49 protein-coding genes, 1 tRNA gene and 1 other RNA gene (2 of these 51 only partly in view) are annotated in these 56,979 nt (G+C 67.9%); 32 read left to right on the top strand and 19 right to left on the bottom strand.

The window, feature by feature from the left end:
* On the bottom strand, positions 1-626 hold the 5' portion of the coding sequence (locus LTH96_RS08710) for a DUF2382 domain-containing protein (RefSeq protein ID WP_241465347.1). 142 nt of this gene lie to the left of the window's left edge; the window shows 626 of its 768 coding nt (coding positions 1-626); it begins with the start codon at positions 624-626; its stop codon lies beyond the left edge, outside the window.
* A 542-nt stretch (positions 627-1,168) separates the two neighbouring features.
* Here LTH96_RS08710 and LTH96_RS08705 point away from each other — a divergent pair.
* Positions 1,169-1,885: a TetR/AcrR family transcriptional regulator gene (locus tag LTH96_RS08705; protein WP_241465346.1), complete on the top strand. Its 717-nt coding sequence runs from the start codon at positions 1,169-1,171 to the stop codon at positions 1,883-1,885.
* A gap of 523 nt (positions 1,886-2,408) precedes the next feature.
* A complete protein-coding gene (locus tag LTH96_RS08700) occupies positions 2,409-3,821 on the top strand; it encodes an MFS transporter (protein ID WP_241465345.1) in 1,413 nt (470 codons plus the stop codon).
* Positions 3,822-3,911: 90 nt separating this feature from the next.
* Here LTH96_RS08700 and LTH96_RS08695 read toward each other — a convergent pair whose 3' ends face one another.
* Positions 3,912-5,921: a transcription antiterminator gene (locus tag LTH96_RS08695; protein WP_241465344.1), complete on the bottom strand. Its 2,010-nt coding sequence runs from the start codon at positions 5,919-5,921 to the stop codon at positions 3,912-3,914.
* Between the two features lie 139 nt (positions 5,922-6,060).
* Between LTH96_RS08695 and LTH96_RS08690 the strand changes: the two genes are divergently transcribed.
* The 5 genes from LTH96_RS08690 (at position 6,061) to LTH96_RS08670 (ending at position 11,760) form a co-directional block, all read left to right on the top strand.
* A complete protein-coding gene (locus LTH96_RS08690) occupies positions 6,061-6,408 on the top strand; it encodes a PTS sugar transporter subunit IIB (protein WP_241465343.1) in 348 nt (115 codons plus the stop codon).
* Complete coding sequence (locus LTH96_RS08685) at positions 6,405-6,677, top strand: HPr family phosphocarrier protein (protein WP_241465342.1); 273 nt, start codon at positions 6,405-6,407, stop codon at positions 6,675-6,677. Before LTH96_RS08690 ends, LTH96_RS08685 begins: the two co-directional genes overlap by 4 nt.
* Positions 6,677-8,335, top strand: a complete 1,659-nt coding sequence (gene ptsP, locus LTH96_RS08680) for a phosphoenolpyruvate--protein phosphotransferase (protein WP_241465341.1) — start codon at positions 6,677-6,679, stop codon at positions 8,333-8,335. Before LTH96_RS08685 ends, ptsP begins: the two co-directional genes overlap by 1 nt.
* A gap of 118 nt (positions 8,336-8,453) precedes the next feature.
* Complete coding sequence (locus LTH96_RS08675; RefSeq protein WP_241465340.1) at positions 8,454-10,484, top strand: PTS mannitol transporter subunit IICBA; 2,031 nt, start codon at positions 8,454-8,456, stop codon at positions 10,482-10,484.
* A gap of 133 nt (positions 10,485-10,617) precedes the next feature.
* Positions 10,618-11,760, top strand: coding sequence for a mannitol-1-phosphate 5-dehydrogenase (locus LTH96_RS08670; protein ID WP_241465339.1), 1,143 nt, complete (start codon positions 10,618-10,620; stop codon positions 11,758-11,760).
* Positions 11,761-11,842: 82 nt separating this feature from the next.
* On the opposite strand, the gene LTH96_RS08665 is transcribed toward LTH96_RS08670, so the two are convergent.
* From LTH96_RS08665 to LTH96_RS08650, 4 genes are all read right to left on the bottom strand, one after another.
* A complete protein-coding gene (locus LTH96_RS08665) occupies positions 11,843-13,723 on the bottom strand; it encodes a biotin carboxylase N-terminal domain-containing protein (protein ID WP_241465338.1) in 1,881 nt (626 codons plus the stop codon).
* A gap of 79 nt (positions 13,724-13,802) precedes the next feature.
* Positions 13,803-14,459, bottom strand: a complete 657-nt coding sequence (locus LTH96_RS08660) for a nucleoside triphosphate pyrophosphatase (RefSeq protein ID WP_241465337.1) — start codon at positions 14,457-14,459, stop codon at positions 13,803-13,805.
* A complete protein-coding gene (locus LTH96_RS08655) occupies positions 14,456-14,848 on the bottom strand; it encodes an acyl-CoA carboxylase epsilon subunit (protein ID WP_241465336.1) in 393 nt (130 codons plus the stop codon). Before LTH96_RS08655 ends, LTH96_RS08660 begins: the two co-directional genes overlap by 4 nt.
* A 14-nt stretch (positions 14,849-14,862) precedes the next feature.
* Positions 14,863-16,446: an acyl-CoA carboxylase subunit beta gene (locus LTH96_RS08650; RefSeq protein ID WP_241465335.1), complete on the bottom strand. Its 1,584-nt coding sequence runs from the start codon at positions 16,444-16,446 to the stop codon at positions 14,863-14,865.
* A gap of 179 nt (positions 16,447-16,625) precedes the next feature.
* Here LTH96_RS08650 and LTH96_RS08645 point away from each other — a divergent pair, with 179 nt between their 5' ends.
* The 10 genes from LTH96_RS08645 to LTH96_RS08600 all read left to right on the top strand — a co-directional run bounded on the left by LTH96_RS08645 (position 16,626) and on the right by LTH96_RS08600 (position 28,294).
* The gene (locus LTH96_RS08645; protein WP_241465334.1) at positions 16,626-17,633 is read left to right on the top strand and encodes an SDR family NAD(P)-dependent oxidoreductase; all 1,008 of its coding nucleotides are present in this window, start codon (positions 16,626-16,628) and stop codon (positions 17,631-17,633) included.
* A gap of 36 nt (positions 17,634-17,669) precedes the next feature.
* Entirely contained in the window at positions 17,670-18,680 is a 1,011-nt protein-coding gene (locus LTH96_RS08640; RefSeq protein WP_241465333.1) for a biotin--[acetyl-CoA-carboxylase] ligase, read from the top strand.
* A 78-nt stretch (positions 18,681-18,758) separates the two neighbouring features.
* Positions 18,759-19,334: a hypothetical protein gene (locus LTH96_RS08635; protein ID WP_241465332.1), complete on the top strand. Its 576-nt coding sequence runs from the start codon at positions 18,759-18,761 to the stop codon at positions 19,332-19,334.
* The gene (locus LTH96_RS08630; protein WP_370642710.1) at positions 19,327-20,892 is read left to right on the top strand and encodes an adenylate/guanylate cyclase domain-containing protein; all 1,566 of its coding nucleotides are present in this window, start codon (positions 19,327-19,329) and stop codon (positions 20,890-20,892) included. The genes LTH96_RS08635 and LTH96_RS08630 overlap by 8 nt, the downstream gene beginning before the upstream one ends.
* Before the next feature lie 84 nt (positions 20,893-20,976).
* Positions 20,977-21,756 carry a protein phosphatase 2C domain-containing protein gene (locus LTH96_RS08625; protein ID WP_241465331.1) on the top strand — a complete coding sequence of 260 codons (780 nt, stop codon included), beginning with the start codon at positions 20,977-20,979 and terminating at the stop codon, positions 21,754-21,756.
* A 116-nt stretch (positions 21,757-21,872) separates the two neighbouring features.
* The gene (locus LTH96_RS08620; RefSeq protein WP_241465330.1) at positions 21,873-22,928 is read left to right on the top strand and encodes a hypothetical protein; all 1,056 of its coding nucleotides are present in this window, start codon (positions 21,873-21,875) and stop codon (positions 22,926-22,928) included.
* 147 nt (positions 22,929-23,075) lie between these two features.
* Positions 23,076-23,372 (top strand): Asp-tRNA(Asn)/Glu-tRNA(Gln) amidotransferase subunit GatC, encoded by a 297-nt coding sequence (gene gatC, locus LTH96_RS08615; RefSeq protein WP_241465329.1) that lies wholly within the window; start codon positions 23,076-23,078, stop codon positions 23,370-23,372.
* 8 nt (positions 23,373-23,380) lie between these two features.
* Positions 23,381-24,931, top strand: coding sequence for an Asp-tRNA(Asn)/Glu-tRNA(Gln) amidotransferase subunit GatA (gene gatA / locus LTH96_RS08610; protein ID WP_241465328.1), 1,551 nt, complete (start codon positions 23,381-23,383; stop codon positions 24,929-24,931).
* Between the two features lie 8 nt (positions 24,932-24,939).
* The gene (gene gatB, locus LTH96_RS08605) at positions 24,940-26,460 is read left to right on the top strand and encodes an Asp-tRNA(Asn)/Glu-tRNA(Gln) amidotransferase subunit GatB (RefSeq protein WP_241465327.1); all 1,521 of its coding nucleotides are present in this window, start codon (positions 24,940-24,942) and stop codon (positions 26,458-26,460) included.
* A 274-nt stretch (positions 26,461-26,734) separates the two neighbouring features.
* On the top strand, positions 26,735-28,294 hold the full coding sequence (locus tag LTH96_RS08600; RefSeq protein ID WP_241465326.1) for a sodium:alanine symporter family protein: 1,560 nt from the start codon (positions 26,735-26,737) through the stop codon (positions 28,292-28,294).
* A gap of 141 nt (positions 28,295-28,435) precedes the next feature.
* Here the strand turns inward: LTH96_RS08600 and LTH96_RS13335 are convergent, their stop codons facing one another.
* The 3 genes from LTH96_RS13335 to ligA are packed head-to-tail and all read right to left on the bottom strand — an operon-like array spanning position 28,436 to position 32,204.
* Positions 28,436-28,972 (bottom strand): GNAT family N-acetyltransferase, encoded by a 537-nt coding sequence (locus LTH96_RS13335; RefSeq protein ID WP_241465325.1) that lies wholly within the window; start codon positions 28,970-28,972, stop codon positions 28,436-28,438.
* Between the two features lie 20 nt (positions 28,973-28,992).
* Positions 28,993-29,844 carry an inositol monophosphatase family protein gene (locus LTH96_RS08590; protein ID WP_241465324.1) on the bottom strand — a complete coding sequence of 284 codons (852 nt, stop codon included), beginning with the start codon at positions 29,842-29,844 and terminating at the stop codon, positions 28,993-28,995.
* The gene (gene ligA, locus LTH96_RS08585; protein WP_370644424.1) at positions 29,841-32,204 is read right to left on the bottom strand and encodes an NAD-dependent DNA ligase LigA; all 2,364 of its coding nucleotides are present in this window, start codon (positions 32,202-32,204) and stop codon (positions 29,841-29,843) included. The genes LTH96_RS08590 and ligA overlap by 4 nt, the downstream gene beginning before the upstream one ends.
* Here ligA and LTH96_RS08580 point away from each other — a divergent pair.
* Positions 32,203-32,730: a fructosamine kinase family protein gene (locus LTH96_RS08580; protein WP_241465322.1), complete on the top strand. Its 528-nt coding sequence runs from the start codon at positions 32,203-32,205 to the stop codon at positions 32,728-32,730. The two genes, ligA and LTH96_RS08580, sit on opposite strands and share 2 nt — an antisense overlap.
* 69 nt (positions 32,731-32,799) lie before the next feature.
* On the opposite strand, the gene LTH96_RS08575 is transcribed toward LTH96_RS08580, so the two are convergent.
* Positions 32,800-33,378, bottom strand: coding sequence for a low molecular weight phosphatase family protein (locus LTH96_RS08575; protein ID WP_241465321.1), 579 nt, complete (start codon positions 33,376-33,378; stop codon positions 32,800-32,802).
* Positions 33,379-33,430: 52 nt separating this feature from the next.
* Between LTH96_RS08575 and LTH96_RS08570 the strand changes: the two genes are divergently transcribed.
* A complete protein-coding gene (locus LTH96_RS08570) occupies positions 33,431-34,261 on the top strand; it encodes a CPBP family intramembrane glutamic endopeptidase (RefSeq protein ID WP_241465320.1) in 831 nt (276 codons plus the stop codon).
* Between the two features lie 152 nt (positions 34,262-34,413).
* Here LTH96_RS08570 and groL read toward each other — a convergent pair whose 3' ends face one another.
* Both groL and groES read right to left on the bottom strand, forming a co-directional pair.
* Positions 34,414-36,009 (bottom strand): chaperonin GroEL, encoded by a 1,596-nt coding sequence (gene groL / locus LTH96_RS08565; RefSeq protein ID WP_241465319.1) that lies wholly within the window; start codon positions 36,007-36,009, stop codon positions 34,414-34,416.
* A 73-nt stretch (positions 36,010-36,082) separates the two neighbouring features.
* Positions 36,083-36,379, bottom strand: coding sequence for a co-chaperone GroES (gene groES / locus LTH96_RS08560; protein WP_241465318.1), 297 nt, complete (start codon positions 36,377-36,379; stop codon positions 36,083-36,085).
* A 341-nt stretch (positions 36,380-36,720) separates the two neighbouring features.
* Between groES and guaB the strand changes: the two genes are divergently transcribed.
* The 3 genes from guaB to LTH96_RS08545 all read left to right on the top strand — a co-directional run bounded on the left by guaB (position 36,721) and on the right by LTH96_RS08545 (position 40,091).
* Positions 36,721-38,259: an IMP dehydrogenase gene (gene guaB, locus LTH96_RS08555; protein ID WP_342357724.1), complete on the top strand. Its 1,539-nt coding sequence runs from the start codon at positions 36,721-36,723 to the stop codon at positions 38,257-38,259.
* Positions 38,260-38,272: 13 nt separating this feature from the next.
* The gene (locus tag LTH96_RS08550) at positions 38,273-39,415 is read left to right on the top strand and encodes a GuaB3 family IMP dehydrogenase-related protein (RefSeq protein WP_241465317.1); all 1,143 of its coding nucleotides are present in this window, start codon (positions 38,273-38,275) and stop codon (positions 39,413-39,415) included.
* 514 nt (positions 39,416-39,929) lie between these two features.
* A complete protein-coding gene (locus tag LTH96_RS08545; protein WP_241465316.1) occupies positions 39,930-40,091 on the top strand; it encodes a hypothetical protein in 162 nt (53 codons plus the stop codon).
* Positions 40,092-40,131: 40 nt separating this feature from the next.
* Here the strand turns inward: LTH96_RS08545 and LTH96_RS08540 are convergent, their stop codons facing one another.
* Positions 40,132-40,647: a hypothetical protein gene (locus tag LTH96_RS08540; RefSeq protein ID WP_241465315.1), complete on the bottom strand. Its 516-nt coding sequence runs from the start codon at positions 40,645-40,647 to the stop codon at positions 40,132-40,134.
* 145 nt (positions 40,648-40,792) lie between these two features.
* Positions 40,793-40,877 (bottom strand) — tRNA-Ser (locus tag LTH96_RS08535).
* Positions 40,878-41,018: 141 nt separating this feature from the next.
* Here LTH96_RS08535 and gluQRS point away from each other — a divergent pair.
* Positions 41,019-41,951 (top strand): tRNA glutamyl-Q(34) synthetase GluQRS, encoded by a 933-nt coding sequence (gene gluQRS, locus LTH96_RS08530; protein ID WP_241465314.1) that lies wholly within the window; start codon positions 41,019-41,021, stop codon positions 41,949-41,951.
* 78 nt (positions 41,952-42,029) lie between these two features.
* On the opposite strand, the gene LTH96_RS08525 is transcribed toward gluQRS, so the two are convergent.
* Positions 42,030-43,007, bottom strand: a complete 978-nt coding sequence (locus LTH96_RS08525; RefSeq protein WP_241465313.1) for a zinc-binding dehydrogenase — start codon at positions 43,005-43,007, stop codon at positions 42,030-42,032.
* A gap of 173 nt (positions 43,008-43,180) precedes the next feature.
* Here LTH96_RS08525 and LTH96_RS08520 point away from each other — a divergent pair, with 173 nt between their 5' ends.
* The 3 genes from LTH96_RS08520 to LTH96_RS08510 all read left to right on the top strand — a co-directional run bounded on the left by LTH96_RS08520 (position 43,181) and on the right by LTH96_RS08510 (position 45,632).
* A complete protein-coding gene (locus LTH96_RS08520; protein ID WP_241465312.1) occupies positions 43,181-44,878 on the top strand; it encodes an alpha-keto acid decarboxylase family protein in 1,698 nt (565 codons plus the stop codon).
* A 41-nt stretch (positions 44,879-44,919) separates the two neighbouring features.
* An RNA gene (gene ffs, locus LTH96_RS08515) (signal recognition particle sRNA small type) lies at positions 44,920-45,016 on the top strand.
* A gap of 88 nt (positions 45,017-45,104) precedes the next feature.
* A complete protein-coding gene (locus tag LTH96_RS08510; RefSeq protein ID WP_241465311.1) occupies positions 45,105-45,632 on the top strand; it encodes a LytR C-terminal domain-containing protein in 528 nt (175 codons plus the stop codon).
* Positions 45,633-45,691: 59 nt separating this feature from the next.
* Here LTH96_RS08510 and LTH96_RS08505 read toward each other — a convergent pair whose 3' ends face one another.
* Positions 45,692-46,129 carry a hypothetical protein gene (locus LTH96_RS08505; RefSeq protein ID WP_241465310.1) on the bottom strand — a complete coding sequence of 146 codons (438 nt, stop codon included), beginning with the start codon at positions 46,127-46,129 and terminating at the stop codon, positions 45,692-45,694.
* A gap of 211 nt (positions 46,130-46,340) precedes the next feature.
* On the opposite strand from LTH96_RS08505, the gene aceA reads away from it, so the two are divergent.
* Both aceA and LTH96_RS08495 read left to right on the top strand, forming a co-directional pair.
* Complete coding sequence (gene aceA / locus LTH96_RS08500; RefSeq protein ID WP_241465309.1) at positions 46,341-47,705, top strand: isocitrate lyase; 1,365 nt, start codon at positions 46,341-46,343, stop codon at positions 47,703-47,705.
* A gap of 28 nt (positions 47,706-47,733) precedes the next feature.
* Positions 47,734-48,393: a hypothetical protein gene (locus LTH96_RS08495; RefSeq protein WP_241465308.1), complete on the top strand. Its 660-nt coding sequence runs from the start codon at positions 47,734-47,736 to the stop codon at positions 48,391-48,393.
* A 168-nt stretch (positions 48,394-48,561) separates the two neighbouring features.
* Here the strand turns inward: LTH96_RS08495 and LTH96_RS08490 are convergent, their stop codons facing one another.
* The 3 genes from LTH96_RS08490 to LTH96_RS08480 form a co-directional block, all read right to left on the bottom strand.
* Positions 48,562-49,470, bottom strand: coding sequence for a glycine betaine ABC transporter substrate-binding protein (locus LTH96_RS08490; protein WP_241465307.1), 909 nt, complete (start codon positions 49,468-49,470; stop codon positions 48,562-48,564).
* A gap of 88 nt (positions 49,471-49,558) precedes the next feature.
* The gene (locus tag LTH96_RS08485; protein WP_241465306.1) at positions 49,559-50,497 is read right to left on the bottom strand and encodes a proline/glycine betaine ABC transporter permease; all 939 of its coding nucleotides are present in this window, start codon (positions 50,495-50,497) and stop codon (positions 49,559-49,561) included.
* Positions 50,494-51,723 (bottom strand): glycine betaine/L-proline ABC transporter ATP-binding protein, encoded by a 1,230-nt coding sequence (locus LTH96_RS08480; protein ID WP_241465305.1) that lies wholly within the window; start codon positions 51,721-51,723, stop codon positions 50,494-50,496. The genes LTH96_RS08485 and LTH96_RS08480 overlap by 4 nt, the downstream gene beginning before the upstream one ends.
* A gap of 181 nt (positions 51,724-51,904) precedes the next feature.
* On the opposite strand from LTH96_RS08480, the gene LTH96_RS08475 reads away from it, so the two are divergent.
* From LTH96_RS08475 to LTH96_RS08460, 4 genes are all read left to right on the top strand, one after another.
* Positions 51,905-53,434 carry a helix-turn-helix domain-containing protein gene (locus LTH96_RS08475; RefSeq protein ID WP_370644423.1) on the top strand — a complete coding sequence of 510 codons (1,530 nt, stop codon included), beginning with the start codon at positions 51,905-51,907 and terminating at the stop codon, positions 53,432-53,434.
* 157 nt (positions 53,435-53,591) lie between these two features.
* Positions 53,592-54,362: a 5-oxoprolinase subunit PxpA gene (locus LTH96_RS08470; protein WP_241465304.1), complete on the top strand. Its 771-nt coding sequence runs from the start codon at positions 53,592-53,594 to the stop codon at positions 54,360-54,362.
* The gene (locus tag LTH96_RS08465) at positions 54,359-56,176 is read left to right on the top strand and encodes a carboxyltransferase domain-containing protein (protein ID WP_241465303.1); all 1,818 of its coding nucleotides are present in this window, start codon (positions 54,359-54,361) and stop codon (positions 56,174-56,176) included. The genes LTH96_RS08470 and LTH96_RS08465 overlap by 4 nt, the downstream gene beginning before the upstream one ends.
* Before the next feature lie 14 nt (positions 56,177-56,190).
* On the top strand, positions 56,191-56,979 hold the start of the coding sequence (locus LTH96_RS08460; protein ID WP_241465302.1) for a biotin carboxylase N-terminal domain-containing protein. It continues 1,005 nt past the right edge of the window; 789 of the gene's 1,794 nt are visible here — the first part of the coding sequence; its start codon is at positions 56,191-56,193; the stop codon falls past the right edge of the window.

Below are 56,979 nucleotides of genomic sequence, written 5' to 3'. Positions count from 1 at the left end.
GGGCGCTCCTCGCGCAGCGTCACCACCTCATCCTGGCGACCCGCATCATCGATCGTGCCTGCAGAGCGCGCCTCGGCAGAGTTCGGGTCGACCGTCTCCCGCTCGACGACGAGCTCTTCGCGCTGGACGGGCACTTCAATGCTCTGGTTCTCGGTGCGAACCCGCTTGCGCAGGCGCACCTGGCCGGCCTCGCGCTGCTCGGTGCCGACCTTCAGCCGCTCCTCATGAGCGACCATCTTGTCGGCATCTGCGGCAGTGGTGTCAAGACCGGGACCGCCAGCGTCTGTTCCCTGGCGTCCGGTGCCGCGATCAGGGCTGTAGTAGTCCCAGAGGCGCTGCTCCTCTTCAACACTGAGGTGTCCGTCGACGTCGATGTTGGGGGCATCCTTGATGTAGGCCTTGGTGAACGGCACCCTGAGACCTTCGGGGGAGTAGTCGGTCGCGCCGAAGGGAATGAAGGTCTCTTTGGCGCCGAAGAGGCCGATATTCACGGTGACGAACTCGGGTTCTTGAGTCTGACTGTCCACGTAGACCTGACCGACGGAGCCGACCTTGGCTCCCTCACTGTCATATACATCTGCGTTCTCGATCGAGTCGATGTCGAAGTTGCTGTTGACCATGGTCATTCACTCGCCTTCCCATGCCCCCGAGCTTCGGGGGTCAAGATTATTGAAACGAACATTTATATGCCAATTGATTCGAGTTAAATAATTGCTGGAATCAACTGCACCGTCTATGTCATCGCGGCAACCGTGCCTGCAGGTGCTCGAGGGTGCTCCCGGCTCCGACCGAAGCGTTCGTAGCAGGCAAGCACCCGTCGTCGCGTCATCGCTGCGGCTTCGGGGTTTCAGCCTGCTCTGGAGATTACACTGTAAACACAGCCCTGAGCAATAGTCATCCAGTCGGAATCTGAGGATCACGTGGCAGCACGCCGCGCTGCGCCGGGCAAGGCGGCCCGACCTGCCAGGGCCCATCGGCGATCGCTTCTGGTCTGGGCATCCGAGTCGATGTCCAAGACCTTCGATCCTGGGCATGCGGTTCCAGCGGTGAACTCGACTGAATCTGCGAAGAAACTCCGCCGGAGTACCATGGATGAGCGCACGCAGAAGCGTTCACCAGCTGGGCGTCTTTTGGGGAAGTCACCTATCAGGTATCGGGGTAAACGCAAATGGATCGGACAACCGACGCTGCAGGTTCAGACAAGGCGCGACCCGGGCTCAGCCGTGAATTGGTTGTGAGGTCGGCCCTGTCGTACATCGACACGCATGGTGCACAGAAGCTGACGATGCGCGCCCTCGGTGCCAGCCTAGATGTGGAGGCGATGGCGCTGTACAGGCACGTCTCAGGGCGCGAAGACCTGCTCGAGAGCGTCGTCGCTGAACTTTTACAAGGGTTGGAAGACGATCTCGACAAGCAGCTCAGTGAGACGTGGCAGGGGTATCTTCAGACATTTGCCCATCAGGTTCGCCAGATCGCCGTCGAGCACCCTCTGGTCTTCCCGCTCGTCGCGACCCGCCACCCTTCGGCACCGTGGCTTCGCCCCCCACTGCGCAGCCTCTCCCTGGTAGAAGGCTTCCTGCGCGCGCTCATCGACCATGGTTTCAGCGACTCTGCCGCAGTTCACACCTATCGAATAATCAGCAGCTTCCTTCTGGGGCACCTGCTGCTGGAATCAGTCGTCCGCGGAGCTGAGGTCTCATCCGTAGAGGTTCCCCTGGACGAGGGAAATGCGATTGTTCCTGAAGGGGATTCCGGACTCGACCTCAGTGCAGTCCCCGTGGTGATGCGTTTGAAAACAGCCCTAAGCGAGGATCACTCAAAAAATGAATTTGAGATCGGCTTGGAAGCATTAATTGATCGCATTGAATTCTATATCAGCCAATAGGTTTAAGTTCGTTTTATCAGCAATTCTATTGCTGGTTACTAGATGTATGTTCTCTGGTCGCGAACGCGGTGGGCATGCCTTTTTGGAGCCGATACTTATATCTCGCGGCGGGTCCGGCGGAAGCTTTGTCGGATTCACGGGGTGCACTGGGAGACGAGTCTTTCACGACCGTCATCCCAAGCGATTTCATACCACGAAAGGCTCGAAACCAGGGGGCGTACCTGCGCTCCGCGTAGACGCGCGACTCCGCAGCGCGAACACGTGGCATCGGCGCCACGCCTGAATCGGGCGACAGAGTCGCCAAGAGTGACGTACGAGCGTAGGCCCGACCAGATCAGTACGACTCGAAGAGATGGATCATCCCTGGAACGATTCGGATCGGTCTCTGGAAGCCGCCCCTGCAGTCTCAGCTGATGAGACTGCCTCGGCTCGGGTGCCGGGCTCCCACGGCCTCGTCCTATCATTTTGGGTCTGCGCCGCACTCGGCGCCTCACCATCAATCCTTCTGTGGAGATGCCCAGCAATGTCTACCTCTCTTGACCCCTCTGTGCCCAGCGCCTCGAAACGAAGAGTCGATGACGTGGCCGATGAGAACCTCACCGTCCCGCGCCGCCGGATCATCATGGCCTCGCTGATCGGGACCACGATCGAGTTCTATGACTTCTACATCTACGCCACCGCGGCCGTCTCGATCTTCCCGCTGCTCTTCTTCTACGGCGACGAGGGCTCCGCGCTGCTGGCCTCCATGGCCACATTCGGTGCGGCCTTCGTGGCGCGGCCGCTGGGCGCGATCATCTTCGGCCACTACGGGGACAAGGTCGGACGCAAGGCCACCCTGGTCGGCGCGCTGCTGACCATGGGCATCGCCACGTTCCTGATCGGTCTGCTGCCCACCTACCACCAGGTCGGGCTCTGGGCGCCCGCGATGCTGACCATCCTGCGCTTCTGCCAGGGACTGGGACTGGGCGGGGAATGGTCCGGTGCCGCGCTGCTGGCCTCGGAGACCGCCCGGCCGGGCAAGCGTGCGCAGGCGGCCATGTGGCCGCAGCTCGGTGCTCCCTTCGGCTTCATGCTCGCCAACGGCCTCTTCCTGCTGCTGGCCACCCTCTTCGCCTATGACTCCACCGCGCGTGACCTCGATGATCCGTTCCTGGTGTGGGGCTGGCGCCTGCCGTTCCTGCTCTCGGTGCTCATGGTCGCCGTCGGGCTCTACGTCCGGCTGCGGATCGAGGAGACCCCGGTGTTCGCCAAGGCCATGGCCGGCAACGAGCGGGTCAAGACCCCCATCGGGGAGGTCTTCCGGCGCAACTGGTGGGAGATCATCCTGGGCACCTTCATCATGCTGGCCACCTACGGGCTGTTCTATCTGATGACCACCTGGGTGCTCTCCTACGCCATCGGCAGCGCCGAGGTCGGAGGCCTGAGCTACGGCTACCAGGACTTCCTGGTGCTGCAGATCGTCGCCATCACCTTCTTCGCGATCTTCGTGCCGGTGGCAGGCCGACTGGCCGACCGCTTCGGCCGACGCCCGATGCTGATCGTGGTCACCCTGGCGATCATGGCCTTCGGACTGAGCTTCCGCTACTGGCTCTCCGCCGACTCCATGGGCACCGGCGAGGACCTCAACGTCTGGCAGATGCTGGCCTTCCTCGCCGTCGGCATGACGCTGATGGGTCTCACCTTCGGCCCCATGTCCGCGGTGCTGCCGGAGCTGTTCCCCACGAACACCCGCTACACCGGATCGGGTGTGGCCTACAACGCCGCATCCATCCTCGGTGCGGCGCTGACCCCCTTCGTGGCGGCCTGGCTGGTGCAGGCCTACGGCGTCGGCGCGGTCGGGCTGTACCTGGCCGGACTGGGCGTGCTGACCCTGATCGCGCTGATCCTCGCCCCGGAGACCTCGAAGAAGTCCCTGTACACCGAGGCTGCCGAGTAGCCAGCCGCCTACAGCTGCCCCGTCCAAGGCCACGGCCCTGGGCGGGGCAGTGCTGTGTCCCGGGTCATCCAGGACCCGGCGAGAGCCGGCTCAGCCGTCGATGACCGCGACCAGCTCATCGAGGAACCCGCCGAAGTCGGTGCCCCGACGCAGGATCCGCTGCAGCGACTCCCGTTCGCTGAGCACCTCCACGAGCTGCTCGAAGACGGTCTGGAACGCATCGCGCTCGGACTCGGAGAACGCCGCCAGGGCCACGACCTGGATGCGCCCTTCGCCCCAGCGGATCGAACCCTCGGCGATCCCGATCGAGAGCGCGGTGCGCCGCGCCGTCATGGTCAGCGCGTGCGGGACCGCGAGGGACTCGGTGAAGGCCGTGGAGGAGAGCCGCTCGCGCTCGATCGTGCCGCGCACATAGTCCTCATCGATGATGCCCTGGGCGAGGAGCGGTGCGCTGAGCTGGCGGATCGCATCTTCTTCGTCCTTCGCCCGGAGCGGGCGGAGGAAGGCATCGGGGCTGAAGTAGCGCTCCAGCTCTCCGCGCAGCCGGGTGAGCCGCCGGGTGCGACGACGCCTCGACGCCACCGCGGCGATGCGCTGCATGTCGGCGTCGGTGATGAACGGGGCAAGCTGGACCGTGCGCTCATCGGGCACCGGGGGTTCGATCGTGGTCAGCACCAGATCGGTGTCCATTCCAGCCCAGTCGGGATCCGTCCGGGTCTCCACCGCGGTGACCTCGATGCCAGGCCCGAGTGATTCATCCAGCCGCGAGCGCAGCAGGTCATGGAGCTCGTAGTAACCGGGGCAGACGATGGTCGCGGTCAGCGCGGCCTCGGCGCGGCGGCTGCGTTCCAGTCGGCCGCCCACATGCATTGCGATGTAGGCGATCTCATCCTCGCGGATCAGCACGTCCAGCTGCTCGGTGATGTCGCTGGCGATGGAGACCGCGACCTGGAAGATCATCGGATAGCTGGACTTCAGCGACTTGGTCAGCGGATTGCGTGAGAAGGCCTGCTCCCGCGCCCGATGGACCAGATTCTGCACGTGCAGGCTCAGTCGCCGGATGAAGTCGGCGTGGGCGATGTCCACCAGATACTCCTCCGCGGCGTGGCCCACGGCGCGGATCACCGCCCGCTCCACCTCGGGGTCCAGCGGCACCTCGGTGCCCGCGCTGCCGTCCGAGGCGACGACCCGGGTCAGCACCAGCGAGGCCAGATGCTGCAGGTCGCCCTGGCCCAGACTCACTCCGAAATGCTGGGAGGCCAGAGCCCCGACGACGCCGGCCAGCCGTTCCTGCTGGGCGCTGGGCTGCAGATGGGTCCCCTCCAGCGGGTGGCCGTGGCTGACCCGGTCGGCGGCGATGGCCACGTGCAGGACCACATCGGCGGAGGCGAACTCGTTGACGTAGTAGCCCTGCTCGGCCAGCTGGGCCGCCAGTTCTCGCTTGAACGGACCGAAGGCCTCCGCCTCCAGAGACCCCAGTCCCGCCGCACGGCGCAGGCCCTCGCCGTCGAAGGAGCCGTGCTCCATCTCTTCATGGGCGAGCTTCGAGACCAGCCGCCGCTGGGCGAGCTCATCGCCGACCAGCAGCGCACGCGCGCCTGAACGTTGGATGGTGTTGCCGGTGCCGGCCAGCAGCTCGCGGACCCGGACCAGATCGGCCTCCACCGTGGCCATGGAGACATAGAGGCGTTCGGCGGTGCGGCGCAGATCGATCCCGTTCTGCGCCTCGAGCAGCTCGTGCACCAGGCCGTGGAGCCGGTCCCGGGTCGAGGCGCGGCCGGAGTCGCTGCGCAGCGCTGCCAGTGCGGCCCGGTCCGCCCGGTATCCGGCGGGCCCGGATTCGATCAGCGCCGTCGGCTGGGCAGATGCCGAGTGTGCGACGGTCGAACGAGGTGCCGCGGAGTTTGAGGTGCTGGAGTCGGAAGAGGCCGGGTGAGGAGCAGCGGCCTGAGGTCCAGCGGGGGCGCGTGCATTGAGCTGAGCGATATAGGACCTGACGCTGCGCGGGGTGACGCCGAGCAGGTCTGCCAGCGAGCCTGCGGTGATCCACCCGGGCTCACGCAGGAGCAGGTTGATCAGCTGCTCCTGGCGTCTGCTCATCCGGTCCACGCTCAAACCTTACCGGCCGGCCACATCGGCCGGGCGATTCTTCCTCCCCGGCGGAAAGAACTCTCGGCCCCACGCCGGTGCAGTGTGCCCTGAATCACTGCACAATCGAGGAGGAAGGAGTGTGAGATCAATGGAGATCCTGGTGGTCTGTGGTGCTGGCGCGTCCAGCACCTTCGTGGCACAGCGTGTGAAGAAGGCGATGCGCCTGGCCGGCGTGCCCTACGCAGTGCGCGCAGGAAACCAGGCCTCCCTGCTGCATGATCTCGACTCCGCAGATCTGATCCTCCTGGGCCCGCATCTGGCGGACTCGCTGGAGGACATCCAAGGACTCACCGCGCCGGCAGGCACCGTGGTGAGACTGCTTCCGGCAGACATCTACACCGACCTCGAAGGCACCAGCGCCTTGGCGCTGATCCTCGAGGCCCTCCCCATGCCCGACGCGGCCGCCGCCGCATCAACCCGAAAGGGACTCTCATGAGCTCCACTCGCACTGTCACCGTCGCCTCCTCCCAGGGGCTGCACGCACGTCCGGCCAAGCTGTTCGTGGAGGCCGCCCAGGCCTCCGGCGCGCAGGTGACGATCGCCAAGGGTGAGAAGTCCGTCAACGCGGCCAGCATCCTCGGGGTGCTCTCCCTCGGCGTGGAGAAGAACGATCAGGTGGTGCTCACCGCCGAAGGCGGGAACGAGGAGCAGACCCTGGAGAGCCTGGAGCAGTTCCTGACCACCGACCACGACGAGGCCTCCTGATGCCGGAGCTCTCCGGAATCGGCGTCGGAAGGGGCATCGCCGCGGGACCCGTGGCCCGAATGTCCGCTCCGCCGCCGGCGCCCGCGGATGAAGCCTCCGCGCTCAGCGCCGACGCTGAGACGCAGCGGGTGCAGGTGGCAGTCGCCGAAGTGGCCGCCGAGCTCGAAGCCCGCGGCCGCACCGCCGGCGGCATGGCCCGCGACGTGCTCGAGGCTCAGGCCATGATGGCCCAGGACCCGAACCTGTACGACGCCGTGGCGACCCGGCTGAAGGCGGGCAAGACCGGCGAATACGCCGTGCACGAGGCCTTCGCCGAGTTCCGCGCCACGCTGGAGGCGCTCGGCGGCTATCTCGGCGAGCGCGCCTCGGACCTCTCCGACGTGTCCCAGCGCGTGATCGCCAGCCTGCGTGGGCTGCCCGCCCCGGGCATCCCGGACCCCGGACACCCGTTCATCCTGGTGGCCGAGGATCTGGCGCCGGCGGACACCGCGCTGCTGAACCTGGACCAGGTCCTCGCACTGGTGACCATCCAGGGCGGACCGACCTCGCACACCGCGATCCTGGCGCGCGAGAAGTCCATCACCGCCATCGTCGGCGTCGCCGAGGCCGAGAGCCTTCTGGAGGGCCAGCAGGTGATCGTCGACGCCGGAGCCGGCGCGGTGATCGCTGATCCGACCCAGGAGCAGCTCGACGAGGCCGAGGCCCGCCGCGCCGCGCGTGCGGCGGAGGCCGTGGCACCGGTGACTCCGGGCGCCCTGGCAGACGGCACCGCGGTGCCGCTGCTGGCGAACCTCGGCTCGGCCAAGAGCTCGGCCAAGGCGGTGGCGCTGGGCGCCGAAGGTGTGGGGCTCTTCCGCACCGAGTTTCTCTTCCTCAGCGCCGACGAGGCGCCCTCGGTGGAAGAGCAGCGCGAGGCCTACCAGTCGGTGCTCGAGGCCTTCCCCGGCCAGAAGGTGGTGGTCCGAGCCCTCGACGCCGGCGCTGACAAGCCGCTGAGCTTCCTCAACGACGCGCCCGAGGAGAACCCGGCACTGGGTCTGCGCGGACTGCGCGCGCTGATGGCCAATGAGCAGATCCTCACGGACCAGCTCACCGCCCTGGCCCAGGCGCAGGAGAACACCGATGCCGACGTCTGGGTGATGGCTCCGATGGTCTCCACCGTGGAGGAGGCCGAAGCGTTCACGGCGCTGGCCAAGGAGCACGGCCTGCAGACGGCCGGGGTCATGGTGGAGGTCCCCTCGATCGCGCTGATGGCCGATGAGCTGCTCACACGCACCGACTTCGCCTCCATCGGCACCAACGACCTGACCCAGTACACGATGGCGGCCGACCGCCTGCTCGGTTCCGTGGCGTCCCTGCAGGATCCCTGGCACCCCGCGGTGCTGCGGCTGATCCGTGAAGTCGGCGCCGCCGGGATCGCTTCGAAGAAGCCCGTCGGAGTCTGTGGCGAGGCCGCCGCGGACCCGCTGCTCGCCGTCGTCCTGGTCGGACTCGGCGTGAACACGCTCTCGATGTCTCCGGCCGCGCTCGCAGATGTGCGGGCCGAGCTGAAGCTGCACACCTTGGAGGAGGCACGCTCCATCGCCGCCGCCGCGCTTGCTGCCGCCACCGCGGCGCAGGCGCGGGAAGCCGCACAGACCGCGGTGCAGAAGTCCTGAACCACGACTGAACAACTGAATCATCGCCTAAGTCGCTGAGACCGGCCCTCGTTCCAGGGCCGACACCTTTGACGCACCCGCAGGGGGCGTCCCACCATCACAAGAAAGAGGCTCCGTCATGACAACGGTGTCAGCTGAGACGAAGGATCGGGGCGGCACACGTGTGGCCGTCCAGCGATTCGGCTCATTCCTGTCGGGCATGATCATGCCCAACATCCCCGCCCTGATCGCCTGGGGCATCATCACCGCGCTGTTCATCGAGGTCGGTCCGTTCCCGAACGAGGCGCTCGCCTCGATCGTCGGTCCGATGATCCACTACCTGCTGCCGATCCTGATCGCCATGCAGGGTGGCCGGATGATCTACGACACGCGCGGTGCCGTCGTCGGCGCGATCGCCACCATGGGCGTCATCGCTGGCTCCGACTGGCTCGTCGCCCAGTTCAACGCGACCCTCCCAGAGGGTGCCGGCGAACTGGGGCAGGTCCACATGTTCATCGGTGCGATGATCATGGGTCCCCTGGGCGCCTACGCGATCAAGCAGCTCGACAAGCTGTGGGAGGGCAAGATCAAGTCCGGCTTCGAGATGCTGGTCAACATGTTCTCCGCAGGCATCGGCGGCTTCCTGCTGGCCCTCGCCGGCTTCTACTGGGTCGCTCCGGCGATCAACGCGCTGATGGATGTCATGGGCAACGCGGTGCGCTGGCTCATCGAGACCAATCTGCTGCCGCTGACCTCGGTCATCATCGAACCAGCGAAGGTCTTCTTCCTCAACAACGCCATCAACCACGGAGTGCTGACGCCCTTGGGCATCGCGGATGCGGCTGAGAACGGCCAGTCGATCCTGTTCCTGCTCGAGGCCAACCCTGGGCCCGGCTTCGGCGTCCTGCTGGCCTTCTCGATCTTCGGCACCGGCATTGCACGGGCCACCGCCCCCGGTGCTCTGCTCATCCAGTTCGTCGGCGGCATCCACGAGGTCTACTTCCCCTACGTGCTGATGAAGCCAGCGCTGCTGATCGCCATGATCGCCGGCGGCGCCACGGGCGTCGGCACCAACATGGTCTTCGAGTCGGGTCTGCGAGCCCCCGCCGCACCGGGTTCGATCATCGCGGTGGTGGCGCAGACCGCGCAGGGCTCCTACGTCGGGGTCATCCTCTCGGTGATCCTCTCGGCAACGGTGACCTTCTCGGTCGCTTCGGTCATCCTGCTCTCCAGCCGGAAGCGTGATCTTGCGGCGAATGAGGACAGCTTCGCGGCGGCCGTGGCGAAGACCGAGGCGAACAAGGGCAGGTCCTCCTCACATCTGGCGAACCTCTCCGCCGCGACCCAGGTCCCGGCGCAGAAGATCACGAACATCATCTTCGCCTGCGACGCCGGCATGGGCTCCTCCGCGATGGGCGCCTCGGTGCTGCGCAAGAAGATCTCCGGGGCAGGCATCGAAGGCGTCACGGTCACCAACAAGGCCGTCGCCTCGCTGCCGGGGGACGCCGATCTGGTCATCACCCAGCAGCAGCTCACCGATCGGGCACGCGCCAAGGAGCCGCAGGCGGTGCACGTCTCGGTGGACAGCTTCATGAACGCCCCGGAGTACGACGACGTCGTCACGCTGATCCGGCAGAGCGAGGCCAGGTCCTCCGGGCGGGATGCTGATGACGGCGTCGACTCGCACGAGTCCTCCGCCGGGGGAGTCGCCATGGACACCCGTGTGCGCAGCGACTCACAGATCCTGACCCGCTCGCAGGTCCGCATCCACACCGGCTCCGCCACCCAGGACGAGGCGCTCACCGAAGCGGCCGAGATCCTCGGCGCAGCCGGCGCGGTGACCGAGGAGTACCTCAGGGCCATGAAGGAGCGCGAGGCCACGGTCTCCACCTACATGGGCAACGAGCTGGCCATCCCACACGGCACCAACGACGCGAAGTCAGCTGTTCTGGCCTCGGCGCTCTCGGTGACCCGCTACGACGGCGGCGTGGACTGGGCCGGAGAGAAGGTCACCTTCGTGATCGGCATCGCCGGGGTCGGTGACGAGCACCTGGAGATCCTCTCCAAGATCGCTGAGCTCTTCTCCGACGACGCGGAGGTCGCCAAGCTCAAGCAGGCCTCCTCCGAGGAGGAGCTGTTGACGCTGCTCTCGGCGGTCAACGCCGGCTGAGCCTGGGCTGACACCGGTGCCCGCGGGCACCCGCTGAGCCGAAGGGGGTGCGTCACACGGATCACCGGTGGCGCACCCCCTTCGCCGCTGCACACACCACATACATCTGAGCACTCAACCTTCGGGAGTCAACATGCTGGCAGTCCATTTCGGCGCGGGAAACATCGGCCGCGGCTTCGTAGGAACCCTGCTGCACGAGGGAGGCTATGAGGTGGTCTTCTCCGACGTCGCAGCACCCCTGGTGGACGCGCTCTCGGAAGCGCGCAGCTACACCGTGCACGAGGTCGGAGCCGGTGGCGTCGATCGGGAGGTCACGAACTTCCGGGCACTGAACAGCACCGAGGACCCGCAGGCGGTGGCCGCAGAGGTCGCCTCCGCCGATGTGGTCACCACCGCCGTGGGACCTGCCATCTTGAAGTTCATCGCCCCGCATGTGCTCTCCGGCCTGCTGCAGCGCCCGGCCGAGGCCCAGCCGCTGCAGATCATGGCGTGCGAGAACGCGCTGGGCGCCACCGACACGCTGCGCGACCATGTGCAGGAGCTCGCCGGGGAGCAGTGGGAGATGCTCTCGGCCCGGGCAGTGTTCGCCAACACCGCGGTGGACCGGATCGTCCCGGGACAGCCCGTCGACGGAGGAGTCGACGTCACCGTGGAGCCGTTCTACGAATGGGCCATCGAAGCAGGACCCTTCGGTGAGGACCGGCCGAACATCCCGGGCGCCCACTTCGTGGACGACCTCGGCCCCTATATCGAGCGCAAGCTCTTCACCGTGAACACCGGCCACGCCGCCACCGCCTACCTGGGGTTCCGCGCGGGCCGCAGCACGATCGCCGAGGCGCTGACCGATGAGACGGTCTTCGCCGGAGTCCGTGCCGCCCTCGAGGAGACCTCGGCGCTGCTGGTGGACAAGCACGGCTTCGCCCCCGAGGAGATGGCCGCCTACCGAGCGACCATCCTGGAGCGCTTCCGCAACCCGGAGCTTCCAGACACCGTGGATCGGGTGGGTCGGCAGCCGCTGCGCAAGCTCTCCCGGCACGAACGCCTGATCGGGCCCGCCGTGGAGGCGGCGGAGCGCGGCCTGAGCGTGGAGGGGCTGCTCGCCGTCGTCGAGGCGGCGCTGCACTTCGAGTCGGCCGCCGATGAGCAGACCCGGCAGCTGCAGAAGCTGCTCACCGAGCTCGACGCCGACGCGCTGACCACCCAGATCACCGGGCTGCAACCGGCAGATCCGCTCTACAGCAGAGTCCGCGAGCTGGTCACCGCCCGGCAGGGCTGACCACCCGCACCACCCCGGGGACTTCCCTCCACACGCTGACCACACCCGTTTGTCGCCATGCGGAGGATCTGCTGGGGGAGGATCAGTCGATGATGCTGGCCACGACCTGGCCGGCGGTCACGGTGGACCCGGCCTTGGCCTTGAGCCCCTTCAACCGGCCGGCCTTGTGCGCGGTGATGGGCTGCTCCATCTTCATCGCCTCCAGGACCAGCACCAGATCTCCTTCGGCGACCTTCGCACCGTCCTTCGCGGCCACCTTCACGATCGTGCCCTGCATCGGTGAGGTCAGATCATCCCCAGAGACCGCCGCGGCGGAGGTGCTGCGCGCCTTGCGCCGCTTCTTGCCCCCGGCAGGCTTGCCGCCGAGCTTGCCGCCGGCCAGGGCCGCGGGCAGGTTCACCGTGATGCGCTTGCCGTTGACCTCCATCACCACCGACTCGCGCGGCTCCTCATGGCCGTGGGCCGGGTGGGCCATGAGCGCGTTGTACGGCGGGATCTGGTTGTTGAACTCGGTCTCGATCCACCGCGTGTGCACGCTGAAACTCTCCGCGGCGGGCGCCCGGCGTCGTGCCAGCCGCTCCGCGGCCTGGGAGACCGCGTTGCCGTGGCCGCCAGCTGCTCCTGCGCCTGAGGAGGGCTGGGTCGCGGCGGCAGGGACCAGCTCGGGGGCGAAGGCGATGTCTTCGAGCACCGCACGGTGGAAGGGCAGAACCGTGGGCATGCCTTCGACCTTCATCTCCTTCAGCGCGCGTCGGGCACGGCGCAGCGCCTGCTCGCGGGTGGCGCCGGTGATGATGACCTTGGCGATCATCGAATCGAAGGCTCCGGAGATCGTCTCCCCGGCGTGGACGCCGGAGTCCACCCGGACGCCGGGCCCGTGCGGAAGATCGAAGGTCTCCAGGGTGCCCGGTGCGGGCATGAAGTTGCGCCCCGGGTCCTCCCCGTTGATGCGGAACTCGATGCTGTGCCCGCGGATCTCCGGATCCTCGTAGCCCAGGCGCTCGCCCCGGGCGATCCGGAACTGCTCACGGACCAGGTCGATGCCGGTGACCTCCTCGGAGACCGGGTGCTCGACCTGCAGCCGGGTGTTGACCTCCAGGAAGCTGATGGTGCCGTCCTGACCGATGAGGAACTCACAGGTGCCGGCGCCCACATAGCCGGCCTCACGCATGATGGCCTTGGAGGACCGGTAGAGCTGCCGGTTCTGCGCCCGGGTCAGGAACGGCGCCGGGGCCTCCTCGACGAGCTTCTGGTTCCGCCGCTGCAGCGAGCAGTCCCGGGTGGAGACGACGACGACGTTGCCATGTTCGTCCGCCAGGCACTGGGTCTCGACATGGCGCGGGGAGTCCAGGAAGCGTTCGATGAAACACTCGCCGCGACCGAAGGCGGAGACCGCCTCGCGCACCGCGGATTCGAAGAGCTCGGCTATCTCGTCATGTTCACGCACCACCTTGATGCCGCGGCCGCCGCCGCCGTAGGCGGCCTTGATGGCCAGCGGAAGTCCCTGCTTCTCGGCGAAGCGCATGACCTCTTTGGCGTCCTTGACCGGTTCCTTGGTGCCCGGCGCCAGCGGCGCACCCACCCGCTCGGCGAGCTGCCGCGCCGAGACCTTGTCTCCGAGGATGTCGATGGCCTTCGGCGAGGGCCCGATCCAGGTCAGCCCGGCGTCGATCACGGCCTGGGCGAACTCGGCGTTCTCGGAGAGGAACCCGTAGCCGGGATGCACGGCGTCGGCGCCGGTGGCCCGGGCCGCCGCGAGGATCTTCGGGATGCTCAGGTAGCTCTCGGCGGCTGTGGCGCCGCCGAGGGCGTAGGCCTCGTCGGCCATGCGCACATGCACCGAGTCACGGTCCGGGTCGGCATAGACGGCGACGGCGGCCAGCCCCTCGTCCTGGGCGGCGCGGATGACGCGCACGGCGATCTCGCCGCGGTTGGCGATCAGGACCTTGGTGAACTCGGTCATGGTTCCTCTCTCTGCTTTCGCTGTCGCCCACCGGTGAGGGTGGGTCTGCAGGCGCGGGAAGTGCCGCCCCTGGGAAGTCTCAGGTGTGGGTGGCCGCGGGCGGCGGGGACCACAGGTCGGTGATGGAATGCCCCAGCTCGGCGAGCATCGAGTGCAGCGCCGCGGGGGAGACCCCGATGACGGAGAGGTGGTCCCCCTCGATCGCCTCGATGAAGGCGGCGCCGCGGCCGTCGATGGTGAAGCCGCCGGCGCAGTTCAGCGGCTCGCCGGACTCGGCGTAGCGCTGGATCTCGGCGTCGGTGGGCTCACCGAAGCTGACTCGGGTGGAGACCGTGCGCTGGGCCCGGGTGCCGGTGGAGGCGTCGATCAGGGCGTGGCCGGTGTGCAGCACCCCGGTGCGTCCGCGCATCTGCTTCCAGCGCTGCACCGCGACATCGACCTCGAAGGGCTTCCCGTAGCTGGCGCCGTCGAGCTCGAAGACCGAGTCGCAGCCGAGCACCATCACCGAGGGTCGGCTGTTGATGCCGGGCAGATTCGCGACGGCGGCGGCCTTCAGGTCAGCGAGCAGCTGAGCCTCCATGGCCGGGGTGAGCTGATCGCCGTCGAGCTTCTCCTGGGCGGCGGCCACCGCGGCGGGCTCGTCGACATCGGAGACGCGGACTGTGAAGATCACGTCGGCCTGGGTCAGGATGCGGGCTCGGCTGGTCGAGGCGGAGCCGAGGATCAGGCGGGTCATCGCAGGCCCGCCGCATGCTTCCAGGAGTCCGGCCCGGGCCGACCCCACAGGCCGAGCCGACGGCGCCGCTGCAGGGTGCGGTCGCTGGGGCCGGCGCTGCCGGCCCCGTTGTGCTCGACCTCCGAGGCTCCGGCCAGGGTGCCCAGCACGGCGGTCACCGCGGCGAGCTCTTCATCGTTGAGAGTCCCTCCGGCCATCTGCAGGTCCGAGCCGTCCACGGCCTCGGCATCCTGCTCAGCCTCGGAGTCCTGCTCAGAGCCAGAGCCCGGCTCGGCCTCAACGGACGCATCAGACACGAGCGTCGCGGCAGGCTCGGCCGCGTCGGTGGAGACGCTCGCCGCGGCGTCGGCCTCGGGGAGCTGCTCGGTGCTCAGGATTGCGTGGGTCATGGTCTGAAGCCCTTCTAGAGCGGAATGTTTCCGTGCTTCTTGGCCGGCAGCGCCTCGCGCTTGTGCTGGGTGGCGCGCAGGGCGTTGGAGATCTGCCAGCGGGTCTCGGCAGGTTCGATCACCGCGTCGATGTAGCCGAGCTCAGCCGCCTGGTAGGGGTTCAGCAGCTCGGCCTCGTAGTCGGCGATCAGCGACTTCCGGCGTCCCTCCACGTCCCCGCCGGACTTCTCCACCGCGGCGAGGTCGCGCCGGTAGAGGATGTTCACCGCGCCCTGGGCCCCCATCACCCCGATCTGCGCGGTGGGCCAGGCCAGGTTCACATCGGCGCCGAGCTTCTTGGAGCCCATCACGATGTAGGCGCCGCCGAAGGCCTTGCGGGTGATCACCGTGATCTTCGGCACCGTCGCCTCGGCGTAGGCGTAGAGCAGCTTGGCGCCGCGCCGGATGATCCCGTTGAACTCCTGGTCGGTGCCGGGCAGGAAGCCCGGGACGTCGACCAGGGTCAGGATCGGGATGTTGAAGGAGTCGCAGAAGCGGACGAACCGGGCGGCCTTCTCGGAGGCGGCGATGTCCAGGGTGCCGGCGAACTGGGTGGGCTGGTTCGCGACCACGCCGACCGAGCGGCCCTCGACCCGGCCGAAGCCGATGGTGACGTTGGGGGCGTAGAGGCTCTGCAGCTCCAGGAAGTGGCCGTCATCGAGGATCTGTTCGATCAGGACGCGCATGTCATAGGGGGCGGAGGAGGAGTCCGGGATCAGCGCATTGAGCGCCTCGTCGCCGGTCTCGATCTTGGGCCGCTCCTCATGGTCCTCGATGGGGGCCTCCGCCAGGTTGTTCAGCGGGAGGAACTCCAGCAGCTCCTTGGCGAACTCCACGGCGTCGGCCTCGTCGGAGGCCATATAGGCCGCCGTTCCGGTGACCGTGGAGTGGGACCGGGCCCCGCCCAGGGTCTCCATGTCGACGTCCTCACCGGTGACGGACTTGATGACGTCGGGCCCGGTGATGAACATGTGGGATGTCTTGTCCACCATGATCACGAAGTCGGTCAGCGCAGGGGAGTAGGCGGCGCCGCCGGCGGCAGGGCCCATGATCAGGGTGATCTGCGGTATCACTCCAGAAGAGTGGACGTTGTTCCGGAAGATGTCGGCGAACATCGCCAGCGAGGACACGCCCTCCTGGATGCGCGCCCCGCCGCCGTCGTTGATCCCGATCACCGGGCAGCCGTTGCGGGCGGCGAACTCCTGGACCTTGACGATCTTCTCCCCGTTGACCTTCGAGAGGGATCCGCCGAAGACCGTGAAGTCCTGGGAGTAGACGGCGACGAGGCGATCATCGATGGTGCCGTAGCCCGAGACCAGTCCGTCGCCCAGCGGATGGCGGGTCTCCATCCCGAAGGAGCTGGAGCGGTGCACCGCCATGGCGTCGAGCTCGACGAAGGAGTCGGGATCCAGGAGCATGTCGATGCGTTCGCGGGCGGTGTTCTTCCCGCGGCTGTGCTGCTTGGCGACGGCTTCCTCCCCGGCAGGGGCATGGGTCTTGTCGCGTCGCCGGCGGAAGTCGGCCAGCTTGCCGGCGGTGGTGGTGAGATCTGACGTCATGGCTGCGCGGTGGCACCTTTCCGATCGCAGGCTGGAGGAAGTCCACAATTCAGCGGCCAGTCTATCCACGGGTGGGGGCCGTTCCGCTGTGGACTCTCTACAAAAAGCCAGACGGGACTTGCATGCTTGGACGGAGCCAGACGCTTCCGCCCATGGTTACTCACCGGTAGGGTGCTCCTATGACCCAGTTCACAACACCTGACACCGAACCTGCCGCGAAGACCAGTCCCGCCGCCGCCGGCGAACTCACCGGACGCACCGCGCTGATCTCCGGCGGATCCCGGGGCATCGGACACGCCATCGCCGTCGCACTGGCGGCCCGTGGAGCCAACGTGGCGCTGCTGGCCAAGACCGACACCCCGCACCCGAAGCTCGCCGGCACCGTGCACACCGCGGTGGAGGACATCCGGGCGGCCGGCGGTCAGGGACTGGCCGTGGTCGGCGACGTGCGCCGCGATGAGGACGTGCTCTCCGCCGTCGAGCAGACCGTGGAGGCCTTCGGCGGGATCGACATCGTCATCAACAACGCCTCGGCGATCGATCTCTCACCCACCGAGGTGCTGGACATGAAGCGCTACGACCTGATGCACGACATCAACGTCCGCGGCACCTTCCTGCTCTCGAAGACCGCCGCTCCGCACCTGCGCACCAGCGCCGCGAAGCACCGGGCCCCCGCCGACGGCACGGCCTCGGGGTCTGCGGCAGGAGCAGCGGCGGAGCCGGAATTCACCCCACAGATCCTGACCCTCTCCCCGCCGCTGGCGCTGAGCGAGGCCGGCCTGGACCCGATCTGGCTCGGTCGGCATCTGGCCTACACGATGTCCAAGTACGGGATGTCGATGACCACCGTGGGTCTGGCCGCCGAGCTCGAGCCAGACGGCGTGGCGGTGAACTCGCTCTGGCCCGCCACCTATATCGACACCGCCGCGATCCGGAACCTGGCCGCGCTCGCCGGTGAGCAGGGCGAGACCATGATCCGCGGAGCCCGACGGGTGGACATCGTCGCCGACGCCGCCGTGGCCATGCTCTCCGGCCAGGTCACCACGGCCGCGCCCGATGGGAAGCTGCGCCCGATCAGCGGGGCCTTCCTCACCGACGAGCAGGTGCTGCGCCAGCTGGGCGTCGAGGACTTCACCGACTATGCGGTGGATCCCGAGGCCGAGCTGATCCCCGACGCCTTCCTCTGAGGGGTCCCCGCCGATCCCGTGGCCTAGCCTGGGCTCATGACTGCCGCGCTGCCACCACTCGATGAGGCCCTGCTCGCCCGACGCCTCCACACCGACGCCGGGGGAGCCTATGCCCGGATCCAGCGGATCGAGTCGGTCGGGTCCACCAACGAGTGGCTGAGTCAGGTGCTTGCCGAAGAGGCGCAGTCGCGACCGCAGCCGACACGGCAGGCGACGACGGCGTGGCCGCACCTCTCGGCGCTCACCGCGGAGGAGCAGACCGGTGGTCGGGGTCGACTGGGTCGGCTCTGGAGCTCACCGAAGGGGGCGTCGCTCTCGACCTCGATCGTGCTGCGCCCGCAGCTTGATCCCGCGCTTCTGGGCTGGGTCTCGATGCTCGCCGGTCGGGCGCTGGTGGACACGCTGCGTCAGGACTGCGGACTGGATGCCGAGGATCAGCGCGCGGTCCTGAAATGGCCCAACGATGTGCAGGTGACCCAGGCCTCCGGACCGGCGAAGAAGGTCAGCGGGATCCTGGCCACCGCGGTGCCGGGCGCCGTCGTGCTGGGGGTCGGGATCAACGTGCTGCTGACGCCTGAGCAGCTGCCCATCGAGAACTCCACCTCGGTGCTGATCGAGCTCAACCGCCGGGGCGCGGATGCGGAGATCGGATCAGGACCCGCCGCGGGCAGCCAGGAGCCGGGGCAGCTTCGCACCGAGCTGCTGTGCTGCTTCTTGGAACGCTTCGCGGAGCTGCTGGGCCGCATCGAGGACGCCGCACGGCAGGACCCCGCGACGGTGGACGAGGTGCTGATCAACACGATCGGTCAGGTGCTGACCACCCTTGGCCAGGAGGTCCGTGTGGAGCTCCCCGATGGCAGCGCCGAACGCGGGGTGGCGCAGCGGCTGAGCTCCCAGGGCGCGCTTCAGGTGGAGGTGATCGCGCGGCGCGCCGCCTCGGAGCGTGACTGGGAGCCCTGTGCGCCCGTGCTCAGAGCCTTCTCCGCCGGAGACGTGACCCATCTCCGGGCGGTCAGCGGCGGTGCCCAGCCACCCCCGGTAGACTGACACGGCAGATCGCATATGAACTTGCGCGCCCTGGCTAGGGGAGCGTGGACGAAGACCGGCAGGAGGCTGTGGCTCGCGATGAAGCTCAAGCTGGTCGACGGCGAGCAGGTGGTCATCCGCACCCGCGCCCACCACCGCGCGCTGCTCCCCGCGCTGCTGAACTTCCTCGTCACCGTGATGGTGATGAGCTTCCTGCTGGGTTACATCGCCCGCGCCGATCAGCCCGAGTTCGTCGAGCACTACCAGCACATCGGAGTCTTCGTGATCTGGGCCGGCGGGCTCCTCGCGCTCGCCTTCGGCACACTCAAGCCACTGCTGACCTGGGGCAACCGCATGACCTACCTGACCAGTCACCGCCTGGTGCAGAAGAACCTGCTCGGCGCCGCGCAGGCCAGCGTGGTGCCGCTGGGGCTGCTCTCCGAGGTGCAGCTGAAGCAGTCCCGCCTCCAGTCCACGTCAGCGGCGGGTGACCTGGTCCTGCTCCATGGGGCCTATGGTCAGCACCAGCGCACCCGGCTGAGCAACATGCCCGACGCCGCGCATTTCCAGACCGTCATCGCCGAGGAGCTGGGCGAATATCGCCGGCACGTCGCTGCCCAGTACGCGAGCCAGGCACCCGCTCCTGGAGGATACGGAGAAGCACACTATGCCTGAGCCCGGCACGCCGCCAGGACACGACCCCAGACCGGTCTACCTCGGCGGCGAAGACACCGACGCCTCGTGGCGGGCAGTGCGCTACACGCCCCCCGGTGCCAGCCGCGGCCTCGAGCTCAGCGGTGAGCCCTCCAGCCTCTCCCCGGAGGCCGCCGGCTCCGCCGAGGCGGCAGGAGCCGAGGGTCCGCCGCGCGAGGTGTCGGTCAACTACTCCTCCGCTGAGCTCGAGGCGGCCCGCCAGGACTGGTCTGACTTCCATTCCCCGCGGCTGCAGGGCCAGGTCCGCCAGACCGTTCTGCAGGAAGCCGGGGAAGGCCGCATCACCGCCGGCCCCGACGGCGCCGTGGGGGCCGAGGGGCTGGTCGATCGCAGCGCCGGCCTCGCCGCCCGGGAGGCGCAGACCGAGCGCGACACCGGCGCCGACGCAGATGACGGCGCCGGCGCCGCGGCACTCACCGGCCATGAACGCTCCCCGGAGACCGCAGCCATCCCGATCCCGAGCATGGAGCAGCGCGAATGGCACCGCACCATCCGTGAGCTCGAGCGCCGGCTGCTCGGGGCCGAACGCACCCTCACCTACCGCGAGATGGCTCATCAGCTGGGGGTCTCCACCCGCTCGGCCCGGCGGCTCTGGCGGGCGCTCGGCTTCCCCAACCTCGATGACGACGTCAAGGCCTTCACCGAGACCGACGTCGAGGCGCTGGCCACGATGATCGAGCTGGTCCGCGACGGTCACCTCAACGAGGAGACCGCGATCTCGATGACCCGATCGGTGGGCCAGATGACCGACCGCATGGTGGTCTGGCAGATCGAGGCCCTGGTGGAGGACAAGATCGCCAACGGCCAGCTCTCCGACGCGGTGGCGCGCACCCAGGTCGTGGAGACGCTGCCCAAGCTGATCGACCCGATCCAGAAGCTCATCGGCTACACCTGGCGCCGCCAGCTCTCGGCCGCCCTGCAGCGCCTCACCGTCCGGGTGGAATCGGGCCTGGCGGCCACCGAGCAGGGGCGCACCGGGGCCGAGGATGACGCCGCCCTGCCGCTGGCCCGCGCCGTCGGCTTCGCCGATCTGGTCTCCTACACCTCGCTGTCGCGGCAGATGAACGAGCGCACGCTGGCGCATATGGTGCAGCACTTCGAGTCGAAATGTGCCGAGATCATCTCCATCGGCGGAGGCCGGCTGGTCAAGACCGTCGGGGACGAGGTGCTCTACAACGCCGAGACGCCCGAAGCCGGCGCCGAGATCGCGCTGGCCCTGGCGGAGTCCATCGCCGCCGACGACGTCCTGCCCGAGGCGCGGGTCTCAGTGGTCTGGGGCCGTGTGCTCTCCCGGATGGGGGACATCTACGGACCCACCGTGAACCTCGCCGCCCGGCTGACCTCGCTCGCGGATCCGGGCATGATCCTGGTGGACCAGGTCACCGCCCAGACGCTGGATTCCGACCCGGATTACCTGCTGGTCCCGCAGCCTCCGCGGATCGTGCGCGGCTTCGGCGAGGTCCAGCCGTACATGCTGCTGCGCGGCCAGGGGGCCGGGATCCTCGCCGATAACCGCTGAAGCCCCGCCTGGGATCAGCGCTGGCGCAGTGCGAAACGCGCCACACCGTCCCCACATGGACCGGCACCGTGACAAGATGGTGATGTGGCAGCCAGCGCAGACAGTCCAGAGGAACCCCGGGAGCAGCCGGTCCAGCCCGCAGGCCTCTACCTCGACTACGGATACGGGTCCCACGTGGGCCTTCGCCGTGAACTCAACGAGGACTCCTCGGTGATCACCGACACGCTCTTCGCCGTGGCCGACGGCATGGGTGGACATGAGGCCGGAGAGGTCGCCTCGGCGCTGGCCGTGCAGACACTGGCCGATGGCTGGAACCAGGCCGAAGGACGAGTCGCCCGGGATCAGATCCAGACCTTCCTGGCCGAGGCGGACCAGCGGATCCGCGAGGCCACAGACTCCAAGGCCGGCACCACGGTCTCCGGGGCGCTGCTGGCGGACCAGGGAGAAGGCTTGAACTGGCTCGTCTTCAACATCGGCGACTCCCGCACCTACCTCTTCGAGGATTCCCGGCTGCAGCAGCTGAGCCGCGACCACTCCCAGGTCCAGGACATGTTCGAATCTGGGCTCATCACCGCGGAGGAGCTGCACAGCCACCCGCAGCGCAACGTCATCACCCGGGCCCTGGGTGCCGGCGACATGTGGGACGCGGACTACTTCAGCTCCCCGGTGCGTGCCGGTCAGCGACTGATGATCTGTTCCGACGGACTCAGTGGAGAGCTGAACGACTCCGAGATGGAACGCATCCTCGGCGCCGGGCGCAACGCCCAGGACACCGTGGATTGGCTGATCCACCAGGCACTGCGAGCCGGGGGACGTGACAACGTCACCGTCGTCGTCGTGGACGTCCAGGAGCAGGACGGTTGACCTTCTCCCGGCACGGTGACTAGCGTCAGCACCAGTCATCTGTTGCCACAGACCGCGTGCGCCGGACGGTGCAGGAGAACCTGCGCGACCTTCCTCGCACATAGGAAGGATCACCCATGCAGCTGTCGACTCTCCGGGGCGTCTACGAGGCCGAAGGCCCCTTCGCCACCGTCTACCTCGAAGCGCGTTCCCCGTCCGCCGAGGCCGCGAACGAGATCCGTCTGCGCTGGCACGACCTGCGCTCGCAGCTGGCTCATGCGGGCACTTCCGAGGCGGCCCTGACCTCTCTGGATGAGGCCCTCGCGAGCGCCAAGGCGCAGGAGGTCCAGGCCGAGGGTCGCGTGCTGGTGGCCGACAGGTCCCGCGTGGTGCTCGAAGAGCGCTTCGACGCCGCCCAGGAGACCGGGGATCTCGCCGTGCTCGCGGAGCCGCCTCAGCTTGGCGCCTATATCCGACATCGGCTCGCCGCGGCCCGGATGCTCGTGGCCATCGCCGATCAGAAGCAGGCCGTCATCCGCCGCCTCGTCGTCACAGGAGACGACCTGCTGGACGCCGGCTCCGAGGAGACGGTCCGGGGCAGCGTCGAATCGGTGCACAAGCCCCGTGAGGGCGCAATGAGCCACAAGCGGATCCAACGCTCAGCCGATGAGGCCGCTGCGCGGAACATCCGAGACATCGCCGCCGGCGTGGCGGAGATCGCCGACTCTTGGCGGCCCGACGTGATCGTCGTCGCCGGGGAGATCCAGGGGCGCCGTGCACTGCATGAGGAGCTTCCGCATGCGCTGCGGAAGCTCACGGTGGAGGCCGAGACAGGCGGCGGCATCCCCTCGGGCAGCGCCGATGAGGGCACCGAAGAGGCGCTTCGCGAGGAGCTGTCCGTCATCGCTCGTCGCGTGGTGATCCGGCGCGCCGACGAACAGACCGAGCGCCTCGGGGAGGCCCGCGGAAAGGGGCGTTCTGCGGAGGACCCTGAGGCCATCCGGGCCGCCCTTCGACTCGGTGCCGTGGAGACCCTGCTGCTCCGGCCGCGTGAGCGCGATCCCGAAGAGGACGAGCTGCTCGCCGGAGCCGCCGGCGTCGGCGCGTCTGTGGGGATCCTCGGCACCCAGGCACAGGGGTCGGTCGCCGCGATCCTGCGCTATGAGGTGCCCTTCGAGGACCTCACCGACTGAGCCGTCGAACAGCTCCGCCCTCTGCGGAGGAGATCGCTCCGGCACGACGACGGCGCCCGCTCACCGATGAAGGTGGGCGGTCGCCGTCGTCGTGCCGGCCGATAGACTGGGCCGAGTTCATCCACCACCGATCCCCGAGGGAGCTGCATGTCTGAGATCTCGCGCGCAGACGTTGAGCATCTGGCAAGACTCGCGCATATCAGCATGACTGAGCAGGAGCTGGAGAAGATGGCGCAGGAGCTGGCCGTCATCGTGGACTCCGTGGCGACCGTCTCTGAGGCCGTCTCCGGCGAGGTCCCCGCCACCAGCCACCCGCTGCCGCTGACCAACGTCTTCCGCGAGGACGAGGTCGGCCATGTCTTCACCGCTGAACAGTCGCTGCTCAATGCACCTGACGCTCAAGCCGGCCGTTTCAAGGTCCCGGCGATCCTGGACGAGGAGTGACCCCCGATATGACCACCCACACCCATGAGCTGATCCGGCTCACCGCCGCCGAGATGGCGGCGCAGCTGCGTGCCGGGGAGATCACCTCGGTGGCGCTGACCCAGGCGCACCTGGACCGGATCGCCGCCGTCGACGGCGGCGAGCGCGGCATCCACGCCTTCCTGCACGTCTCCGCCGAGGAGGCGCTGCGCACCGCGGCCGAGGTGGACGCGATCCGCGTCGCCGGCGGCGCCGAGGCCGAGGCCCTGCACCCGCTGGCCGGAGTGCCGATCGCGGTCAAGGACCTGATCGTCACCGAGGGTCAGCCCACCACCGCCGGTTCCAAGATGCTCGACGGCTGGATGAGCCCCTACGACGCCACCGTGGTGACCAAGCTGCGCGCCGCGAAGCTGCCCATCCTGGGCAAGACCAACCTGGACGAGTTTGCGATGGGCTCCTCCACCGAGCACTCCGCCTACGGGGTGACCCGCAACCCCTGGGACATCACCCGGATCCCCGGCGGCTCCGGCGGCGGCTCCGCGGCCGCGGTCGCCGCCTTCGAGGCGCCGCTGGCACTGGGCACCGACACCGGCGGTTCGATCCGCCAGCCCGGAGCCATGACCGGCACCGTGGGCGGCAAGCCCACCTATGGCGCGGTCTCGCGCTACGGGGCCATTGCGATGGCCTCCTCGCTGGACCAGATCGGCCCGGTGGCACGCACCACCGAAGACGCCGCGATGCTCCATGAGCTGATCGCCGGACACGACCCGAAGGACTCCACCTCGCTCACCGGGGAGGTCCCGGCCCTGGCCGAGACCGTCCGCGGCGCCGATGTCAAAGGCCTGCGGATCGGTGTGATCAAGCAGCTCCAGGGCGAGGGATATCAGGAGGGCGTGCTGGCCCGGTTCCACGAGGCGCTGGACGCGCTGCGCGCCGCCGGGGCCGAGATCGTGGAGGTCGACTGTCCCAGCTTCGAGTACGCGCTGGGCGCCTACTACCTGATCATGCCCTCGGAGGCCTCCTCCAACCTCGCGAAGTTCGACGGTGTGCGCTACGGCACCCGGGTCCTCCCCGAGGGCGGGCCGCTGACCATCGAACGGGTCATGGGCTCCACCCGCGCCGCCGGGTTCGGCGATGAGGTCAAACGACGCATCATCCTGGGCACCTACGCCCTCTCGGCCGGCTACTACGACGCCTACTACGGCTCCGCACAGAAGGTCCGCACGCTGATCCAGCAGGACTTCGACGCCGCCTTCACCGAGGCCGACGTGCTGATCTCCCCGACCTCGCCCACCGTGGCGTTCCCGCTGGGGGAGAAGGACGACGACCCGCTGGCGATGTACCTCAACGATGTGGCCACCATCCCCGCCAACCTCGCCGGGATCCCCGGACTCTCGGTGCCGGGCGGCCTCTCCGACGGGCTGCCGGTGGGCATCCAGTTCCTCGCCCCGATCCGCGAGGACGCCCGGGTCTACCGGGCCGGAGCGGCACTGGAGAAGCTGCTGGCACAGGACGCCGAACCATTCTGGGCCCAGGCCCCGGAGTTGGCTGAAGCGGCGGCTCACCCCGCCGGGAAGTGAAGGAAGAGATGACTGACACGCTGACCGACGCATCCCCGCTGAGCTTTGAAGAGGCGCTGGAGCAGTTCGACCCGGTGCTCGGCTTCGAGGTCCACGTGGAGCTCAACACCAAGACCAAGATGTTCTCCTCGGCGCCGAATGCCTTCGGCGACGAGCCCAACACCAACGTCAACGAGGTCTGCCTGGGACTGCCCGGCACCCTGCCGGTGGTCAACGGCAGGGCCGTGGAGTACGCGGTGAAGCTCGGCCTCGCGCTGAACTGTGAGATCGCCGAGTACTGCCGCTTCGCGCGCAAGCAGTACTTCTATCCGGACACTCCGAAGAACTGGCAGACCTCGCAGTACGACGAGCCGATCGCCTTCGACGGATACCTCGACATCGAGCTCGACGACGGCGAGATCTTCCGCGTGGAGATCGAACGCGCCCACATGGAGGAGGACGCAGGCAAGCTGACCCACGCCGGCACCTCCGGGCGCATCCAGGGCGCGGACTACTCCCTGGTGGACTACAACCGTTCCGGGATCCCGCTGGTGGAGATCGTCACCAAGCCCATCGTCGGCGCCGGCGCCCGAGGTCCGGAACTGGCTCGGGCCTACGTCTCCGCAGTGCGCGACATCGTCAAGGGCCTGGACATCTCGGATGCGAAGATGGAGCGCGGCAACGTCCGCTGCGACGCCAACGTCTCGATGATGCCCAAGGGCACCACGACCTTCGGCACCCGCTCAGAGACCAAGAACGTGAACTCGCTGCGCGCCGTCGAACACGCGGTCACCTTCGAGATGCGCCGCCACGCCGGAATCCTCGCCGCCGGCGGCACCATCGTGCAGGAGACCCGGCACTGGCAGGAGGGCACCCGCACCACCAGCTCGGGACGCCCGAAGTCCGACGCCGATGACTACCGCTACTTCCCGGAGCCGGACCTGGTCCCGATCGTCACCACCGCCGCCTGGGTCGAGGAGCTGCGCTCCCAGCTGCCCGAGCCGCCCGCCGATCGCAGGCGGCGGCTGCTCGCCGCCTGGGGCTTCTCGGAACAGGAGTTCCGTGACGTGGTCGCCGCCGGTCTGCTCGACGAGCTCGACGAGACCGTGGCCGCCGGGGTCGCACCCGCCGTGGCACGCAAGTGGTGGATGGGTGAGATCTCCCGGCTGGCCAACGCCAGGGATCTCGAACCTGCCGCCCTGGGTGTCCAGCCCGCCACGATCAGCGCGCTGAACGCGCTGATCGAGCAGGGCCGGATCAATGACAAGATCGCCCGGCAGGTCCTGGAACATGTGATCGCCGGGGAGGGCGCCCCGGAGGAGATCGTCACCGCCCGCGGGCTGGAAGTCGTCTCCGACGACTCCGGTGCGCTGACCGCTGCGGTGGAGAAGGCCATGACGGAGAACCCCGACGTGGTGGAGAAGATCGCCGCCGGCAAGCTCAAAGCCATCGGGGCGCTCATCGGCCCGGTCATGAAAGAGACCCGCGGCCAGGCCGACGCCGGCAAGGTCCGCGAGATCGTGCTGGCCAAGCTGGGGATCGACGGCTGATCCACCCCGCGGCATCGCTGCCGCAACACGGCTGCACAGCCGACCGACGGCCCAGAATCTGCTCCCCGAGCATGAATCTGGGCCGTTTTTGTGTTCTATGGCACAATTCTCTCTTGTGCAATATTCCGCCACCTGGAAACATGCACGATACACATTCATTGCGTGTCGCAAACTGACGGAAACAGTCGGGGAGTAGATTATTGCGCAACCCGGGGCTGTACCCCGGAGCGCGAGGTCACACGCGCTTGCACCGATCATCGAATGAGGGAATGACATGAGCACCATGAGTGCATACGCCTTCTTGGCGGCAGCGGGGGAGGAAACCTCCAGGCTGCAGCAGACCGCCGACACCGTGGACGGCTACTTCGCCGGCGTCACAGAAGTCTTCGCAGGAATCATCTTCGCCACCATCCCGCTGGGCGGCTATGACGCGCCGGTCGTCGTGCTGTGGTCCATCCTGGCGGCCATCGGCTTCACGATCTACTTCGGCTTCGTGCAGTTTCGTACGCCGAAGGTCAGCTTCGAGGTGCTCCGCGGAAAGTGGACCACCGAGAAGGACCCCGGTGAGGTCTCCCACTTCCAGGCGCTGACCTCCGCGGTCTCCGCCACTGTCGGTCTCGGCAACATCGCAGGTGTGGCCGCCGCGGTCTCCCTGGGTGGCCCGGGCGCCACCTTCTGGATGATCATCGCCGGACTCTTCGGCATGTGCACCAAGTTCGTCGAGTGCACGGTGGGCGTCAAATATCGCTATATCGATGAGAACGGGATCGTCCACGGCGGACCCTTCCAGTACCTCAAGGTCGCCTACCGCCGGCTCGGTCGCATCCCCGTGGCCATCATCACTGGTCTCTTCGCGATCGCCATCATGCTCTTCGGCGTGGTCGGCGGCGGCATGTTCCAGTCGAACCAGGCCTTCGGCCAGCTGCGCGCCGCCACCGGCGGCGAGGAGGGCATCTTCGGCTCTGAGCTCGCGGCCCTGATCTTCGGCCTGGTGTTCGCCGGGCTCGTCGGCGTCGTCATCATCGGCGGCATCAAGTCCATCGGTGCGGTCACCGCCAAGCTGGTCCCCGCCATGGCCATCATCTACGTGCTGGCCTGCCTCATCGTCATCGCGGTGAACTTCGCCAACCTCGGCGAGGCCTTCGGCGCCATCATCAACGGCGCCTTCTCCCCGGAGGGCATCTCCGGCGGCGTGCTCGGCGTCATCATCATCGGTGTCACCCGTGCGGCGTTCTCGAACGAGGCCGGCATCGGTTCCGCGCCGATCGCCCACTCTGCAGTCCGGACCCGCCGCCCGATCTCCGAGGGATTCAACGCTGCTCTCGAGCCCTTCATCGACACGGTCGTCATCTGCACCATGACCGCCCTGGTCATCATCTTCGCCTGGACGCCTGAGTACCAGGAGGCACTGGATGCCGGCGGTGCCGAAAACCCGGTGGGCCTGACCTCCGCAGCCTTCGACTCCTTCCTGCCCGGCTTCAACATCGTGCTGACCATCGCAGTGCTGCTGTTCGCGTTCTCCACGCTGATCACCTGGTCCTACTACGGCATCCAGGCCTGGCGGCACCTCTTCGGCACGTCCAGGATCGGTGACAACATCTTCCGCACCATCGTGCTGACCCTGGTCGTCATCGGCTGCCTGGTCTCCACGCAGAACATCTTCGACTTCGCCGATTCGGCGCTGTTCATGTGCATCTTCATCAATGTCATCGGCCTGGTCATCCTGGCGCCGAAGGTCAAGGAAGAGATGAAGCAGTACCTGGCCGACCGCAAGGCTGGTCGTCTGCTGGAGGATCCGGAGCCGCTGCCCCACGAGCTGGCAGAGCGCCGCTGATTCCAACAGCTCTTCGCGGGACCTCGCAATGAGCGACGAAGCCCGGTGGTGCCTCTCGAGGGGAGAGGCGTCACCGGGCTTTCCCGTGCCAGGTGGGCGAAGGTCTTACCGCTCTGGGCCCTGCGCATGGGCCCTGCGGCGTCAGACCTCGCGCAGGAAGAACGGGAACCGTGCTGACTTCTCGGGCAGGAAGAAGTCCCGCTCGGGCATCGGACGGAACCCCTCGGAGCGGGAGAGGGCGTGTGCGGTGGTCATCGAGGTCAGGCTGCACAGGGTCAGCGCCTGGATCTCCGGCCGCGACTCGGCCAGCCCGATGATGTGGCGCACCATTGCCCGGGCGATGCCCCGACCCTGGTGCTCCGGAGCCACGGCGAGCATCCTGAACTCCATCTCACCCTCACGTGCGACCTCGGCCATCGGACCTCCGGCGTCGGTGACCGCCACCGCGGCTGCCACCGCGGCGCCGTCGTCGGTGGGGACCTCGGCGACCAGCACCTGGGAGCTTCGGGCGCGGGTCTCGACGTCGCTCAGGTGAGAGACGTAGGAGTCCCCAGCGGTCAGGAAGCCGCCGTCGACATAGGCGGCCACGGTCAGCTCCGCGATCCGGTCCCAGTCGGCGTGAGTGGCGGCGCGGATGCGCATCTGGGTCGAGTCCGTCTGCGCAGGACCATCCTGCACGTGGGCGCTGTCCACAGTGCTCAGCTGGTCAGCGGAGCTGGGGAGAGCTCGCTGGGGTCGATGCCGATGTCTCCGATGACGCACCAGTCCGGGGTCTTGCTGCTGTCCGCCGCGAGCGGACGGCGCACGAACACTCCGGCCTCCTCGGCGATCAGCGCGCCGGCCGCCCAGTCGTGCTCCCAGATGCCGTACTCGGCGTAGGCGGTCTGGGTGCCGTCGGCCACCATGCAGATGTCCAGGGCGGCCGCACCCAGGCGGCGGATGTTGCCGAAGTGCGGGAGCATCGCGGTGACCGCCCGGGTCTGCTCGGCACGCCGGTCCGGGTCATAGCCGAAGCCGGTGGAGAGCAGGCCGGCGTCGAGCTCCCCGACCGGTCCGCCAAGCCGCGTCGGCTCGGAATCCCTGTAGGTGCTCCATGCGCCGGCCCCGGCGCTGGCCCACCAGATCCGCGCGAGCGCCGGGGCGGCGACCACGCCGGCCAGCCAGCTGCCGTCGGGGCCCTGCAGGCCCACCGAGGTGCCGTAGTAGACGATCCCGCGGACGAAGTTCGTGGTGCCGTCCAACGGGTCGATGGACCAGCGGTAGCCGCTGGGCTGGGCCGGAGTGGTGGTGCCGTACTCCTCGCCGGAGACCTCGTCGGAGGGTCGGCGCCGGTTGATCACCTCACGCACCGCCTGCTCTGCGCGCCGGTCGAAATCGGTGACCAGGTCCGAGGCGGAGGACTTGGTCTCCACCCCGGAGTGCTCCTGACCCAGGATCAGCCCCGAGGGGGAGACCTCGTCGCGCTCGGCCAGGACGCCAGCGCCTGCGGCGGCGGCCTCGTGGGCGATCTCGAGCAGCTCGTGCAGCTTCTGCGGGTTCGGCTTCGTCATGCATCGTCCAATCCGTCGGGACCTTTGTTCAGCAGTACAGTGAACGCTTCTTCATCGAGCACCGGGACGCCCAGCGCCTCGGCCTTCTCCAGCTTGGTGCCGGCGTTGGCTCCGGCGACCACGTAGTCGGTCTTCTTCGACACCGATCCGGCCGCGCGTCCGCCGCGGGTGATGATGGCCTCTTTGGACTCGTCCCGGGAGTAGCCCTCCAGGGATCCGGTCACGACCACGCTCAGGCCCTCCAGCGTGCGGGGGGCGGACTCGTCGATCTCATCGACCATCCGGACCCCGGCGGCGGCCCAGCGGTCCACCACCCGGCAGTGCCAGTCGGTGCTGAACCAGTCGGTGAGCGTGGACGCCATTCTCGGGCCGACCCCGTCGATCCCGGCGAGCTCCTCTTCGCTGGCGGCGCGGATCTTCGCCATCGAGCCGTAGGCGTTGGCCAGCGCGCGGGAGGCGCTGGGCCCGACGTGCCGGATCGAGAGTGCGACCAGCACCCGCCACAGCGGCTGGGCCTTGGCCTTCTCGAGCTCGGTGAAGAGCCCGACGGTGTTGGCCGTGGGCTCGGAGGCCTTCTTCACGGCCCCGTCCTTGGTCAGCTGCGCCTTGGTCCAGAAGTACAGCGAGGGCGCCCACTTCCCGGTGGACTCGCGCTGCCCGGTCTCGGGATTCCTGCGCCGGGTCTCCCGCCAGACGTAGACGTCCTTGAGATCCTCCACGCGCAGGTCGAAGAGTCCTGCCTCGCCGTGGAGCACCGGCTCCTGGGGTGCGGGGGCGCCGTCGTCGTCGAGGTCCAGACCGATGCCCGAGGCGTTCGTCTCGTCCCAGTCGATGAGCTCGGGGATGGGGCGGCGCAGATCCGGGTTGGTCAGCGCCAGCCCGGCCTCTTCGCCGAGCGCCTCGATGTCCAGGGCGCCGCGGGAGCCGATGTGGATGACCCGTTCGCTGACCTGGGCGGGGCAGCTCTCGGCGTTGGGGCAGCGGTAGTCGACGTCGCCCTCCCTGGCCGGGGCGAGCTCGGTGCCGCAGATCGGGCAGTGGGTGGGGAAGCTGAACTCGACCAGCTCATCCTCCCGGTTCCTCCGGGCAGGCAGCACCGGGCCCACCACTTCGGGGATGACGTCTCCGGCCTTGCGGACGATCACGTCGTCGCCGATGAGCACTCCTTTGGCCTTGACCACGTCGCGGTTGTGCAGCGTGGCGCGGGAGACGACCGAACCGGCGACCTTCTTGGGCTCAAGGATGGCGAAGGGGGTGACCCGGCCCGTGCGCCCGACATGGACCATGATGTCCAGCAGCCGGGTGTGCACCTCCTCGGGCGGGTATTTGTACGCCGCGGCCCAGCGCGGCACCCGGGAGGTGTGTCCCAGGCTGCGCTGTGCGGCGAAGTCGTCGACCTTGATGACGACCCCGTCGATCTCGTGGACCAGCGCGTGGCGCTTGGCCTGGTGGTCGTCGAGGTAAGCCTCGATCTGTGAGTAGTCAGCGAGCAGCTGGGTGTAGGGGCTGACCGGCAGACCCCAGGCGGCGAGCTGCTCGTAGGCGGCGTGCTGGCTGCCAGGTTCGAAGCCGGTGCGCGCGCCGATGCCGTGGACGAACATCGACAGCGGCCGCTCGGCGGTCTTCGCGGGATCCTTCTGCCGCAGCGACCCGGCGGCGGCGTTGCGCGGGTTCGCCAGCGGGGCCTTGCCGGCCTCGGCGAGCCGCTCGTTGAAGGCATGGAACTCCGCGGTGGGGATGAAGATCTCCCCGCGGACCTCCAGCTCCTCGGGGTGATCCTCCCCGGCGAGCTCCGCGGGGATGTCGGCGATGGTGAGCACGTTATGCGTGACGTCCTCCCCGGTGGTGCCGTCGCCGCGGGTGGCGGCGCGGATGAGCCTGCCCTTGCGGTAGAGCAGGTTGATGGCCAGACCGTCGATCTTGACCTCGACCAGCCACTTCACGGTCTCCTCCGGGCGCTGGACCGCCAACGCGGCGCTGGCGCGGTCATACCAGGTGCGCAGCTCGGAAGGTGTGAAGACGTCTTCAAGGGAATAGAGCCGCTGCAGGTGCTTCACCGGAGAAAAGGCCTCGGCCGCCTCGCCGCCGACCTCCTGGGTGGGGGAGTCCGCCGCGATGATCTCGGGGTGCTCGGCCTCGATCTGCTCCAGGCGTTCGAAGAGGACGTCGAACTCGGCGTCGGAGATGATCGGCTCGTTGTCCTGGTAGTAGGCGATCCGGTGCTTGCGCACCTGACCGACCAGCTCCACATACTCCTCGCGCAGCGCATGGGAGGGGACGGCCTCGGAGACGTCAGCGGCGGGGTTCTCGGTTGATTCGCTCACTCGGATGAGTCTAGTCCTGACTAGGTTGGGGCACATGGTCTTCATCAAACACGCCCCTGCAGATCACCCCCAGGCCACCATGGTGGAAGCCGCCGGGCTGCGCTGGCTCACCCAGGCCGCCGACGACGGCGGGGCGCCGGTGGTGCCGGTCCTCGCGGCCTCGCCCGGGGCGGGTTCGGGGGCAGGATCTGATGCCGGGTCCGGGTCCGGCGTGCTGGACGACGCCGAGCCGCCCGCGCTGATCCATGGGGACCTCTGGGCCGGGAACGTGTTCTGGACCCCTGCCGCGGCGGGGGAGGTGCAGGAGGTGCAGTCGGTGCTCATCGATCCGGCGGCCCATACCGGGCACAGGGAGACCGACATCGCGCTGCTGCACCTCTTCGGGTTCCCGCAGCTGGGCGAAGTGGTCAGCGGCTATCAGTCGCAGCACCCGCTGCGCCAGGGATGGCAGGAGCGGATCCCGCTGCATCAGTTCCTCTGCCTGGCCGCGCACTGGCTGCTGTTCGGGGCTGGCTATCGCGGACCGACGCTGAGCGCCGCGGGAACGGTGCTGCGGCGCTGAGCGGCGCTGAGCCGCGGCTCGTTGCCAGCGGCCAGTGGGTCAGCGGCCAGTGGGTCAGCGGCCAGTGGGTCAGCGCTGCAGGGCGTCGCGCAGCGCCTCGACGGGTCCCCGGACCTGGTCGAAGGACTCATCGAAGACCTCAGCGGGCATCATGTACGGGTCCACCACGTCGTCCTGTGCCGTGGGGGCCTGCGCGTGATCGCGCCGCCCGGCAACCAGCGGCACCAGAGCGGCGAGCTTCTCCGCCGCGGTCCCTGAGGCCGCCATAGCCTCGTCGAAGGTGGCCTCGTCCAGCGAATCCAGGAGTCGGACGAACTCGCGCAGGGTGAAGACCTTCTGGGCACTCTCGGGAACATCGGCGAGGATGTCGCGCACATGTCCGCGGGTGGCGGTGAGGACGAGATCGGCGCTGCGGATCATCTCGACGCTGAGCTGTTCGGCCTGGAAGTCTGCGGTGTCTGCCCCGTACTCGGCGAGCCGGTCCTTCATCTGGGCTTCCATGTCATCGCCCACGTGAGCGTGGGTGCCGGCCGAGCGGACCCCGATGCCGTCCTCGGCGGAGAAGACCTGGGCGAGCAGCCGATCCATGGCGGGGGAGCGGCAGATATTGCCGGTGCAGACGGCGAGCAGGGTGTAGGTCTCAGTCATAGCTTCCATCTGACCACACCCACCAGCGCCGGGCAGACCTAGACTCTTGATCGTGAAGCCAACGACGCCGGAGGTCTCCGGTCAGCAGCCAGCCAGCGCCACCGACCCTGCGCCCGCGACGGGAGCGCCGGTGCCGCTGAGTCGTCGCTTCCTGGGCTGGGAGCTGGCGATCGTGCTGGGGCTCTCACTGGGCCGCTCCGCGGTCTATGCGGTGCTGCAGCTGGCCGAGCGGCTGACCCTGGCGCCGCTGGCCGAGCAGAGCTCCACGGTGCAGACCTCTCGCTCCCGGGCGGAGTTCTTCGACCTCAGCTACCAGGTGCTGGACTCGCTGTTCGCGCTCTTCCCGGTGGTGCTGGTCTGCTATCTGTTCTTCCTGCAGGGGGTGAACCCGTTCCGGCGCTTCGGGCTGGATCTGCGCCGTCCCGGCCGGGACCTCGGCCTAGGGGTCGGACTGTTCCTGATCATCGGGCTGGGCACCCTGGTGGTCTACGGGGTGGGCCGGGCGGCAGGCATCACCACCGAGATCATTCCGGCCGACGTCGGAGAGCACTGGTGGACCACGCCGGTGCTGATCCTGGCGGCGCTGCGGCATTCGCTGTTGGAAGAGGTGATCATGATCGCCTACCTCTTCGACCGTGCTCGCCGGATCTGGCCTCGGGCGGGGATCTGGATGATCATCCTCGCCGCGGCCGCGCTGCGCGGGGCGTACCACCTCTATCAGGGCTTCGGCCCGGGCATCGGAAATCTCCTGATGGGGATCATCTTCGGCTGGCTCTACCACCGCTGCGGCCGGGTCATGCCGCTGGTGATCGCACACCTGCTGCTCGACGTGGTGGCCTTCCTGGCGTTCCCGCTGGTGCTGCAGCTCGTCCAGCTCCAGTAGCTGCCCCGACCCGTAGCTGCCCCGACCCGCAGCTGCCCCGACCCGCAGCCTCCGCGAACAGCAGCTGCCGCGAACAGCAGCTGCCGCAGACGCAGGTGGGGCCCTGACCGCGAACGGTCAGGGCCCCACCTTGCGATGAGAGTCAGACGAGATCAGTGATCGTCGTCCTCGTCCTTCTTCTCGACCACGAGGGTCTCGGTGGTCAGCACCAGGGCCGCGATGGAGGCGGCGTTCTGCAGAGCAGAGCGCGTGACCTTCACCGGGTCGATGACGCCGTCGGCGATCAGGTCGCCGTAGACACCGGTCTTGGCGTTGAAGCCGTGGTTCGGCGCCATCTCAGAGACCTTGGAGGCGACGACGAAGCCGTCTTCTCCGGCGTTCTGAGCGATCCAGCGCAGCGGCTGGACCAGCGCGCGGCGGACGATGCCCACAGCAGCTGCGGCATCCCCGGAGAGCGCCTTCACGTCCTCGTCCTCGTCCAGCACGGAGAGGGCGTTGATCAGCGCAGTGCCGCCGCCGGCCACGATGCCCTCTTCGAGAGCCGCACGGGTGGAGGAGACGGCATCTTCGATGCGGTGCTTGCGCTCCTTGAGCTCCACCTCGGTGGCCGCGCCGACCTTGATGACGCCGATGCCGCCGGAGAGCTTCGCCAGACGCTCCTGGAGCTTCTCACGGTCCCACTCGGAGTCAGAGGCGTCGGCCTGGGCCTTGATGGTGGCCGCGCGAGCGTCCACATCTTCCTTGGACCCGGCGCCGTCGACGAGGGTGGTCGCGTCCTTGGTCACGGTCACCCGACGTGCGGTGCCCAGTGATTCCAGATCCACCTGATCGAGCTTCAGGCCCAGATCAGGAGAGATGACCTGTCCACCGGTGAGCACGGCGATGTCCTCGAGCATGGCCTTGCGGCGGTCCCCGAAGCCGGGGGCCTTGACCGCGACCACGTTGAGCGTGCCGCGCAGCTTGTTGACCACCAGGGTGGAGAGGGCCTCGCCCTCGACGTCCTCGGCGATGATGAACAGCGGGCGCTTGGCCTGCAGGACCTTCTCCAGCACCGGCAGGAACTCTGCCATGTTGGAGATCTTGCCCTGGTTGATCAGGATCAGCGGATCCTCGAGGATCGCTTCCTGGCGCTCGGGGTCGGTGACGAAGTGCGGGGACAGGTAGCCCTTGTCGAACTGCATGCCCTCGGTGATCTCCAGCTCGGTGGAGGTCGAGGACCCCTCTTCGATGGTGATCACACCGTCGGTGCCCACGGCGTCGAATGCACGCGCCAGGAGTTCACCGACCTCGTCGTTCTGCGCGGAGATCGCGGCCACGTTGGCGACCTGCTGGCCCTCGACCTCGCGAGCGTTCTCGCGGAGTCGGCGGGTCACGGCGGCGACCGAGGTCTCGATGCCGCGCTTGATCTCACTCGGTGCCGCGCCGGCGGCCACATTGCGCAGGCCTTCCTTGACCAGAGCCTGGGCGAGGACCGTTGCGGTGGTGGTGCCGTCGCCTGCGACGTCGTTGGTCTTGGTGGCGACTTCCTTGGCCAGCTGCACGCCAAGGTTCTCGTACGGGTCTTCGACCTCCACCTCACGGGCGATGGTGACGCCGTCGTTGGTGATGGTCGGTGCGCCCCAGGACTTGTCCAGGACTACATTGCGGCCTTTCGGGCCGAGCGTGACCTTGACCGTGTCTGCAAGCTTATCGATGCCGGCTTCCAGAGCGCGGCGTGCAGCATCACTGAATTCAAGCTGCTTTGCCATGGGTTACTGCTCCTTTGAGAGTGTGAGAATCGGATCGTGATGAGGTCTGTGAAGAGCCTTCAGCAATCCGTTCTTACTTCTCGATGATGGCGAGGACGTCGCGGGCGTTGAGCACGAGGTACTCGTCGCCGCTGACCTTGACCTCGGTGCCGCCGAACTTGGAGTAGATGACGACGTCGCCCTCGGAGACGTCAACCGGGATGCGCTTGCCCTTTTCGTCGAAGCGACCTGGGCCCACGGCGACGACCTTGCCCTCCTGGGGCTTCTCCTTGGCGGTGTCGGGGATGACCAGACCGGAAGCGGTGGTCTGCTCTGCTTCCAGGGGGCGAACAACGATGCGATCCTCGAGAGGCTTGATAGAGACTGACACGTCAGTACTCTCCTTTGCGTGGTGTGGATTCGGTTTATCAGCACAGGCCCGTGCAGAGCCTCCCGGTGCTTCCGGGGTGCTCGACGAGCCGAAATCTGTCGCACGCCTTGGGAGTGGCCAACCGTCGTCGCGGTGCCGGATGGTGCCCCGTCAGGCTGATATCCGCGGGTTGACGACCCGCGGACAAGCTGGCACCCGAGGGTCTCGAGTGCTAGGTGAAACTTTATAGACGGGCTTAGCACTCGGTCAAGCAGAGTGCTAAGCCTTTGGCTCCGGGCGGACGTGGACGGGACGTAGACTTGTCGCTGAGCCACCCGCTTTTGACCCCGAGAGGCACCACCGTGACTGAAACTCATCAGCAGACGAGCGCGGCCGGCGCTGCGGAGCATGATCCCTTCGGCTTCGTCGGACTGACCTACGACGACGTCCTGCTGCTCCCCGGCGCGACCGACGTGATCCCCTCCGAAGCGGATACCGCGACTCGCTTCTCCCGCAACATCGTGCTGCAGTCCCCGGTGGCCTCGGCCGCGATGGACACCGTCACCGAGGCGCCGATGGCCATCGCCATGGCGCGCCAGGGCGGCATCGGGATCCTGCACCGGAACCTCTCCATCGAGGACCAGGCCCGGCAGGTGGACAAGGTCAAGCGCTCCGAGTCCGGCATGATCAGCGATCCGGTGACGATCACCCCGGACGCGACCATCGCCGACCTCGATGAGCTCTGTGCCCACTTCCGGGTCTCCGGGCTGCCGGTGGTCGACGGCGAGTCCAAGCTGCTGGGCATCATCACCAACCGCGACACCCGGTTCATCCCGCGCGAGCAGTACCTGACCACCAAGGTCTACGAGAAGATGACCCCGCAGCCGCTGATCACCGCCCATGTGGGGATTCCCAATGAAGAGGTGCTGCGGATCTTCTCCGAGCACCGGGTCGAGAAGCTGCCGCTGGTCGATGACCACGGCGTGCTCCAGGGCCTGATCACGATCAAGGACTTCGACAAGGCCGACCGCTACCCGCAGGCCACCAAGGATGAGGAGGGCCGGCTGCGCGTCGGCGCGGCCGTGGGCTTCTTCGGCGAGGGCTTCGAGCGCGCCATGACCCTGATCGACGCCGGGGTCGACGCCCTGGTCGTGGACACCGCCAACGGCCACACCCGCGGCGTGCTGGACATGATCGCGCGGCTCAAGGCGGAACCGGCCGCGGCCGGCGTGGACGTCATCGGCGGCCAGGCGGCCACCCGCGAGGCGGCCCAGGCGATCATCGACGCCGGAGCCGACGCGGTCAAGGTCGGCGTCGGACCGGGCTCCATCTGCACCACGCGCATCGTCGCCGGCGTCGGGGTTCCCCAGATCACCGCCATCTACGAAGCCTCAAAGGCCGCCATCCCCGCCGGCGTGCCGGTGATCGCCGACGGCGGCCTGCAGCACTCCGGGGACATCGGCAAGGCGCTGGTCGCCGGGGCCGACTCGGTGATGCTCGGGTCGCTGCTGGCAGGCTCCGCGGAGTCCCCCGGAGACCTCGTCTTCTACAACGGCAAGCAGTTCAAGGCCTACCGCGGCATGGGCTCCATGGGAGCGATGCAGACCCGAGGGAAGAACACCTCCTTCTCCAAGGACCGCTACTTCCAGGCCGACGTCCCCACCGACGAGAAGCTCATCCCCGAGGGCATCGAGGGGCAGGTGCCCTACCGCGGCCCGCTCGAGGTGGTGTTCCACCAGCTCACCGGCGGTCTGCGGCAGACCATGTTCTATGTGGGCGCGCACACCATCGACGAGTTGAAGTACAAGGGCAAGTTCGTGCGGATCACCTCCGCCGGACTCAAGGAATCGCACCCGCATGACATCATGATGACGGTGGAAGCGCCGAACTACCGGCGCTAGTAAAGGAGCAGCTTTGAGCAACGAGATCCCCATCGGCCTGGCCAAGAACGGCCGCCGAGCCTGGGCTCTGGACGATGTCGCCATCGTCCCGAACCGACGTACTCGCAGCCCCGCAGACGTGAGTCTGGACTGGCGCATCGACGCGTACACCTTCTCCATGCCAGTGATCGGCGCCCCGATGGACTCGGTGATGTCACCGGCCACGGCCATCGAGCTGGGCAAGCAGGGCGGCCTCGGTGTCCTCAACCTCGAAGGTCTGTGGACCCGCTATGAGGACCCGGAACCGGTGCTCGCGGAGATCGCAGCGCTGGGCGCCGACGAGGTCTCCGCGGACAACACCCGCCGGCTGCAGCAGCTCTATGCCGAGCCGATCAAGGCCGAGCTGATCACCGCACGGCTGGCCGAGATCCGCGAGGCCGGCGTCGTCGTGTCAGGCTCGCTGACTCCGCAGCGCACGCAGGAGTTCTACCGCACGGTCGTCGAGGCCGGTGTGGACATGTTCGTCATCCGCGGCACCACCGTCTCTGCCGAGCATGTCGCTCAGAACGGTGACCCGCTGAACCTCAAGGAGTTCATCTACGAGCTCGACGTGCCGGTCATCGTCGGCGGGGCCGCCGGGTACACCCCCGCGCTGCACCTGATGCGCACCGGTGCCGCCGGCGTGCTGGTGGGCTTCGGGGGCGGAGCAGCCACCACCACCCGCCGCGCCATGGGCATCCGGGTGCCGATGGCGACCGCCATCAGCGACATCGCCGCCGCACGCCGGGACTACCTGGATGAATCCGGCGGCCGCTACGTCCACGTCATCGCCGACGGCGGCATGGGCTCCTCCGGGGATCTGGTCAAGGCCCTCGCGATGGGCGCCGACGCCGTGATGCTCGGGACCACGCTGGCTCGCGCCGAAGAAGCTCCGGGTCAGGGCTGGCACTGGGGGCTCGAAGCCGTGCACCAGGACTTCCCGCGCGGACACCGCACCCGGGTCGGGACCGTGGCGCCGCTGCAGGAGGTGCTCTGGGGACCCGCCCACCACACCGACGGCTCCTCGAACCTGATGGGCGGCCTGCGCCACGCGATGGCCTCCACCGGCTACGTGGACCTGAAGTCCTTCCAGCGCGTGGACGCGATCGTCTCTCCGATGGGCCAGCAGACCCGCTGACCGCACGGCAGGCACGCCCCGTGCGCTCGCGCCGGACCGCACTCGGTCTGTCGCAGGGCTGTCGGTCTGTCGCAGGGCTGTCGGGTGTCGCAGGGCTGAAGCTCCACGACATCGCACAGCGCCGCGATCTCTTCCGCGTCAGCTCAGCAGCTCGGACTCTTCCCCGGGACCGGAGGGGTCTCCGGGCTCCTGGTTCCGGGTGTACCGGTTCGCGGTGCAGCTGACCCCTCGGTCCCCGATGGTCTCGCCGCCGTCCAGCGGTGAGCTCGGCGCCCCCTGTGGCAGGGTCTCATCGGCGCACGTGGTCGGCGCCCCGACCTGCGCCCAGTGGCTCCGAGACCATCGCGAATCCCAACGGGGTCCTGTGCACGGCGTGCTGCAGACCAGGAAGCCCGCAAGCGGAGATGGCCTGCGGCAATGAGGGGGGTCGCGTCGTTGCGCGACGTCGGTGGTTCGCCACGTATACCCCGGGGGGTATACTTGTCTTGTCGTCCACCCCACTGAAGGAGCCACCATGTGCCGAGCTGTGACCTGCAAGACCTGCGGAAAGACCACCTGGGCCGGATGCGGCCAGCATGTGGATCAGGTGATGCGCGGGGTCAGCGCCACCCAGCGGTGCCCCGGACATGAACCTGCCCCGTCCGGCGGGTTCTTCAGCCGGCTCTTCGGTCGCTGAGGCTTGCCAGCACGCCGACCCCGGAGGCCGACGTGGAGAACTACTTCGCCGCCCATTCCGAGGTTGCCGTGATCACCTCGAATGAGCGTGATTCGGCATCCTGGGCGATCTCCGCACAGTCCTCGTCATCGGGGCAGGCGTAGGACCAGGACACCAGCGCTCGAGTGGCTGCCGCGAGATCTGCGGAGTAGGACGCCGGAACGTACTCCGGGAGGCCCTCCGTCTGATTGCGGACCCAATAGCTGTAGTCGGCCATCAGCGGCAGGCCCTCGGCAAAGAGATCGCGGCACTGGGGCTCATGGGCCACACAGCCGGCACCGGAGTACTCACGGTGCCATTCTTCGAGGTCGTCCAGGTATGAATCACGGGCCTCGGCCAGCCACGCGTCCTCCGGCGCGTCCGTCGCGGGGCTCTGTTCCGGCTCCGGCTCTGCCGTGACCGTTGGCATAGATGCTGACGCCTCGCTCGGCTCCACGGATTCCTCAGATGCTCCGGCGCAGCTGATCAGGGCCAGGGCTGCCAGGAAGCCGGTCCCGGCAACAACTGTCTTGTGCATGACCCCTCCAGGGGTGAGTGATGGTGCCCTCGGCAGAGGCCGCAGGCTGCGCATGCCAACGCTACCCTGGGCCCGAAGCTCACGGAGCCACCGGACACGAAGAAGCCCGTCAGCCTGGTTTATCAGGCTGACGGGCTTCTGTCGGCGGAGGATGGGGGATTTGAACCCCCGAGGGCGTGAACCCAACACGCGTTCCAAGCGTGCGCCATAGGCCGCTAGGCGAATCCTCCTGGCTGCGTCCCGCTGGCCTGCCTGATCGGCGCGGCCCTCGAGAGCAGACTTCATACTAGCGGAGAACCAGCGCAGAATGCACATCGAGCCCCCGTAGGATGGATCACTGCCAAGATCTGACCTGAGGAAAGGCGAGGACGATGCCCGCTGGACGCTACGCACCAAGCCCCTCGGGAGAGCTGCATCTGGGCAACCTGCGCACCGGGATGCTCGCCTGGCTCTTCGCGCGGTCCACCGAACGGGCCTTCCTGCTGCGCTTCGAAGATCTCGATCTTGCCCGCACGGTGGCGGGCTCCGAGGACCAGCAGTTCGATGACCTCCAGGCCATGGGGCTGACCTTCGACGCGCAGGATGGCGCCGATCGGACCCGTCAGTCCGAACGGATGGACCTCTACGGCGCAGCGATCGGGCAGCTGCGGCATGCCGAGCTGACCTATGAATGCTTCTGCTCGCGCCGCGAGATCCACGAGGCGGCGCGCGCCCCGCACGCGCCGACCGGAACCTATCCGGGCACCTGCCGCTACCTGAGCCAGGAGGAGCGGCGGCGCCGTCGAGCGGAGCGTCCCGCGGCGGTGCGGCTGCGCGCACCCCGCTCCGAGACCGGCGCGGCCACGCGGTTCTCCGTCGAAGACGTGCTGCTGGGCCGGATCACCACCGAGGTCGATGACTTCGTGGTCCAGCGCAACGACGGGACCCCGGCGTACAACCTCGCCGTGGTGGTCGATGATCATCTGACCGGGGTGGACCAGGTGGTGCGCGGCGACGACCTGGCGCCGTCTGCGCCGAGCCAGGCCTACCTGCGCGGACTGCTCTACGACCCGCAGGCAGCGGGGGAGGTCCAGTACGCCCATGTGCCGCTGGTGCTCAACGTCGAGGGCAGGCGCCTGGCCAAGCGGGACGGAGCCGTGACGCGGGCCGCCCTGCAGGAGCAGGGGATCGACGCCGCGGCCCTGCGCGACCTGCTGCTGATCTCGCTGGGACTCCCCGCCGGCCCCCTGGCTCAGGCGCTGGAGTCCTTCGACCCGAAGGCGCTGCCCGGCGACGCCTGGGTGTTTCAGCCGCCGAACAGCTGAAACACCCACACGCGGTGTCCCAGACCCGACACGTCAGACCCGGTGACCCCGGTCTGGGGCGCCGTCGAGGCTGCTCCGCTACGGGCGCAGCAAGATCTTGCCCCTGCGGCCCGGCACGAAGTTCGCCTGCGCCGCCTCGCGCACCTGATCGAAGGCATAGGTCGCCTCGGCGGTGAGCGAGAGGGTGCCGTCCGCGACTCGGGTGAGCAGCTCGGTGAACAGCTCGCCACGGCGCTGAGGCGCCAGATCGCCCATCACCCGGGAGCCCCAGAAGCCCTTGATCGTGACGTTCTTGAAGATGATGGCCCCGGAGTTCAGCGCCATCGTGCCTCCGGCCATGGCGCCGAAGATCACCAGCGTGGCATCCTCGCCGAGCTGGGAGAGCACCTGATTGCTGGCCTCCCCGCCCACCGAATCGATGCCCGCGACGATCTTCGCCCCACCGGTGACCTCTGCGACGCGGTCCTGCCATCCAGCGGACTCGGTGGAGACGACCCCGGTGATGCCCTGAGCGTCGAGCTCAGCAACACCTTCGTCGCGACGCACCAGGCCGAGCACGTTGATGCCCCGCGTCGGTGCCAGCTGGGCCAGCATCCGGCCCACCGCGCCGTTGGCCGCGTTCTGGATGATCCAGTCGCCCTCGTCCAGATCCAACCAGTCCAGCAGGGCGATGGTGGAGAAGGGCATCGAGACCAGCTGGGCGGCGACCTCATCGGCGGCGTCCTGATCCACCGGGATCAGGCCCGCGGCGGGGGCGATGAAGTACTCGGCCCAGGCACCGAAGACGCCGCCGGTGGCGACCCGCTGACCCACGGTGAGGTTCTCCACGCCCTCACCGAGGGCGTCGATGACGCCTACTGCCTCGGACCCGGTGCGGGCCGGCAGCTCCGGCTTGAAGCCGTAGGACCCGCGGATGGTCCAGAGGTCATGGTTGTGGATGGGGGAGAGCAGGGTCCGCACCCGGGCCTCTCCTGCACCGGGGTCCGGGGTGGGGACGTCTTCGACGTCGAGGACGTCCCAGGGCTCGCCGAATGTCTGTTGGGTGACTGCGCGCATGAAGTCCTACTTTCAATCAGAGGTATGCCGGCAGGAACAGGGGATCGAAGCCAGCTATTCCTGCACCGCCAGCTGTGACGGCTCCCACGTAGACTGGCGGCACCGTAGACCGTTGGCGGCCCAGCAGATCCACCCGCATCGCTGGAGCCGGCCACGACCAGAAGGCGAGACCCATGCCCGAAGAAGAGATGTCCGAAACCACGCAGGATGAGTCCCTCGAGAACTACACGATCGGTGACTATCTGCTGGACAGGTTGGCCGAGCTCGGCCTGACCGAGCTGTTCGGCGTTCCAGGAGACTTCAACCTCCATTTCCTGGACCACGTGGTGGCCCACCGCAGCATCCGCTGGGTCGGCTCCGCCAATGAGCTCAACGCCGGCTACAGCGCCGACGGCTATGCCCGCATCCGCGGCATCGGCGCCTTCCTGACCACCTATGGGGTCGGGGAGCTCTCCGCGATCAACGCCGTGGCCGGCTCCTACGCCGAATCCGTGCCGGTGGTCCAGATCGTCGGCGCACCGCCCAAGGAGACCCAGGCCTCGGGCCGCAAGATCCACCACTCGCTGGGCGACGGCGACTTCAAGCACTTCCTGCGGATGGCCGAAGAGGTCACCTGCGCCCACGCCGATCTCGACGCGCCCACCGCCACCTGGGAGATCGACCGGGTCCTGCGCGACGTCGTCTTCCGCCGTCGCCCCGGCTACCTCATGCTGGCCGCCGACGTCGCCGAGATCGCCGCCTACCCGCCCTCGGAGCCGCTGACCACCGATCTCCCGGTGACCACCCCGCGCGCCGTCGCCGCCTTCGAAGCGGCCGTGCGGCGCTTCCTGCCCGGGCGGCGCACCGCCGTGCTGGCCGATCTTCTCGTCCACCGGCTCGGCGCCACCGAGGAGCTGGCCTCCTTCCTCACGGATTCCCAGCTGCCCTTCGCCACGCTGGCCTGGGGCAAGACCCTGGTCGATGAATCGGACCCGAACTTCGTGGGCATCTACGCCGGTGCCGCCTCTCAGGATCGGGTGCGCGAGGTCATCGAGGGTGCCGATGCGCTGATCACCCTCGGGGTGGAATACACCGACAACACCACCGCCGGCTTCTCCATGGACCTCGACTCTGCCCGGATGATCGACGTCTCCCGCTTCGGTGCCCGGGTGGGCCATGAGGTCTTCACCCCGATCTCGCTGCAGGACGCGCTCGCAGTGCTGCACCGGGTGACCACCGAGCTCGACGACGTCGCCCCGATGCCCGCGGCGGAGGCTCCGGCCGCGGAGACGCCTCGGGAACCCTCCGAAGGTCCGCTGACCCAGGACGGCCTCTGGGCCGTGCTGGCCTCGCAGCTGGAATCGGCGAACATCGTCGCCGCGGACCAGGGGACCAGCTACTTCGGGATGGCCTCCCACCGGTTCCCGGCGAAGTCAACGTTCATCGGTCAGCCCATGTGGGGCTCCATCGGCTACACCCTGCCCGCGATCATCGGCGCCGGGCTCGCGGACCCCAGCCGTCGGCCGGTGCTGCTGATCGGCGACGGCTCCGCCCAGCTGACCATCCAGGAGATGGGCGTGATGATCCGCGAGAAGCTGCCCGTGGTGGTGGTGCTGGTCAACAACGCCGGCTATACCGTGGAGCGGGCCATCCACGGGCCCGATGAGGTCTACAACGACATCGCCCCGTGGCGCTGGGAGCTGGTGCCCCGGCTCTTCGGAGCAGCGGAGGAGGACTACCTCTACCGCAGGGTCACCACCGAGGCAGAGCTGCTGGCGGCCTGCAGGGACACCATGAGCAACCGGGAGAAGCTGGTCTTCATCGAGGCGATCACCGACCGCGACGACATCCCAAAGCTGCTCCAGGACGTCGCCGACGCGCTCAAGCGCTGAGCTCCATTGGCCTTCAAGCATGAGGCCGAGATACGATGAACCCCGGCCCCACGTGCGGTGCCATCCTGCTGAACTCCCCCAGGACCGGAAGGTAGCAAGGGTAAGCGGGCTCTGGCAGGTGCACGTGGGGCTCTTAATGTCTTCAGCCGCCTCATGCGGCCGGATCCGCCCCGCCGCGAATGTCTGCTGAGCGTTCAGGACCCGGCGAGCTTCTAGAATCGAACCCATGGATCACCGGCCCGCGAGCACGCGCACCCAGCGGCTTCTCATCTGGCTGGGCACCCTGGCTGTGATCGGACTGATCAGCGGAGCCAGCTGGCTGATGATCAATGGGGCGCTGCCACTGAGCGTCTTCGGCCGCGGTTCGATCACCGCGGCGGAACAGTGCCCCTCCGGCACGCAGCAGCCGGTGGTGCCCGAGCGGGTCCGGATCTCGGTGTTCAACACCACCAACGCGCCCGGTCTGGCCCATGAGGTGGCCGATGAGCTCAGCGATCGGAGCTTCCGGGTCGCAGAGGTCGACAACGACTACTTCGCCGACACGGGCTTCGCCGGGATCATCCGGGTGGGGGATCGGGGTCTGCGGCAGGCCTATACCCTGCAGCAGCACATCCCCGACACCATGGTGGACGTCGATGAGCGCGACGACTACAGCGTGGATCTGATCCTGGGGTCGGAGTTCGCGGTCCAGGACATGGAAGAGGCCGGGGACCTCGACATGGTCCCCGGCCTCCTGCGCTGCTCCGCAGACTGAGCAGCCTCAGCCGCAGCGGCTGTTCCTGTCCAGATCAGAGGAGCTCAGCCCGGTTCAGCTCAGCGTGCGTCCTTCCAGCGGCGGGCAGCGATGAAGCTGCGCACGCCCAGGACGATGTAGATCACCAGCACGATCACGGTGACCAGCGAGGAGATCACGGCTCCCGGGTTCTCAGACTCGCCGGCGAAGAGCTCGGGCAGGCTCAGCAGCGGCATGATCATGCCGAAGGCGCCGAGCAGCGCGACCGCCAGGGCGATATGGACGCCGAGCTTGCGGTTCTTCATCGCGATGCCGCCGCTGATCAGCAGCAGCAGGCCCACCACCGAGGGGATCAGCGCCGTCATGCTGGCGAAGTCGGTGGCGACATAGCCGATGATGCCGATCACCACCAGCAGGCCGCCGACGATCAGGGTCAGTCGCGGCATCGGGCTCGCCGGAGCGGCAGGACCAGTCGTCGTGGAGGTCGTGGAGGTCGTGGGTGTGGAGGGGTTCGTCATGGTGCTCCTCATCGGGTGATGTACGGCTGAAAACATCTGTCGTGCGTCTTCTACACAGTGTAGAAGATCAACTTCGGTCGAATCTTCCGACGTTTCTTCGATTGCGCAAAGAAACGCAGATCTTTGATGAGAAAACTCTGGCGTCAGGGCTTCACAGGGCGTGAACTGGTCTTGTCACCGAAACAAGGTCCACGATTCAAAGGAGATTCAGATGACCGAGACAATTGCCTCGCAGTCGCAGACCCAGAACTCACAGCCCCAGGGTGGGCTCAGCCCCGAGACCAAAGAGGTCTTCCAGCAGAAGGTCGACGCTCTGCAGCAGGACTGGGACACCAACCCGCGCTGGGAACAGACCACCCGCGACTACTCCGCAGCTGAGGTCATCAAGCTGCAGGGCAACGTCCAGGAGGAGCACACGCTGGCCAAGCGCGGTTCCGAGAAGCTCTGGAGCCAGCTCACCGCAGAGCACGCCGAGGGCAAGTACACGAACTCCCTGGGTGCGCTGACCGGCAACATGGCGGTCCAGCAGGTCAAGGCCGGCCTGCGCGCCATCTACCTCTCCGGCTGGCAGGTCGCCGGTGACGCGAACCTTTCGGGCCATACCTACCCGGATCAGTCGCTCTACCCGGCCAACTCGGTGCCCAGCGTGGTGCGCCGGATCAACAACGCCCTGCTCCGCGCGGACCAGATCGACTACCTCGAAGGCACCCGCACGGTCGAGGACTACATGGTCCCGATCATCGCCGACGCCGAGGCCGGATTCGGCGGCCCGCTGAACGCCTACGAGCTGATGAAGTCCATGATCGCCTCCGGCGCCGCCGGCGTGCACTGGGAAGATCAGCTCGCCTCGGAGAAGAAGTGTGGACACCTCGGCGGAAAGGTGCTGATCCCCACCGGTCAGCACGTGCGCACGCTGCAGTCGGCCCGGCTCGCCGCCGATGTGCACAACACCCCCAGCGTCGTCATCGCCCGCACCGACGCGGAGGCGGCCACCCTGATCACCTCGGACGTCGACGAGCGCGACCAGCCCTTCATCACCGGAGAGCGCACCGCCGAAGGCTTCTACAAGGTGCGCAACGGCATCGAACCCTGCATCGCCCGGGCCAAGGCCTACGCGCCCTACGCCGATCTGATCTGGATGGAGACCGGCACCCCGGACCTGGAGTACGCCAAGCAGTTCGCCGAGGCGGTCAAGGCCGAGTACCCGGACCAGATGCTGGCCTACAACTGCTCGCCCTCGTTCAACTGGAAGAAGCACCTCGACGACGAGACCATCGCGAAGTTCCAGCGTGAGCTGGGCGCCATGGGCTTCACCTTCCAGTTCATCACCCTGGCCGGCTTCCACGCGCTGAACTATTCGATGTTCGAGCTGGCGCGCGGTTACAAGGACAACCAGATGAAGGCCTATGTGGAGCTGCAGGAGAAGGAATTCGCCGCAGAGGCAGACGGCTACACCGCCACCAAGCACCAGCGCGAGGTCGGCACCGGATACTTCGATGCCATCTCCACCACGTTGAACCCCGAGTCCTCGACGGTGGCCTACAAGGGTTCCACCGAAGCAGGACAATTCCACTGATCCACCGGCATTGACAAAGGAGTCAGCCATGAACGCCCAGACCAGCACCTCTTTCCGCTCCAGCACCACATCCGGAAACGAGAGCATCACCGATCCGGCCGAGGCCACGTCGAGCAACGGCATCACGATCAACGGCATCACACTCAATGCGCCGCGGGCACCGCGGCAGAATGAGGTGTTCACCGCGGATGCGCTGACCTTCCTGAGCACCCTGCACCGCGAATTCGGCGCACGGATCGCCGAACTCGAGGCGCCGGAGCTGCAGCCGCAGCGGAACTTCGCGCCCAGCCCGGTGGGGCGGCGCGGAAGTGCGGAGGAGGCCGAGGCCTCCTGGAAGGCGCTGGTTGAGCGGTACCTGGTGGAACCACCTTCGGCCTTTGCGACACCCCGGCGACTGACCCGGTCCGAGGACCGGATCTTCTCCAAGGGGGAGGCGCTCTCGGCAGGACTGGTTGACTTCGCGCTGCACATCCAGCGGCGTGCGCGCCGTCTGGTCTCTGAAGGCAGGGCTCCGTTCATCTCGTTGCTCGGCATCGAGAGCGAGGATGAGCTGGAGATCTGGCAGGAGATGTTCACCCGGGCAGAGGAGCTGGTCGGCCTTCCGGCCGGCACCATCCGGGCGATCACCTTCAGCGCCTCAGAGGACGACGCCGGCGGTGCGATCCTGCTTCAGAAGCGGGCCCGCTGACCGGCGGCTGGCAGCTGCAGCACAGACGGAGACCCCCGGTCCCACATCCGAGTCCATGACTCGGAACGGGACCGGGGGTCTCTGTCATTGCGTCTGGATCACGCCCTGCTGATCAGCAGGCGGTGATCGGCAGACGGTGATCGGGAGGACCTGATCACCCTCGACAGATCACTCCTTGAGGGAGTCGATCATATCGGCGTTGTCTTCCATCCAGGCCTGAGCGGCTTCTTCCTCGTTGTCCGCGTACTCGTTGACCATCATGTCCTCGAGCTCGGCGTACTCCTCATCGGAGAGGGTGAAGCTGCCCATCCACTCGGCGACCTCGGGGAACTCGCTGGAGAACTCGGAGTTGGCGATGAAGTTCAGCGTCTCTGGCTCGCCCAGCGCACCCTCGGGATCTTCGAGATCCTTCAGGTCGAAGTTGCCGTAGGCGTAGAACGGACGCCACAGCGTCACGACGATGTCTTCCTCGTCATCGATGGCGGAGCCCAGCTCGGTCAGCATCGCCGCGGTGGAGGATTCCACGAGTTCGAAGTTCTCATCGAGCCCATATGTCGGGAACACGTCATTGGCGGTGACTCCCATGTGGCCCGAACCTGGCTCGATGCCGATGACCTGACCGTTGAAGTCCTCGGCGTTGTCGGCGAGCTCTGCGATGGAGTCGATCTCGGTGTATTCGGGCACCGCCAGGGTCAGCACGGCGCCCTCGTAGTACGCGCCGAGATCCTCGAGATCGTCACCGTATTCGTCCATGTACTCAGCGTGGGTGACCTCGGGCCATGCGGACGGGTAGACGTCGATGTCGCCCTGGGCGACGCCGGTGTACAGCGGGGCGGCGTCGTTGATCTCTTCGATCTCGACGTCGTAGCCCTCGCCCTCGAGGATGCCCTGCCAGAGGTAGGCCATGCTCAGACCATCGGTCCAGCTGGGGATGATGCCCAGGGTGACGGTGCCGCCGGCCTCGGCCTCGTCCCCGTTCTCCGCGGCGTCGTCGCCACCGCCGCAGGCGGTCAGCGCGAGGGCTGCCGCGGCGGTCACGCCGATGAACTTCGATGCTGTGCCAGTTCGTGTACTCATGATGTGCCTCAATCTGTTGTGTGCGGGTGCGATGCGGTCTCTGGTCTGTGTTCTCGGATGGTGGCTTCGCCCAGCGGGCGAGGCCGGATCACGTGGTCTTGGCGGGGGCGGGCTCAGGGCTTCGTCGAGGACGGCCGCGACGAAGCAGCTTCGACATCCGTCCCACGGCCATGCCGCCGTGACCGATGGCGGAGGTGACGCGGTCCAGATAGATGGCCAGGACGACGACGGCGAGCCCGGCCTCGAACGCCAGGCCGATGTCCAGGCTGCCGATGGCTCGCATGACCTCGCCGCCGAGTCCGCCGGCCCCGACGAGGCCAGCGATGACGGCCATGGACAGCGCCAGCATGATGACCTGATTGACGCCGGCCATGATGGTCTTCAGCGCCAGCGGAAGCTGGATGCGCAGCAAGATCTGCCCGGGAGTGCTGCCGAAGGCATGGCCCGCCTCGACCACCTCGGCGTCGACCCCCCGGATGCCCAGCTCGGTGAACCGCACCCCGGGAGGAAGCGCGAAGATGATGGTGGCGACGACACCGCTGGTGACGCCGATGCTGAACAGCGTCACCACGGGAACCAGCCAGACGAAGGCCGGCATGGTCTGCATCAGGTCCATCACCGGCCTGATCGCGCCGCTGACCCGGTCAGACCGGGCAGCCCAGATTCCGAGCGGGATCGCGATCACCAGGGCGATGGCGGCTGCCACTGCCACCAGGGCCAGCGTGGTCATGGCGTTCTCCCACTGATCGATGCTGATCACGAACACCAGCATCACGATCGAGAGGAGGCCCAGCTTCCAGTCCTTGACCAGCCACCCCAGGAGAGAGAACGCCACGGCGAGCAGGAGCGCATCCGGAGTGTTGAGCAGGTCGTCCAGGCCGCCGGTCAGAGTTGAGACGACTGTTCGGATCAGGTCGAACAGGGCGCCGAGGTTGTCGTTGACCCAGCCGAAGCCGGTCTCGATCCATTCGCCGACGTTCAGCCGGGGGACCCCGGCTCCTTCAGTCTCTTGAGCAGTGGTGATCATCGGGTGCCCACCGCCTCTGAGGCGTCATGGCCGGTGTATTTCGGCTCCGCCAGGGCGTTGAGCAGCGTCACGCGGGCGATGATCCCTTCAAGTCGGCCGGCGTCATCGATCACTGCCAGCCCTGCTTCGCTCTGCGCGGCCTGGGTCATCAGCTCGGCCAGCGGAGTCTCGGCATGCACCGAGGGGGCCGGCTGCAGCAGCCCGTCGAGCGTGTTCGCGCCCTGGGCCACTGCCGCGGCGACAGCATCTTCGTGCACGAAGCCGTGGAGCTTCTTTCCGCGGTCGACGACCGCCAGCACGTTGGTCTGGTGTTCGCGCATGAGCTTGTGTGCGGTGCGGGGCCCCTGTTCCGTGCCGAGCACCGCCACCGGAGGTTCCATGATGGCGCCGGCGGTGAGGACTCGGGTGCGATCCACGTCCTGGACGAACTGGGCGACGTAGTCGTTGGCCGGGTCGTTGAGGATCTGCTCAGAGGTCCCGATCTGCACTGTGCGTCCGTCGCGCATCATTGCGATCCGGTCGCCCAGCCGCATGGCTTCGTTGAGGTCATGGGTGATGAACAGGATGGTCTTGCCCAGCTGCTCCTGCAGCTCCACGAGCTGGTCCTGCATCTCTCGTCGGATGAGGGGATCCAGGGCGCTGAAGGCTTCATCCATGAGCATCACCTCGGTGCCGGCCGCCAGTGCGCGGGCCAGACCGACTCGCTGGCGCATGCCTCCGGAGAGCTCGTCCGGCATGGATCCGCCCCAGCCGGTGAGGCCCACCATGCGGAGGGCCTCGTCGGCCTTGCGTTCCCGGTCTGAGCGGTTGAGTCCCTGGACCTCCAGGGCGTAGGCGGCGTTCTGCCCGACGGTGCGGTGTGGCAGGAGCGCGAAGTGTTGGAACACCATCGAGACCTTTTCGCGGCGCACGCGGCGCAGCTCCTTGGCGGAGAGTCGGGCGATGTCTTCACCGCCGACCTCGATGCTGCCGGCGGTCGCAGGCAGCAGGCCGTTGACCATGCGGATCAGCGTGGATTTTCCGGAGCCGGAGAGGCCCATCACCACGAAGACCTCGCCCGGCGACACGTCGAAGCTCGCGTCGATGACAGCGGCGGTGCCCAGGTCCGTGACGTCCTCGCGATCCGCGCCGCCCTTGATGCGTCGGACAATCTCCTCGGGGCGCTTGCCGAAGGCTTTGTAGACGTTCCGCGCTCGGACCGCAGGCTCGGCAGTACTGGAGTTCAAGATCATTCCTTCGTAGAAGTCGATGATTCTCGACCTTACCAAAAGCCGTATATCACCTGATTGTGACCTGTCAATGCTTGACTTCGTGCTGCAATTGTGGTGACCCGCCTCACGGTGAGCTCGGAGGTGCCAGTGGTGCGCGTCACCGGGCAGGCTTCGGTGGCGGGTATGCTTTTTTGATATGCGGACAGTACGAGAAACCTCAAACGTGAGGGAATCGTCGCAGCGCACCCAGCTTCGCTCCCTCGAGCGCGCCTCAGCAGCCTCCCAGGACGAGGGCTTCGACCTGATCGCGCTTGGCCGACGCGTGCGCCATCTGCGCAAGCAGGCCGGGATGACCCTTGATGCGCTCGCCGAGGCGCTGGGCACCGCGCCCAGTCAGCTCTCGCTGTTGGAGAACGGCCGCCGCGAGCCCAAGCTCTCCCAGCTGCAGCAGCTGGCCAAGGCGCTGGAGGTCAGCTTCGACGACCTCTTCGGCGCCGATCCGCCTTCGAAGCGCGCGGCACTGGAGATCGAGCTGGAGAAGGCGCAGCGGGGTCCGCTCTATGCGGCGCTGAACCTGCCCGCGGTGCGGATCAGCAACCGTCTGCCCATGGATGTCCTGGAATCGCTGGTCGCGCTCCAAGGTGAGCTGCGCCGTCGTCTCGAGGAGCAGGCCGCCACTCCGGAGGAGGCGCGGCGGGCCAATACGGAGCTGCGTGAGGAGATGCGCGCCAGGAACAACTACTACCCGGAGATCGAGGCGGCCGCCCAGGAGCTGCTGGACGCGGTGGATCACCGCGAAGGTCCGCTGTCCCACCATGTGGCCGCTGACATCGCCGCGCACCTCGGGTTCTCGCTGCGCTTCGTGAAGAACCTGCCCGAATCCACCCGCTCGGTGACGGATCAGAAGAACCGGATCATCTACCTGACCCAGGGAACCGCGCGGCAGTGGGACGCCCGCTCGGTGCTGCTCCAGGCGCTGGGCCACCAGGTGCTGGGTCACACCGAGCCGGAGGACTACTCCGAATTCCTGCGCCAGCGTGTCTACACCAACTATTTCGCGGCGAGCCTGCTGATGCCCCAGGCCACCACCGTGCGCTTCCTGAAGGAGTCCAAGTCGCGCAAGGAGATCGCCATCGAGGACCTGCGGGACGCCTTCGCCGTCTCCTATGAGTCTGCCGCCCACCGGTTCACCAATCTCGCCACCGAACACCTGGGGATCACGTGTCACTTCCAGAAGGTCCACGAGTCCGGGATCCTGCACAAGGCCTATGAGAACGACGGGGTCAACTTCCCGGCGGATCACTCCGGAGCCATCGAGGGTCAGACGATCTGCCGGCAGTGGACCTCGCGCCAGGTCTTCGAGGTCGATGACAAGTTCCGATCATTCCACCAGTACACCGACACCACGGTCGGAACGTTCTGGTGCACCGCGCGGACCGAGGCGCACTCCTCGGGGCTGTACTCGCTCTCCATCGGAGTGCCCTTCGAGCACGTGAAATGGTTCCGCGGCTCCGACACCACCTCGCGCTCATCCTCGCGCTGTCCTGACGATCCGACCTGCTGCCGGCAGCCCCCGGCGGAGCTCGCCGCCCGCTGGGAGGGACAGGCCTGGCCTGCCGCCCGCGCCAACAGCCACCTGCTCGCGGCCATGCCCCAGGGGGCCTTCCCCGGGGTGGACACCACCGAGGTCTACGAGTTCCTGGAACGCCACTCGCGTCAGGACTGAACACCACCAGGGCTGAATGCCGGCAGGACTGAGAAACCGGGCTGGCACCAGGATTCAGCACCAACTTCGCTCGGATTGTTGAACAATCCTGCGGAGTCAGGCATCCTTGACTCAGCTCACACTGAGACGTGGGCAACATCGGCTCGAGGAGGATCACGTGGCACAGATCGACCTGAACAGCGATGTCGGAGAGGCCTTCGGCAACTGGACCAGCGGAGACGACGCCGCCATCCTGCGCACCGTCTCCAGCGCGAACATCGCCTGCGGCTTCCACGCCGGGGACCCGCTGACCATCCGCGCCACCGCCACCGAGGCTGTGACGAACGGCGTCGTCATCGGCGCCCATATCGGCTACCGCGACCTCGCCGGCTTCGGCCGTCGGCACCTGGAATGTTCCCCCGACGAGCTCGCCGCCGATGTGCTCTACCAGCTCGGCGCCCTGGAAGGGATCGCCCTGGGGCTGGGGTCCCATATCCGCTACGTGAAGCCGCATGGCGCCCTCTACCACGCGATGATCTCCCACACCGGGCACGCCCATGCCGTCATCGACACCATCGCCGCCTATCGCGAGAGCACCGGACGCGACCTTCCGGTGCTGCTGCTGCCGGGATCAATCGCCCTGGACTATGCCGCCGAAGCCGGTCTGCGCGGAGTCTCCGAGGCCTTCGCCGATCGCAGCTACAACCCCGACGGCACGCTGGTCTCCCGGCGGGAGCCTGACGCGGTGCTCCACGACACCGAGCAGGTGGTCGAGAACATGCTGCGCCTGGCCGAGGAGTCCGTGCTGATCGCCCGCGACGGCACGCGCATCGAGACCCAGGCCGAATCCATCTGCACCCACGGCGACACTGCCGGCGCGGTGGCGATGGCGAAGGCGGTGCGGGCCGCCTTGGAGGGCGCCGGAGTCGAGATCCGCAGCTTCGCATGATCAGCACCATCCGAGAGGCTGGTCCCCGCGCGCTGCTGCTGGAGTTCGAGACCCTCGACCAGGTCCTGGCCTGCCATCAGCAGCTGCGCCGTGACCCGCTGCCCGGCCAGGTCGAGGCCGTGGCCGCGGCCCGCACCATCCTGCTGCGCTTCACCGCCCGGCCCGCCCTGCTGCAGGCCCGGACGCGTCTGCCCGGCCTTGAGCTCGGAGAATTCTCTGCCGCGGACTCCCGGCACGTGGAGCTGGAGGTCATCTACGACGGGGAAGACCTGGATGGTCTCGCCGCGAACCAACAGATGAGCGTCGAGGCGCTGATCAACTGGCACACCGAACAGTCCTGGACCGGAGCCTTCGGCGGCTTCGCCCCCGGATTCACCTACTGCGTGCCCAGCCCGGCTCCGGGTGAGGCGGCGCTCGGGGATCCTGGCCGCCCCGGCCCGTTGGACGTCCCGCGCCGCAGCAGCCCGCGCACCGCCGTGCCTGCTGGCGCCGTGGCCCTGGCCGGTGAGTTCTCCGCCGTGTACCCGCGGGTCTCCCCGGGCGGATGGCAGCTCATCGGACATACCCCGGCCACCCTGTGGGACCTCTCCCGCGAAGCCCACGGCGAGTCCCCGGCGCTGGTCAGCCCGGGGGACTCCGTGCGCTACAAGCCGGTGCGTGCCCGGTCGGTGACGACCACGTCCGCACGTCAGCCCGAGGAAGCACCCCAGCCCGAAACTGGGTCGTGGAGCTCGCGCGGCTCCGAGCCCGAGGACGAGGCCGCGCTCACCGTGCTCGACGCGGGTCTGCAGACCCTGATCCAGGATCTCGGCCGCAGCGGACTCAGTGACCTCGGAGTCTCCCGCGCAGGGGTCGCCGATGAGGCCGCCGCCCGCCAGGTGAACCGACTTCTCGGCAATGGTGCGCAGGCCGCGGTGCTCGAGGCGCTGCACGGGGGACTCACGCTTCAGGCCGAATCCACGGTGGTGCTCGCCGTCGCCGGCGCGCAGGTGCCGCTGACCGTCACCGGCCCGGACGGATCCAGCAGGCGCGCAGCGCTTCGCGCTCCCTTCGCCCTCGCCGCGGGGGAGACCCTGACTCTCGGGGCCCCCGAGCGTGGACTGCGCAGCGTGGTCGGCCTCCGTGGAGGCATCGCCGCCACGCCGGTGCTCGGCAGCGTCTCCGCCGACACCATGTCAGGGCTCGGCCCCGGTCCGCTCGCGGCCGGAGACCGGCTCCGCGCCGCCGGGGCCGCCACCGGCGCCGTCTCCGCGCCCCAGCTTGATCCGTCATCCGCTGAGACGCCGACGGCTGAGACGCCGACCGCGCTGCGCTTCACCTATGGACCCCGCGCGGACTGGTTCAGCGCCGAGGAGGCCGCTCGGCTGGCCGACCAGCACTGGATCGTGTCCCAGTCCTCGAACCGGATCGGGATCCGGCTCGAGGTCCCCGCGCGCACCGAGGTCGCCAGAACCAGCGACGCCGCCCGGGGCGCCGACGCGAAGACCACCGACGCGAAGACCACCGACGCGGAGGCCCCGCGTCCGCTGCGCCGGCTCAAGGAGGGCGAGCTTCCCAGTGAGGGAGTCGTCCGCGGCTCGCTGCAGATGCCGCCCGCGGGCACTCCGGTGCTCTTCCTCAACGACCATCCGGTCACCGGGGGATACCCGGTGATCGGGGTCGTCATCGACGAGGACCTGCCGCTTGCGGCGCAGCTCGCCCCCGGAGACCAGATCACCCTGGTCCCGGTGGACCCTGACACGCTGACCCCGCTGCCGCGGACCCATGCCCCGGCGGCCCCGCCGTCGCAGAGCCCCACGACCCCAGACGCCTGAGAGAAGACCTCACCATGAAGCGCATCCTCATCGCCAACCGCGGCGAGATCGCCGTCCGCATCATCCGCAGCGCCCGCGAATCCGGCTACACCGCCGCAGCGGTCTACGCCGACCAGGACGCCGATTCGCTCCACGTCCAGCTGGCCGACGAGGCCGTGGCGCTGCACGGCACCACCCCGGCGCAGACCTACCTGGATCAGCAGAAGCTGCTCGACGCCGCCCGCGAGGTCGATGCCGACGCGATCCACCCCGGCTACGGGTTCCTCTCCGAGAACGCCGACTTCGCCCGCGCCGTGATCGCGGCCGGACTGACCTGGATCGGTCCGAAGCCCGAGACCATCGAATCGCTCGGGAACAAGGTCACCGCCCGGGCGCTCGCGGTCAAGGTCGGCGCCCCGCTGGTGCCGGGCACCGATGGACCGGTCGCCGGTGGGGATGAGATCCGCGAGTTCGTCGCCGCGCACGGGTTGCCGGTGGCCATCAAGGCCGCCCACGGCGGCGGCGGGCGCGGCATGCGCATCGTTCGTGAGGCGTCCGAGATCGATGAGGCCTTCGCCTCTGCGGTGCGCGAGGCCGAATCCGCCTTCGGCCGCGGAGAATGCTTCGTGGAGAGGTTCCTGGACCGGCCCCGGCACGTAGAGGCCCAGGTCCTCGCGGACACGCAGGGCAACGTCGTCGTCGTCGGCACCCGGGACTGCTCGCTGCAGCGGCGCAACCAGAAGCTGGTGGAGGAAGCGCCGGCGCCGTTCCTCAGCGCCGACCAGCGTGCTGACATCCACCGCTCCGCCCGAGCGATCTGCGCC

This window comes from Nesterenkonia sp. LB17, from assembly GCF_022565915.1.
Taxonomy (GTDB): Bacteria; Actinomycetota; Actinomycetes; order Actinomycetales; family Micrococcaceae; genus Nesterenkonia.
This window is presented reverse-complemented; position numbering and strand designations above follow the sequence as displayed.

Bases quoted from the DNA above. Each gene is read 5' to 3' on its own strand.
- LTH96_RS08705 (WP_241465346.1), top strand. From the start codon at position 1,169: ATGGATCGGACAACCGACGCTGCAGGTTCAGACAAGGCGCGACCCGGG.
- LTH96_RS08700 (WP_241465345.1), top strand. From the start codon at position 2,409: ATGTCTACCTCTCTTGACCCCTCTGTGCCCAGCGCCTCGAAACGAAGA.
- LTH96_RS08695 (WP_241465344.1), bottom strand. From the start codon at position 5,921: ATGAGCAGACGCCAGGAGCAGCTGATCAACCTGCTCCTGCGTGAGCCC.
- LTH96_RS08690 (WP_241465343.1), top strand. From the start codon at position 6,061: ATGGAGATCCTGGTGGTCTGTGGTGCTGGCGCGTCCAGCACCTTCGTG.
- LTH96_RS08685 (WP_241465342.1), top strand. From the start codon at position 6,405: ATGAGCTCCACTCGCACTGTCACCGTCGCCTCCTCCCAGGGGCTGCAC.
- ptsP (WP_241465341.1), top strand. From the start codon at position 6,677: ATGCCGGAGCTCTCCGGAATCGGCGTCGGAAGGGGCATCGCCGCGGGA.
- LTH96_RS08675 (WP_241465340.1), top strand. From the start codon at position 8,454: ATGACAACGGTGTCAGCTGAGACGAAGGATCGGGGCGGCACACGTGTG.
- LTH96_RS08670 (WP_241465339.1), top strand. From the start codon at position 10,618: ATGCTGGCAGTCCATTTCGGCGCGGGAAACATCGGCCGCGGCTTCGTA.
- LTH96_RS08665 (WP_241465338.1), bottom strand. From the start codon at position 13,723: ATGACCGAGTTCACCAAGGTCCTGATCGCCAACCGCGGCGAGATCGCC.
- LTH96_RS08660 (WP_241465337.1), bottom strand. From the start codon at position 14,459: ATGACCCGCCTGATCCTCGGCTCCGCCTCGACCAGCCGAGCCCGCATC.
- LTH96_RS08655 (WP_241465336.1), bottom strand. From the start codon at position 14,848: ATGACCCACGCAATCCTGAGCACCGAGCAGCTCCCCGAGGCCGACGCC.
- LTH96_RS08650 (WP_241465335.1), bottom strand. From the start codon at position 16,446: ATGACGTCAGATCTCACCACCACCGCCGGCAAGCTGGCCGACTTCCGC.
- LTH96_RS08645 (WP_241465334.1), top strand. From the start codon at position 16,626: ATGACCCAGTTCACAACACCTGACACCGAACCTGCCGCGAAGACCAGT.
- LTH96_RS08640 (WP_241465333.1), top strand. From the start codon at position 17,670: ATGACTGCCGCGCTGCCACCACTCGATGAGGCCCTGCTCGCCCGACGC.
- LTH96_RS08635 (WP_241465332.1), top strand. From the start codon at position 18,759: ATGAAGCTCAAGCTGGTCGACGGCGAGCAGGTGGTCATCCGCACCCGC.
- LTH96_RS08630 (WP_370642710.1), top strand. From the start codon at position 19,327: ATGCCTGAGCCCGGCACGCCGCCAGGACACGACCCCAGACCGGTCTAC.
- LTH96_RS08620 (WP_241465330.1), top strand. From the start codon at position 21,873: ATGCAGCTGTCGACTCTCCGGGGCGTCTACGAGGCCGAAGGCCCCTTC.
- gatC (WP_241465329.1), top strand. From the start codon at position 23,076: ATGTCTGAGATCTCGCGCGCAGACGTTGAGCATCTGGCAAGACTCGCG.
- gatA (WP_241465328.1), top strand. From the start codon at position 23,381: ATGACCACCCACACCCATGAGCTGATCCGGCTCACCGCCGCCGAGATG.
- gatB (WP_241465327.1), top strand. From the start codon at position 24,940: ATGACTGACACGCTGACCGACGCATCCCCGCTGAGCTTTGAAGAGGCG.
- LTH96_RS08600 (WP_241465326.1), top strand. From the start codon at position 26,735: ATGAGCACCATGAGTGCATACGCCTTCTTGGCGGCAGCGGGGGAGGAA.
- LTH96_RS08590 (WP_241465324.1), bottom strand. From the start codon at position 29,844: ATGACGAAGCCGAACCCGCAGAAGCTGCACGAGCTGCTCGAGATCGCC.
- LTH96_RS08580 (WP_241465322.1), top strand. From the start codon at position 32,203: ATGGTCTTCATCAAACACGCCCCTGCAGATCACCCCCAGGCCACCATG.
- ligA (WP_370644424.1), bottom strand. From the start codon at position 32,204: ATGTGCCCCAACCTAGTCAGGACTAGACTCATCCGAGTGAGCGAATCA.
- LTH96_RS08575 (WP_241465321.1), bottom strand. From the start codon at position 33,378: ATGACTGAGACCTACACCCTGCTCGCCGTCTGCACCGGCAATATCTGC.
- groL (WP_241465319.1), bottom strand. From the start codon at position 36,009: ATGGCAAAGCAGCTTGAATTCAGTGATGCTGCACGCCGCGCTCTGGAA.
- LTH96_RS08545 (WP_241465316.1), top strand. From the start codon at position 39,930: ATGTGCCGAGCTGTGACCTGCAAGACCTGCGGAAAGACCACCTGGGCC.
- LTH96_RS08540 (WP_241465315.1), bottom strand. From the start codon at position 40,647: ATGCACAAGACAGTTGTTGCCGGGACCGGCTTCCTGGCAGCCCTGGCC.
- gluQRS (WP_241465314.1), top strand. From the start codon at position 41,019: ATGCCCGCTGGACGCTACGCACCAAGCCCCTCGGGAGAGCTGCATCTG.
- LTH96_RS08525 (WP_241465313.1), bottom strand. From the start codon at position 43,007: ATGCGCGCAGTCACCCAACAGACATTCGGCGAGCCCTGGGACGTCCTC.
- LTH96_RS08520 (WP_241465312.1), top strand. From the start codon at position 43,181: ATGCCCGAAGAAGAGATGTCCGAAACCACGCAGGATGAGTCCCTCGAG.
- LTH96_RS08510 (WP_241465311.1), top strand. From the start codon at position 45,105: ATGGATCACCGGCCCGCGAGCACGCGCACCCAGCGGCTTCTCATCTGG.
- LTH96_RS08505 (WP_241465310.1), bottom strand. From the start codon at position 46,129: ATGACGAACCCCTCCACACCCACGACCTCCACGACCTCCACGACGACT.
- aceA (WP_241465309.1), top strand. From the start codon at position 46,341: ATGACCGAGACAATTGCCTCGCAGTCGCAGACCCAGAACTCACAGCCC.
- LTH96_RS08495 (WP_241465308.1), top strand. From the start codon at position 47,734: ATGAACGCCCAGACCAGCACCTCTTTCCGCTCCAGCACCACATCCGGA.
- LTH96_RS08490 (WP_241465307.1), bottom strand. From the start codon at position 49,470: ATGAGTACACGAACTGGCACAGCATCGAAGTTCATCGGCGTGACCGCC.
- LTH96_RS08485 (WP_241465306.1), bottom strand. From the start codon at position 50,497: ATGATCACCACTGCTCAAGAGACTGAAGGAGCCGGGGTCCCCCGGCTG.
- LTH96_RS08475 (WP_370644423.1), top strand. From the start codon at position 51,905: ATGCGGACAGTACGAGAAACCTCAAACGTGAGGGAATCGTCGCAGCGC.
- LTH96_RS08465 (WP_241465303.1), top strand. From the start codon at position 54,359: ATGATCAGCACCATCCGAGAGGCTGGTCCCCGCGCGCTGCTGCTGGAG.